The sequence below is a fragment of the Amycolatopsis acididurans genome, assembly GCF_012328925.1.
Classification (GTDB): Bacteria; Actinomycetota; Actinomycetes; order Mycobacteriales; family Pseudonocardiaceae; genus Amycolatopsis_E; species Amycolatopsis_E acididurans.
On sequence record NZ_JAAXLS010000001.1, the window covers coordinates 561,424 to 616,441 of the forward strand.

56 protein-coding genes (2 of these 56 running past the window's edge) are annotated in these 55,018 nt (G+C 71.0%); 33 read left to right on the forward strand and 23 right to left on the reverse strand.

The genetic code is table 11. From position 1 onward, the window contains the following. The 4 genes in view from ppsA to HFP15_RS02795 are tightly spaced (at most 29 nt apart) and all read left to right on the forward strand, a layout consistent with a single transcriptional unit that may run on beyond the window. A protein-coding gene (ppsA, locus tag HFP15_RS02780; RefSeq protein WP_168510977.1) for a phosphoenolpyruvate synthase crosses the window boundary here: on the forward strand, window positions 1–1,581 show its 3' portion. 681 nt of this gene lie to the left of the window's left edge; only the last 1,581 of its 2,262 coding nucleotides appear in the window; the start codon falls outside the window, past its left edge; the stop codon is at window positions 1,579–1,581. A gap of 29 nt (window positions 1,582–1,610) precedes the next feature. Further along, complete coding sequence (locus HFP15_RS02785; RefSeq protein ID WP_246271260.1) at window positions 1,611–2,207, forward strand: CBS domain-containing protein; 597 nt, start codon at window positions 1,611–1,613, stop codon at window positions 2,205–2,207. Beyond that, on the forward strand, window positions 2,204–3,004 hold the full coding sequence (locus tag HFP15_RS02790; protein WP_168510979.1) for a universal stress protein: 801 nt from the start codon (window positions 2,204–2,206) through the stop codon (window positions 3,002–3,004). Before HFP15_RS02785 ends, HFP15_RS02790 begins: the two co-directional genes overlap by 4 nt. Before the next feature lie 17 nt (window positions 3,005–3,021). After that, window positions 3,022–3,300, forward strand: coding sequence for a DUF1918 domain-containing protein (locus HFP15_RS02795; RefSeq protein WP_168510981.1), 279 nt, complete (start codon window positions 3,022–3,024; stop codon window positions 3,298–3,300). 45 nt (window positions 3,301–3,345) lie between these two features. Here the strand turns inward: HFP15_RS02795 and HFP15_RS02800 are convergent, their stop codons facing one another. Continuing rightward, window positions 3,346–4,344 (reverse strand): Acg family FMN-binding oxidoreductase, encoded by a 999-nt coding sequence (locus HFP15_RS02800; protein ID WP_168510983.1) that lies wholly within the window; start codon window positions 4,342–4,344, stop codon window positions 3,346–3,348. A 169-nt stretch (window positions 4,345–4,513) separates the two neighbouring features. Between HFP15_RS02800 and HFP15_RS02805 the strand changes: the two genes are divergently transcribed. From HFP15_RS02805 to HFP15_RS02825, 5 genes are read left to right on the forward strand one after another with little or no spacing between them, the layout of a single operon-like run. Next, entirely contained in the window at window positions 4,514–5,023 is a 510-nt protein-coding gene (locus HFP15_RS02805; protein ID WP_168510985.1) for a flavodoxin family protein, read from the forward strand. Window positions 5,024–5,043: 20 nt separating this feature from the next. Next, window positions 5,044–5,310, forward strand: coding sequence for a DUF1876 domain-containing protein (locus HFP15_RS02810; RefSeq protein WP_168510987.1), 267 nt, complete (start codon window positions 5,044–5,046; stop codon window positions 5,308–5,310). 19 nt (window positions 5,311–5,329) lie between these two features. Continuing rightward, on the forward strand, window positions 5,330–6,349 hold the full coding sequence (adhP, locus tag HFP15_RS02815) for an alcohol dehydrogenase AdhP (RefSeq protein WP_168510989.1): 1,020 nt from the start codon (window positions 5,330–5,332) through the stop codon (window positions 6,347–6,349). Between the two features lie 21 nt (window positions 6,350–6,370). Further along, a complete protein-coding gene (locus HFP15_RS02820) occupies window positions 6,371–6,649 on the forward strand; it encodes a 2TM domain-containing protein (RefSeq protein ID WP_168510991.1) in 279 nt (92 codons plus the stop codon). Beyond that, entirely contained in the window at window positions 6,646–8,394 is a 1,749-nt protein-coding gene (locus HFP15_RS02825; protein ID WP_210716627.1) for a pyruvate kinase, read from the forward strand. Before HFP15_RS02820 ends, HFP15_RS02825 begins: the two co-directional genes overlap by 4 nt. A 15-nt stretch (window positions 8,395–8,409) precedes the next feature. Here the strand turns inward: HFP15_RS02825 and HFP15_RS02830 are convergent, their stop codons facing one another. Then, window positions 8,410–9,012, reverse strand: a complete 603-nt coding sequence (locus HFP15_RS02830; protein ID WP_168510993.1) for a hypothetical protein — start codon at window positions 9,010–9,012, stop codon at window positions 8,410–8,412. Window positions 9,013–9,200: 188 nt separating this feature from the next. Between HFP15_RS02830 and HFP15_RS02835 the strand changes: the two genes are divergently transcribed. Beyond that, window positions 9,201–10,103, forward strand: coding sequence for a universal stress protein (locus tag HFP15_RS02835; RefSeq protein WP_168510995.1), 903 nt, complete (start codon window positions 9,201–9,203; stop codon window positions 10,101–10,103). A 7-nt stretch (window positions 10,104–10,110) separates the two neighbouring features. Then, window positions 10,111–10,707, forward strand: a complete 597-nt coding sequence (locus HFP15_RS02840) for a CBS domain-containing protein (protein WP_168510997.1) — start codon at window positions 10,111–10,113, stop codon at window positions 10,705–10,707. 62 nt (window positions 10,708–10,769) lie between these two features. Here the strand turns inward: HFP15_RS02840 and HFP15_RS02845 are convergent, their stop codons facing one another. Next, complete coding sequence (locus HFP15_RS02845) at window positions 10,770–11,027, reverse strand: hypothetical protein (protein ID WP_168510014.1); 258 nt, start codon at window positions 11,025–11,027, stop codon at window positions 10,770–10,772. Window positions 11,028–11,169: 142 nt separating this feature from the next. On the opposite strand from HFP15_RS02845, the gene HFP15_RS02850 reads away from it, so the two are divergent. Then, window positions 11,170–11,775 (forward strand): hypothetical protein, encoded by a 606-nt coding sequence (locus HFP15_RS02850; RefSeq protein ID WP_168510999.1) that lies wholly within the window; start codon window positions 11,170–11,172, stop codon window positions 11,773–11,775. Beyond that, a complete protein-coding gene (locus HFP15_RS02855) occupies window positions 11,772–13,505 on the forward strand; it encodes a SulP family inorganic anion transporter (RefSeq protein ID WP_168511001.1) in 1,734 nt (577 codons plus the stop codon). The genes HFP15_RS02850 and HFP15_RS02855 overlap by 4 nt, the downstream gene beginning before the upstream one ends. Window positions 13,506–13,523: 18 nt before the next feature. Here the strand turns inward: HFP15_RS02855 and HFP15_RS02860 are convergent, their stop codons facing one another. After that, window positions 13,524–14,480 (reverse strand): NADP-dependent oxidoreductase, encoded by a 957-nt coding sequence (locus HFP15_RS02860; RefSeq protein ID WP_168511003.1) that lies wholly within the window; start codon window positions 14,478–14,480, stop codon window positions 13,524–13,526. Between the two features lie 90 nt (window positions 14,481–14,570). Between HFP15_RS02860 and HFP15_RS02865 the strand changes: the two genes are divergently transcribed. Next, the gene (locus tag HFP15_RS02865; protein ID WP_168511005.1) at window positions 14,571–15,149 is read left to right on the forward strand and encodes a TetR/AcrR family transcriptional regulator; all 579 of its coding nucleotides are present in this window, start codon (window positions 14,571–14,573) and stop codon (window positions 15,147–15,149) included. 19 nt (window positions 15,150–15,168) lie between these two features. Here the strand turns inward: HFP15_RS02865 and HFP15_RS02870 are convergent, their stop codons facing one another. Genes HFP15_RS02870 through HFP15_RS02885 form a run of 4 tightly spaced genes read right to left on the reverse strand, consistent with a single transcriptional unit; the run spans window position 15,169 to window position 18,996 of the window. Then, window positions 15,169–15,633, reverse strand: a complete 465-nt coding sequence (locus HFP15_RS02870; protein WP_168511007.1) for a universal stress protein — start codon at window positions 15,631–15,633, stop codon at window positions 15,169–15,171. A 55-nt stretch (window positions 15,634–15,688) separates the two neighbouring features. Then, a complete protein-coding gene (locus HFP15_RS02875) occupies window positions 15,689–16,963 on the reverse strand; it encodes a sugar ABC transporter permease (protein WP_168511009.1) in 1,275 nt (424 codons plus the stop codon). After that, window positions 16,950–17,765, reverse strand: coding sequence for an ATP-binding cassette domain-containing protein (locus tag HFP15_RS02880; protein ID WP_312871418.1), 816 nt, complete (start codon window positions 17,763–17,765; stop codon window positions 16,950–16,952). Before HFP15_RS02880 ends, HFP15_RS02875 begins: the two co-directional genes overlap by 14 nt. Before the next feature lie 22 nt (window positions 17,766–17,787). Further along, window positions 17,788–18,996 carry a sugar ABC transporter substrate-binding protein gene (locus HFP15_RS02885; protein ID WP_168511011.1) on the reverse strand — a complete coding sequence of 403 codons (1,209 nt, stop codon included), beginning with the start codon at window positions 18,994–18,996 and terminating at the stop codon, window positions 17,788–17,790. Window positions 18,997–19,194: 198 nt separating this feature from the next. Here HFP15_RS02885 and HFP15_RS02890 point away from each other — a divergent pair, with 198 nt between their 5' ends. Then, on the forward strand, window positions 19,195–19,875 hold the full coding sequence (locus tag HFP15_RS02890) for a CBS domain-containing protein (protein ID WP_168511013.1): 681 nt from the start codon (window positions 19,195–19,197) through the stop codon (window positions 19,873–19,875). A 6-nt stretch (window positions 19,876–19,881) separates the two neighbouring features. On the opposite strand, the gene HFP15_RS02895 is transcribed toward HFP15_RS02890, so the two are convergent. The 5 genes from HFP15_RS02895 to acsA are packed head-to-tail and all read right to left on the reverse strand — an operon-like array spanning window position 19,882 to window position 25,195. Next, window positions 19,882–20,124 carry an acyl carrier protein gene (locus tag HFP15_RS02895; RefSeq protein WP_168511015.1) on the reverse strand — a complete coding sequence of 81 codons (243 nt, stop codon included), beginning with the start codon at window positions 20,122–20,124 and terminating at the stop codon, window positions 19,882–19,884. Beyond that, on the reverse strand, window positions 20,121–21,485 hold the full coding sequence (locus HFP15_RS02900; protein ID WP_168511017.1) for a dihydrolipoamide acetyltransferase family protein: 1,365 nt from the start codon (window positions 21,483–21,485) through the stop codon (window positions 20,121–20,123). Before HFP15_RS02900 ends, HFP15_RS02895 begins: the two co-directional genes overlap by 4 nt. A 1-nt stretch (window position 21,486) precedes the next feature. Continuing rightward, the gene (locus tag HFP15_RS02905) at window positions 21,487–22,461 is read right to left on the reverse strand and encodes an alpha-ketoacid dehydrogenase subunit beta (protein ID WP_168511019.1); all 975 of its coding nucleotides are present in this window, start codon (window positions 22,459–22,461) and stop codon (window positions 21,487–21,489) included. Beyond that, complete coding sequence (gene pdhA / locus HFP15_RS02910) at window positions 22,458–23,435, reverse strand: pyruvate dehydrogenase (acetyl-transferring) E1 component subunit alpha (protein WP_210716628.1); 978 nt, start codon at window positions 23,433–23,435, stop codon at window positions 22,458–22,460. Before pdhA ends, HFP15_RS02905 begins: the two co-directional genes overlap by 4 nt. Further along, window positions 23,432–25,195: an acetate--CoA ligase gene (acsA, locus tag HFP15_RS02915; RefSeq protein WP_168511021.1), complete on the reverse strand. Its 1,764-nt coding sequence runs from the start codon at window positions 25,193–25,195 to the stop codon at window positions 23,432–23,434. Before acsA ends, pdhA begins: the two co-directional genes overlap by 4 nt. A gap of 194 nt (window positions 25,196–25,389) precedes the next feature. Here acsA and fbp point away from each other — a divergent pair, with 194 nt between their 5' ends. Continuing rightward, entirely contained in the window at window positions 25,390–26,508 is a 1,119-nt protein-coding gene (gene fbp, locus HFP15_RS02920) for a fructose-1,6-bisphosphate aldolase/phosphatase (RefSeq protein WP_168511023.1), read from the forward strand. Between the two features lie 48 nt (window positions 26,509–26,556). Here the strand turns inward: fbp and HFP15_RS42110 are convergent, their stop codons facing one another. The 3 genes from HFP15_RS42110 to HFP15_RS02935 all read right to left on the reverse strand — a co-directional run bounded on the left by HFP15_RS42110 (window position 26,557) and on the right by HFP15_RS02935 (window position 28,694). Then, window positions 26,557–27,054, reverse strand: a complete 498-nt coding sequence (locus tag HFP15_RS42110) for a hypothetical protein (protein ID WP_210716629.1) — start codon at window positions 27,052–27,054, stop codon at window positions 26,557–26,559. Next, on the reverse strand, window positions 27,051–28,067 hold the full coding sequence (gene gap / locus HFP15_RS02930; protein ID WP_168511025.1) for a type I glyceraldehyde-3-phosphate dehydrogenase: 1,017 nt from the start codon (window positions 28,065–28,067) through the stop codon (window positions 27,051–27,053). Before gap ends, HFP15_RS42110 begins: the two co-directional genes overlap by 4 nt. Before the next feature lie 96 nt (window positions 28,068–28,163). Then, window positions 28,164–28,694 (reverse strand): GNAT family N-acetyltransferase, encoded by a 531-nt coding sequence (locus tag HFP15_RS02935; RefSeq protein WP_168511027.1) that lies wholly within the window; start codon window positions 28,692–28,694, stop codon window positions 28,164–28,166. An 83-nt stretch (window positions 28,695–28,777) separates the two neighbouring features. Here HFP15_RS02935 and HFP15_RS02940 point away from each other — a divergent pair, with 83 nt between their 5' ends. Then, entirely contained in the window at window positions 28,778–28,936 is a 159-nt protein-coding gene (locus HFP15_RS02940; RefSeq protein ID WP_168511029.1) for a hypothetical protein, read from the forward strand. On the opposite strand, the gene phoU is transcribed toward HFP15_RS02940, so the two are convergent. Together phoU and HFP15_RS02950 are read right to left on the reverse strand one after the other, a co-directional pair. Beyond that, window positions 28,926–29,579, reverse strand: a complete 654-nt coding sequence (phoU, locus tag HFP15_RS02945; RefSeq protein ID WP_168511031.1) for a phosphate signaling complex protein PhoU — start codon at window positions 29,577–29,579, stop codon at window positions 28,926–28,928. The genes HFP15_RS02940 and phoU overlap by 11 nt on opposite strands. 26 nt (window positions 29,580–29,605) lie before the next feature. Continuing rightward, window positions 29,606–29,845 (reverse strand): PLDc N-terminal domain-containing protein, encoded by a 240-nt coding sequence (locus tag HFP15_RS02950; RefSeq protein ID WP_168511033.1) that lies wholly within the window; start codon window positions 29,843–29,845, stop codon window positions 29,606–29,608. A gap of 109 nt (window positions 29,846–29,954) precedes the next feature. Between HFP15_RS02950 and HFP15_RS02955 the strand changes: the two genes are divergently transcribed. Genes HFP15_RS02955 through HFP15_RS02975 form a run of 5 tightly spaced genes read left to right on the forward strand, consistent with a single transcriptional unit; the run spans window position 29,955 to window position 35,688 of the window. After that, entirely contained in the window at window positions 29,955–30,371 is a 417-nt protein-coding gene (locus HFP15_RS02955; RefSeq protein WP_168511035.1) for a hypothetical protein, read from the forward strand. Next, the gene (locus tag HFP15_RS02960; RefSeq protein ID WP_168511037.1) at window positions 30,368–32,653 is read left to right on the forward strand and encodes a heavy metal translocating P-type ATPase; all 2,286 of its coding nucleotides are present in this window, start codon (window positions 30,368–30,370) and stop codon (window positions 32,651–32,653) included. The genes HFP15_RS02955 and HFP15_RS02960 overlap by 4 nt, the downstream gene beginning before the upstream one ends. Then, window positions 32,634–33,623, forward strand: a complete 990-nt coding sequence (locus HFP15_RS02965) for an Acg family FMN-binding oxidoreductase (protein ID WP_246271261.1) — start codon at window positions 32,634–32,636, stop codon at window positions 33,621–33,623. Before HFP15_RS02960 ends, HFP15_RS02965 begins: the two co-directional genes overlap by 20 nt. Before the next feature lie 2 nt (window positions 33,624–33,625). Then, window positions 33,626–34,357 (forward strand): slipin family protein, encoded by a 732-nt coding sequence (locus HFP15_RS02970; protein ID WP_168511039.1) that lies wholly within the window; start codon window positions 33,626–33,628, stop codon window positions 34,355–34,357. Then, a complete protein-coding gene (locus HFP15_RS02975) occupies window positions 34,354–35,688 on the forward strand; it encodes a nicotinate phosphoribosyltransferase (RefSeq protein ID WP_168511041.1) in 1,335 nt (444 codons plus the stop codon). Before HFP15_RS02970 ends, HFP15_RS02975 begins: the two co-directional genes overlap by 4 nt. Here HFP15_RS02975 and HFP15_RS02980 read toward each other — a convergent pair. Beyond that, window positions 35,677–37,074, reverse strand: coding sequence for a wax ester/triacylglycerol synthase family O-acyltransferase (locus tag HFP15_RS02980; protein WP_168511043.1), 1,398 nt, complete (start codon window positions 37,072–37,074; stop codon window positions 35,677–35,679). The two genes, HFP15_RS02975 and HFP15_RS02980, sit on opposite strands and share 12 nt — an antisense overlap. Before the next feature lie 20 nt (window positions 37,075–37,094). Beyond that, window positions 37,095–38,231 carry a site-2 protease family protein gene (locus HFP15_RS02985; protein ID WP_168511045.1) on the reverse strand — a complete coding sequence of 379 codons (1,137 nt, stop codon included), beginning with the start codon at window positions 38,229–38,231 and terminating at the stop codon, window positions 37,095–37,097. A gap of 214 nt (window positions 38,232–38,445) precedes the next feature. Here HFP15_RS02985 and HFP15_RS02990 point away from each other — a divergent pair, with 214 nt between their 5' ends. Then, on the forward strand, window positions 38,446–41,403 hold the full coding sequence (locus HFP15_RS02990; RefSeq protein WP_210716630.1) for an HAD-IC family P-type ATPase: 2,958 nt from the start codon (window positions 38,446–38,448) through the stop codon (window positions 41,401–41,403). A gap of 82 nt (window positions 41,404–41,485) precedes the next feature. Further along, entirely contained in the window at window positions 41,486–42,172 is a 687-nt protein-coding gene (locus HFP15_RS03000) for a DUF899 domain-containing protein (protein ID WP_168511047.1), read from the forward strand. On the opposite strand, the gene HFP15_RS03005 is transcribed toward HFP15_RS03000, so the two are convergent. Both HFP15_RS03005 and HFP15_RS03010 read right to left on the reverse strand, forming a co-directional pair. Next, window positions 42,169–42,693, reverse strand: coding sequence for a 2'-5' RNA ligase family protein (locus HFP15_RS03005; protein WP_168511049.1), 525 nt, complete (start codon window positions 42,691–42,693; stop codon window positions 42,169–42,171). The genes HFP15_RS03000 and HFP15_RS03005 overlap by 4 nt on opposite strands. 14 nt (window positions 42,694–42,707) lie before the next feature. Then, complete coding sequence (locus HFP15_RS03010) at window positions 42,708–43,322, reverse strand: TetR/AcrR family transcriptional regulator (RefSeq protein ID WP_168511051.1); 615 nt, start codon at window positions 43,320–43,322, stop codon at window positions 42,708–42,710. A gap of 148 nt (window positions 43,323–43,470) precedes the next feature. Here HFP15_RS03010 and HFP15_RS03015 point away from each other — a divergent pair, with 148 nt between their 5' ends. From HFP15_RS03015 to HFP15_RS03045, 7 genes are read left to right on the forward strand one after another with little or no spacing between them, the layout of a single operon-like run. Continuing rightward, the gene (locus HFP15_RS03015) at window positions 43,471–45,078 is read left to right on the forward strand and encodes an MFS transporter (RefSeq protein ID WP_168511053.1); all 1,608 of its coding nucleotides are present in this window, start codon (window positions 43,471–43,473) and stop codon (window positions 45,076–45,078) included. Between the two features lie 47 nt (window positions 45,079–45,125). After that, on the forward strand, window positions 45,126–46,097 hold the full coding sequence (locus tag HFP15_RS03020; RefSeq protein ID WP_312871420.1) for a phosphotriesterase family protein: 972 nt from the start codon (window positions 45,126–45,128) through the stop codon (window positions 46,095–46,097). An 8-nt stretch (window positions 46,098–46,105) separates the two neighbouring features. After that, the gene (locus HFP15_RS03025) at window positions 46,106–47,056 is read left to right on the forward strand and encodes a phosphotriesterase family protein (protein WP_168511055.1); all 951 of its coding nucleotides are present in this window, start codon (window positions 46,106–46,108) and stop codon (window positions 47,054–47,056) included. Between the two features lie 15 nt (window positions 47,057–47,071). Then, window positions 47,072–48,199, forward strand: a complete 1,128-nt coding sequence (locus tag HFP15_RS03030) for an FAD-dependent oxidoreductase (RefSeq protein WP_168511057.1) — start codon at window positions 47,072–47,074, stop codon at window positions 48,197–48,199. Further along, a complete protein-coding gene (locus tag HFP15_RS03035; protein ID WP_168511059.1) occupies window positions 48,196–49,098 on the forward strand; it encodes an alpha/beta hydrolase in 903 nt (300 codons plus the stop codon). The genes HFP15_RS03030 and HFP15_RS03035 overlap by 4 nt, the downstream gene beginning before the upstream one ends. Then, on the forward strand, window positions 49,095–50,030 hold the full coding sequence (locus HFP15_RS03040) for an MBL fold metallo-hydrolase (RefSeq protein ID WP_168511061.1): 936 nt from the start codon (window positions 49,095–49,097) through the stop codon (window positions 50,028–50,030). The genes HFP15_RS03035 and HFP15_RS03040 overlap by 4 nt, the downstream gene beginning before the upstream one ends. Continuing rightward, window positions 50,023–51,741, forward strand: coding sequence for a CocE/NonD family hydrolase (locus tag HFP15_RS03045; RefSeq protein ID WP_168511063.1), 1,719 nt, complete (start codon window positions 50,023–50,025; stop codon window positions 51,739–51,741). The genes HFP15_RS03040 and HFP15_RS03045 overlap by 8 nt, the downstream gene beginning before the upstream one ends. Here HFP15_RS03045 and HFP15_RS03050 read toward each other — a convergent pair. Next, window positions 51,681–53,021 carry an MFS transporter gene (locus HFP15_RS03050; protein ID WP_312871423.1) on the reverse strand — a complete coding sequence of 447 codons (1,341 nt, stop codon included), beginning with the start codon at window positions 53,019–53,021 and terminating at the stop codon, window positions 51,681–51,683. The two genes, HFP15_RS03045 and HFP15_RS03050, sit on opposite strands and share 61 nt — an antisense overlap. Before the next feature lie 252 nt (window positions 53,022–53,273). Here HFP15_RS03050 and HFP15_RS03055 point away from each other — a divergent pair, with 252 nt between their 5' ends. Both HFP15_RS03055 and HFP15_RS03060 read left to right on the forward strand, forming a co-directional pair. Beyond that, window positions 53,274–54,488 carry an ROK family transcriptional regulator gene (locus tag HFP15_RS03055; protein WP_168511067.1) on the forward strand — a complete coding sequence of 405 codons (1,215 nt, stop codon included), beginning with the start codon at window positions 53,274–53,276 and terminating at the stop codon, window positions 54,486–54,488. 18 nt (window positions 54,489–54,506) lie between these two features. Continuing rightward, window positions 54,507–55,018, forward strand: the 5' portion of a protein-coding gene (locus HFP15_RS03060) for an ABC transporter permease (protein ID WP_168511069.1). Its footprint extends 298 nt past the window's final position; only the first 512 of its 810 coding nucleotides appear in the window; the start codon lies at window positions 54,507–54,509; its stop codon lies off the right edge, out of view.

Here is a 55,018-nt window from a genome sequence, read left to right on the forward strand (position 1 = left end):
CTCGTGGCCAAGCGGGCGCTCAAGATCGAGGACGTGCGCATCGGCGACAAGAAGTACAAGATCGTCGCCGGTCCGGAAGGCGCCGACAGCCAGGTGGAGCTGTCCGAGCCCGCCGCGCACCGGCGGGTCCTCGACGACGCGACGGTGCTGGAACTGGCGCGGCTCGCGGTCCGGGTCGAGGACCACTACGGCCGTCCGCAGGACATGGAGTGGGCGATCGACACGGCGGGCACCGTGTTCCTGGTGCAGACCCGGCCGGTCACCACGCTTCCGCGAGCGTCCGAACCGGACGGTGTGGTGCTGGTGCGCGGCCTGGCCGCGTCTCCCGGTGTGACCAGCGGTGCCGTGCGGGTGCTCACCGCGCCCGAGGAGGGCGGCCGGCTTCGCGACGGCGAGGTTCTCGTGGCGCCCATGACCAATCCGGACTGGGTTCCCGCGATCCGCCGCGCCGCCGCGCTCGTCACCGACGGCGGCGGCATGACCTGCCACGCCGCGATCGTCGCGCGCGAACTGGGCGTGCCGTGCGTGGTGGGCACCGAGAAGGCCACCGATGTGCTCGCCGACGGACAGCTCGTGACCGTCGACGGCGGCACCGGCGAGATCAAGGCGGGCGTGCAGCGGGCACCGGCCAAGGCCGAGAAGATCGCGCCGCCCGACACCGTCGTCGCGGCCGAACCGCTGGGCACCCGGCTGTATGTGAACCTGGCGATGCCCGAACAGGCGGAGCGCGCGGCCGCGCTGCCGGTCGACGGGGTCGGGCTGCTGCGCGCGGAGTTCATGCTCACCGAGGCCCTCGGCGGCCGCCATCCCCGCGACCTGCTGGCCCACGGCGAGGAAAAGACCTTCGTGGACAGCATGACCGAGTACCTGCTCGCGATCACCCGCCCCTTCGCGCCCCGTCCCGTCGTCTACCGGACGACCGACCTGCGCACCAACGAGTTCCGGGGGCTCGCCGGCGGCGTCGCCTACGAGCCGGAGGAGCACAACCCGATGATCGGCTACCGGGGGTGCTATCGCTACATCCGCCAGCCCGACCTGTTCGCGCTCGAACTGGAGGTGCTCGCGCGCGTGCGCGAGCAGACCCCGAACCTGCATCTGATGATCCCGTTCGTGCGCACGAAGTGGGAGCTGGAGGAGTGCCTGCGGCTGGTGGACGCCAGCCCGCTCGGGCGGCAGCGCGGACTGCACCGGTGGGTCATGGCGGAGGTGCCCTCGGTCGTGTACTGGCTGCCCGAGTACGTCGGGCTCGGCATCGACGGCGTGTCCATCGGCAGCAACGACCTGACCCAGCTGATGCTCGGCGTCGACCGCGATTCGACCGAATGCGCGGAGCTGTTCGACGAGGCCGACCCGGCCGTGCTGGACGCGATCGGCGCCATCGTCGGCAAGGCGAGGTCGCTGGGCATCACCTCGTCGCTGTGCGGGCAGGCGCCGTCCAACCGGCCCGAGTTCGCCGAACACCTGGTGCGGCTGGGCATCACGTCGGTCTCGGTCAACCCCGACGCCGTGGGCAAGGCCCGCAACGTGATCGCCTCCGCGGAGCGGCGGCTGCTGCTCGACCGCGCGCACCGGGCGTCCTGACATCCGTTGCGCAACCTAAAAAGGAGGACATGGTGAGGGCACGCGACATCATGAGCTCGCCCGTGGTCACCGTCCAGCCCGGCGAGGACGTCAAGACCGCCGAGGACCGGCTGGTACGGCACGGGTTCACCGCATTGCCGGTGGTGGACGACGAGAACCGGCTGACCGGCATCGTGACCGAGGCCGATTTCCTCGGCGACCGGTTCCCGGCCGAGCCGAAATCTCCGGCGGGCACGGTGGCCGGCATCGCGACGAGCCCGGTGCGGGCCGTGGACGTCAACGACGATGTGGCGTTCCTGGCGCGGCTGATGCTCGACGAGCATCTGCGCTGCCTTCCGGTGACCGACCGGGGCAAGCTCGCCGGTGTGGTCACGCGACGGGATTTCCTGCGTGTGCTGGCAAGACCCGACCAGGCGCTGGCCAACGACATCCGGGGCAGGCTTGCCGTGTTCGGCGACGCGGACCGGTGGCTCGTGGACGTGCACGACGGCGAGGCCACGATCATCGACCGCTTCGACAGCGAGAAGGACCGCGAGGTCGCGGTCGTGCTCGCCGAAGGGGTGCCGGGTGTGATCCGGGCCCACTGCTATGTCGGTGAACTCGAACACCAAGAGGAGCGGGCGTGACCGCGCCCGTGGTGGCCGGGGTCGACGGCACCCCGCAGTCGCTGCGGGCCGTCGCGTGGGCGGCCGCCGCGGCCGCCCGCCGGCACGCGCCGCTTCGGGTGGTCAACGCTTTCGGCATTCCCGACGCGTTCACCGGTGAGACGATCCCGCCCCAGGACTGGCTCGGCGCGCGGCGCCGGGAGTCCGAAGCCGTCGTGCGCGAGGCGGTCGAGGTCGCCGGGAAGCAGCCGGAGCTGGTCACCGAACGGGAGTCCACCGCGGAGGCGCCGATACCACTGCTGCTGCGGCTGTCGGAGGACGCGCGGCTGATGGTGGTCGGTTCCGCGGGTCGTGGGGTGCTGGGGGACCTGCTGATCGGGTCGGCGGCCCTCGCGCTCACCGCGCGCGCCCGCTGCCCGGTCGCCGTCATCCGTGGCGGCGAGCGGGGCGGGGAGGCGCCGGTCGTGGCGGGCGTGGACGGTGGGCCGGGCTCGGACCTGGTGCTGGAACTGGCTTTCGAGGAGGCGTCGGTGCACACCGCGCCCCTGATGGCGGTGCACGTGCCCGCCGGGCCCGAGTCCACCCGGGTGTTCACCGGACTGCTCGCCGGATGGCAGGAGAAGTACCCCGAGGTCGTGGTGCGCCGGGCGATCGAGCAGGACAAGGCGCGGGAACGGCTGCTGGAGTGGAGCACCCGCGCCCGGACGATCGTCGTGGGCAGCCGGGGGCGTGGCGGCTTTACCGGCTTGCTGCTCGGTTCGACGAGCCAGGCGCTGGTCGAGCACGCGAGCTGCCCGGTGCTGATCGCCAGGCATTGACAAGGAGCGTGACGAGAATGCGGGCACGGGTGGGCGACTGGATCGTCGTCAAGAGCCGGACGGTCGGCGCCGCCGAGCAGCGGGGCCGGGTCATGGAGGTCGCCTCACCCGAGGGAGCACCGCCATATGTCGTGCGCTGGGTGCACGACGATCACGTCTCGATCTTCTTTCCCGGCGCGGACGCGCAGGTGCTCACCCCGGAGGAGGTCGCCGCTGCCGACGAACGGCAGCGCACCCGCTTCCAGGCCGTGCAACGGGAAATCTCCCTCACCGCGCACGGCAAGCACGCCTCTTGACGTGCTGGAGCCCCTCATGGCGGACCATGAGGGGCTCCGCTACGTTCACGACCCCAGTGACGGGGCCAGGGGTGCGAGGACGTCGGTCAGGGCGCGCCTCGGCGTCGCGAGCAGCGGATCGGCGTTGACCGGTGCCCAGCCGATGCGCAGCACCATCTGCGGGTAGCTGCCGCCGGTCACCCGGGTGCGCAGCGTTTCCCGCGTCCCGGTGATCTCCAGCGGTTCGGTCAGCGGGCAGCTGGCCAGGCCCAGCGCCGTCGCGGTCAGCAGCACCGCGCTGGTCGCCTCGCCCGCTCGCAACTGCGACATCCGGTCGTCGGAGGTGGTGCCCAGGATCAGCAGCATCGTCTCGTCCTCCTCGCCCTCGGCGCCGGCAGGCTGCGCCAGCTCGGGATCGGCGAACGGCCGGTCCGGCAGCGCACCCGGAGTCGCGTCGGGAGCGGGCACACTCGTGCTCGGCACACCATCCGGTGCGGCGTGACGGCCGCTCCACGCGGACAGCTCGGCCTGGTAGGCGGGATCGTGCTCGTGCTGCCGGGCGGCCTCCACCATGGCGCGCCACAGGTGGTAGCGCGCGGATCCCTCGGTCGCGCTGAGGAAGATGCCCTCGGCGGCGGCCCGTTCGGCCATCAGCCGGACATGTCCCTCCGGCACGGGCCACGAGCTGTGGCGCCGTCGGTCGCTGCGTCGCCGCGGAATGGCCGCGGCCAGCTCGATCTCTTCGCCGGTGGGCTCGTGCCGGTGCAGTTCGATGGCCGCGAGGTGGTCGGGATCGGCCGGGTTGGGCAGCCGGTGCACCTCCGCGCGCCAGCCGAGCGCGGCGAAGCCGACACGCAGGTGATGCAGTGCCGTTCCGCAGCTGAGCAGCAGTTCGCGCCCTTGCGGGTCCGTCTCCGGCAGCAGCCGCCCGCGGTCGGCGTACAGCTGCACCGTGCGGTCACCGACACGCCAGCGCCACGGCTGCGAGTTGTGCAGCGACGGCGCGCGCACCGCGAGCGCGATCGCCGCCTCCACGGTCGGGGTGTCCGGAAGTCCACGTTCCATCGGGAAAACCTGCCTTGCTCTGCCGAATGCGGTTACCACCCGAATCTCGCACCGGGCCCGGTGCACCGAGCAGAGCCGAAGTGCCCGAGCGCCGGGGACCTTGGTGCCTGGTCGGCCGCGGCCGCGGCGAGCACCGTCGGTGGCAGTACGAGGAGGTAAGGAGGGACAGATGCGTGCGCTCATCGTGTACGAGTCCATGTTCGGCAATACCGAGGTGATCGCGAGGGCGATCGCGGACGGGCTGGCGGCCGAGACGGAGGTGGTCAACGTCGACGACGCACCCGACGCCCTCGCGGGTTTCGACCTGCTCGTCGTCGGCGGCCCCACACACGTCCACGGCATGTCACGCGCGTCGACCCGCAAGTCCGCGCAGGACCAGGCAAGCGACGGTGTGCGGTCCCGCAAGGGCATCAGGGACTGGCTCGACTCGCTCAAGCCCGCACCGGCAGGCCTGGCCGCCGCGACGTTCGACACGCGCATCGGCAAACCCCGCTGGCTGACCGGATCGGCGGCCGTCGGCGCGGCGAAAGCGTTGAAGCGCAGGCACATCCGTGTCATCGCCAAACCGGAGAGCTTCTACGTCAACACCGCCACCCCGCCCGAACTGGGCGGCGACGAGCGGGCCCGTGCGCAGGAATGGGGTCGCTCGATCGCGACCGAGACAGCGGAGAAGTCCTGAAATCAGCGAAGGAAAGAATCATGCGTGAAAAGCACTGGCGTGTCGATGTCTTCATCGACGAGCACGACAACCGCACCCGCGCGCAGGCGCGGCTGCACAACCCGGACGAGACCGGATTCGTCGGCACCGGGCAGGCGCGGCTGAACCCCACCGACGCCGACGTGCCCGAGATCGGCGACGAACTCGCCGTATCCCGTGCGCTGTCCGACCTCGCACACCGGCTGCTCGACGCGACGGCGGAGGACATCGAGGCCGTCACCCGCAAAGAAGCTCACCTGAAGCGGTGAGGAAGCGAGGGAGACGATCGTGAAAGCAGCGGTGGTGCCCGAACTCGGCGCCAAACTGGAGATCCGCGAGCTGCCGGTGCCCGAGCCCGGTCCTGGCCAGGTCCTGGTGCGCATGGAGGCCAGCGGCATCTGCCACACCGACATCCACGCCGCACACGGGGACTGGCCGGTCAAACCGCGGCCGCCGTTCGTCCCGGGTCACGAGGGCGTCGGTATCGTCGAAAAGCTGGGCCCCGGCAGCGGACTGCACGCCGTGGGGGAGCGGGTCGCGATCGCGTGGCTGGCCTCGGCCTGCGGCCACTGCGCGTACTGCGTGTCCGGCTGGGAGACGTTGTGCGAAGCGCAGCGCAACAGCGGCTACTCCGTCGACGGTGCCTACGCCGAGTACGCCGTCGCCGACGACCGCTACGTCGTCACCGTTCCGGACGGGGTGCCCGCGGTCGAGGCGGCACCGTTGACCTGCGCCGGCGTCACCACGTTCAAGGCGATCAAGGTGTCGCGGCTGGCGCCGGGCGAAACGGCCGCGGTGTTCGGCATCGGCGGCCTCGGCCACCTCGCCCTGCAGTACGCCCGTCTCGCGGGGGCCAAGGTGATCGCGGTGGACGTCGAGGACGAAAAGCTCGATCTGGCACTGGAACTCGGTGCCGACGAGGTCGTCAACGCGCGACGGTACGACCCGGCCGAGGTCGTGCACCGGCACGGCGGCGCCGACGTGTCGGTCGCGCTCGCCGCGTCCGCGCAGTCGTTCGACCAGGCCTACGGCGCGCTGCGGCGCGGCGGCAGGCTGGTGTGCGTCGCGCTGCCCGCGGACGGGCACATCGAGCTGCCGATCTTCGACACGGTGCTCGGCGGCAAGTCGGTCATCGGGTCGATCGTGGGCACCCGCCAGGATCTCGCGGACGTGTTCGCACTGCACGCACGGGGGCGCACGAGGGTCATCCTCGAAACGCGCGTGCTCGACGAAGTGAACGAGTGCTTCGACGAGGTGCTCGCCGGCCGGGTTCCTGCCCGCCTGGTGTTCGGGTTCGGCAGGCCCTGAGACGAAAGGAGATGGTCGATCATGACCGACAAACCTCCCGAGACCGACCTCGACCCACGTGCGCAGGCGGTCGAACGGTTGAAGAAGAAGCGTGAATACTTCCAGCACCTCGCCATTTACGTGCTGACCAACGGGTTCCTGGTGCTGATCTGGTGGCTGGTCGGGGGCGGCGGGTTCTTCTGGCCGATCTTCCCGATCGGCGCCTGGGGCATCGGGCTGCTGATGCACACCTGGGACGTCTTCGCCCCTTCGCACCTGTCCGAGGAACGGATTCGCCGGGAGATGCGGCGACAATCGTGACGACGCGCGACCGGACCCTGCTCGAGGGCGTCCGGCAGGAAGTCCGCGGCCTGCGTGAGGTACTCGACAGCGCGGAAGACCTGTGGTCGGCACGGATCGGCGAGGTGGACGAACAGCACGCCGACAACGCGGTCAACCTCGTGCACCGGTGGGCGTTGCGGCAGTACGACCTGGGCGGCCTGTGGGCCCGCCTCGCCACCCTCGGCCTGTCCTCGCTCGGCCGCCGCGAGGCGCCCGTGCGGGCCGGCCTCGAGGCGATCGAACGGGCGGCAGGAGCGCTCGCGGGGAACCCGGCGGCTCGTGACGCGTTCGCGTACGCCGGGTTCGTGCCCGGACCGGACCCGGTGCGGTACAACGCGAGCGCGCTGCTCGGTCCCGAGCCGTACGGGCGTGCGGTGCGGATCATGGTCACCCTGCCGTCCGAAGCGGCGACCGATCCCGCTGTGGTGCGGGCACTGGCCGCACGGGGGATGGATCTCGCGCGGATCGACTGTGCCCACGACGATCCCGGGGCGTGGGCGCGGATGGCCGAGAACGTCCGCCGCGCGAACCCCGCCTGCCGCATCGTCATGGATCTCGCGGGGCCGGACCCGCGTACCGGCCCGCTGGCGGGCGGGCCGCGCGTGGTGAAGGTGCGCCCGCACCGCGACGCGGCCGGTCACGTCATCGCGCCCGCGGAATGCACCCTGACCGCGGACGAAAGCCCTGTGCCACCGGCGATTCCGGTGCCGGGGGACTGGCTGGCCCGCCGCCGCGCCGGTGAGGTCATCGAGTTACGCGACGGCCGGGACGCACGCCGTGAGCTCGTGATCACCGCGGCCGGCGCGGGAAAAGCCCTGGTGTCGCTGGAAAAGACCGCCTACCTCACGACGGGCACGATTCTGCGCGTGCCGGGGGAGGTCCCGGTGCCCGTCGGCTCGCTGCCCGCCGTGGAGCAGTTCCTGCGGCTGCGCCGCGACGATCTGCTGCTGCTGACCCGCGACCGCGTGCCGGCGCCGGTGCCACCGCGGGGCACGGCACGCATCGGCTGCACTGTGCCGGAGGTGCTGGCGCATGTGCGGGCCGGCGACACGGTACGGCTGGACGCGGGCCGGATCAGCGGCGTGGTGGAGGACGCCGGCGTCGGCCGGATCGCGGTGCGGATCACCGCGACGGGATCCGGTGGCGGCACACTGCGCGCCGGCAACGACATCCACCTGCCCGACACACCGATCCCGGTGCGGGCACCGACCGCCACCGACCTCGAGCACCTCGCGTTCGCGCAGGAGCACGCCGATCTGGTCGCACTGTCCTTCGTGCACGGCCCGGAGGACGTGGACGAGCTGCACGCCGCGCTGGAGCGGCTGATGGACCGGCGGCTCGGCGTGCTCGTCCAGATCGGGACGGCACAGGCGTGCGAGCGGCTGGCGGGGATCCTGCTGGCCGCGATGCGGCGGCCGGTCACCGGTGTGCTGGTCGACAGCGGCGGCCTCGCGGTCGAATGCGGGGACGAGCGGCTGGCCGAGGCGCAGGAGGAGATCCTGTGGCTGGCCGGAGCGGCGCAGCTGCCGATGATCTGGGCACGGCAGGCGCTCGGCCCCGCACCCCCGCGGGCCGAGTGCGTGCTGCTGGACGAAGGTCCGCACGTCGTCGAGGCGCTGGACACGCTCGACGGCATCCTCCGCCGGATGGCCGATCGCCGCGGCAGGAAGAACGCACTCTTGCGCAGACTGCGATCCTGGCAGGCCGGCCAACCGGGTCCGTGACCAGGACGCGTGTCCTCATTCGCCGGGATGTTCGGCTCGGGACGCGGCGGCACGCAGTGTCGCGTTCTGCACGGCGGCGACGAACGGTGACACGACGGTCCAGTAGGCGCGGAACTTCACGCGGCTGGCGGTGTCGGTCGTGCTCACGCGGATGTCGTAGGTCAGCAGCGACCGCGTGTCACCGTAGGGCGTGACGGACAGCGAGAACACGATTTTGCCGTACCCCGGCTCGGAAAACGACGCGAACTCCTCCGGTGCGATCCGCCGCCATTCCACGACCGGTTTCCAGAACCGGCCACCGACGCCGGCGGCGATCTCCACGCCGGGGTGCTCACCGAGAATGACCCAGTCGGATCCGGCCGACATATCGTCGAAGGTGAGCCGGGGTGGCACGCGCGGCGTCTTGTCATGCCGGTTGTGCCAGCGTTCCGCGAGTCCGCGCACCCGGAAGGCGGCACCGACGATCCCACCGCCCACTTCCGTGAAGTCGAGTGCCCGCACCGCGCGATAGGCCCGCTCGGGGGCCGCTTCCACGATCAGGTGCCGGGTCTGCATGACGTCGTAGCGCGGCGCGTAGGTGTCGGCGAGCAACGTGCGAGCCGTTTCCGTGGTGCTCATCCCGCAACTCCTTTCCACGAGTGATCAGACCGTCCCGCGGGTGCCGCCGCCGGTGGAAGGGCAGAAAGTCCCGTGAGGACGTGCGGGGGAGAAAGTCCTCTGCTTTCGGGACGAACGCCCGCCGTGGCCGGTGCCGCCGCGGCTTAACTTCGAAACATGTCAACCCGGTCGCGGAAGTGAGGTCTCCGATGCCCGCCAACAACCAGGGTCCGATCGTCGTCGGAATCGACGGCTCGGACAACGCTCTGCACGCCGCGCGGTGGGCGGCGGCCGAGGCCGCGCAGCGGCACCGCGAACTGCGTCTGGTGCACGCCATGGACGACGTGAGCCTGAGCTATCCGAGGCCCCTGCCGCTGTCCGACGACATGTCGGGCATCCTGCGGATGCGTGGGCAGCGTCTGCTGCGTACGGCGCGCGACGCGGTCCGCGACGTCGATCCGACGCTGACCACGCATCTCGAACTCAGCCACCGCGGCGCCGCGCCGACCCTGATCGAGGAGTCGGAGACGGCCGGCCTGCTCGTGCTGGGCACGTGGGGGCTGCGCCCGACGGGCCGGATGCTCGCGGGCTCGATCTCGATCGCGCTGGCCGCGCACGCGAAATGCCCGGTCGCGCTGATCCGCGGGCACGTCGCCGAGGACGAGCCGCCGACCGAGGGGCCGGTCGTACTCGGCGTGGACGCCGGGCCGTCCAGCGAGGAGGCGATCGCGTTCGCGTTCGAGGAAGCGTCCTGGCGTGGCGTCCCGCTCGTCGCGGTGCACGCCTGGGACGACCGTTTCCTCGCCGCGGTGTTCGAGGAGACGCGGCACGAACTGCACTGGCCCGCGGTGGAGGACCACGAGCGGGAGCTGCTGGCTCAGCGGCTGGCCGGCTGGCAGGAGAAGTACCCCGACGTGCGCGTCGATCGCGTCGTGCGGCGAGGCCGCGCGGCCGAGCAACTGCTCGACCTTGCCGACCACGCGCAGCTGATCGTCGTCGGCAGCCGCGGCCGGGGCGGATTCAGCGGGCTGCTGCTCGGCTCGACGAGCCAGGCGATCATGTCCTATGCGTTGTGCCCGGTGCTGGTCGCACGGCACCACGGCGGAGAGTGAGGAAGACATGCGGGCGCAAGACGTCATGAGCAGGCCGGTGGTCACCGTGACCCCGCAGACGCGTGCCAAGCGCGCCGCCGAACTGCTGGCCGCCAACGGGTTCACCGCCCTTCCCGTGGTGGACGACGACGACCGGCTGATCGGCATCGTGACCGAGGCCGATCTGATCGGCGACCGGTTTCCGCACGATCCGCGCTATCAGGGTCCGGACACCGCGAGGGCGGGCGAGCTGGTCGGCGACGTGATGAGCACGCCGGCCACGAGCATGAGTCCCGGTGCGGACCTGGTGCTGGTGTGCCGGGCGTTGCTGGACGCCAAGATCCGCGCTATGCCGATTGTGGACGGTTCCAGGGTGGTCGGCATCATCACCCGTGGCGACATCGTGCGGACCTTCGCGCGGGAGGACTCCGAGATCGCCGCGGACGTGCAGCATCACCTGTCCATTTACGGCGGCCCCGACCGCTGGCAGGTCGAGGTGCACGACGGGGTGGTGCGGATCGTGGATCAGTACGACAGCGAGACCGACCGGCATGTGGCGAAGGTGCTGGCGGAAAGCGTTCCCGGAGTGGTCAGCGCGACCGCCACCGCCTACCGGGAGGAGTGAGCGCGGTACCAGAACGAAGCGCCGGTCCACTGTGGACCGGCGCTCTCCGTGTTCGCGAAACGTCAGGCGGTGTCGCGGTCGAAGCCCGCGGCCGCGAGCATCTCGGCGAGTTCCGTGATGGGGATGCCCTGGCCCTTGTGCCGCTGAACCGGCACGACCGGCTTCGGGCGCTGCTCCGGCGGCAGGGATTCGGCTGGGTCCAGGCCGAGCATGTCCAGCAGCTCGCGCAGATCATCGGCGTCGTGCGCGGCACCCGCGATCGCACGGATCGCTTTGGCCCGCCGTTCGGGTTCCGTCATGTCCGGTTGATCGATGCTCATAGGGATATCGTGGCAGCCACCGGCCTGCGGCAACGGCGGGAAAAAGTCCTCGCCCGCAGGGTACAAGCGCCCTGCGACAGTGCCCTGCCCGCGGTGACCAAAGGCTCTGGTCCGCACCGTCCGGGACACGCAGGGTGGGGACGTGGAAGCCCCTTCGTCCCCGGAAAAGCTGGACATCGCGCTGCGGGCGGTCGAACGGCTGCCGCTGCCCGCCGGTGACTGGCGCTTCGACATTCATCCGTGGCGGGTGCGGGTTCTGGCAGGGCAGGACGCGCGCGAGACACGTGTCGCCGCGGGCGCGGCGATCTTCGTTCTGGCCCTGATGCTGCGGGCCCAGGGCTGCGCGGTCCGCACCGAATTGCTGCCCGAGCCCGGCGCACCGGACCTGCTGGCCGTCATCCGCTTCGCGGGGCGCCGCTTGCCGATGCCCGGCGACGCCCGGCTCGCGGCCGCCGTCGCCACACCGGGCCTGTCGCGCCCGTTGACCGGCGGCGCTCGCCGGGCGCTCCGGCACGCCGCCGCCGTCGAGGGCGTGCGCCTGCGGTTCACCGACGCCACCCGCGCCGTCCTGTTCACGCGCCGTGACGACCGGTTCGCCCAGCTCACCGCCGGGCTCGCCGCCGGGCGGGTGCTGCTCACCGCAGCCGCGCTGGGCGCGCGGCTGCGCTGGGACGGTGGGCCGCCGTCCGGCACGCGTGCCCAGGCCGTTCTCGCCGTCGAACCGGCGAGGGTGGAAGTCCCGTCGTGAGCTGGACACGGTTGCTGCCGGGGCTCGCGCAGTACCGCGGGTACCGGCGGGAGTGGCTGCGGGGCGACCTACTGGCCGGCGTCACGGTCGCGGCTTACCTGATCCCGCAGGTCATGGCCTACGCGAAGATCGCGGGCCTGCCTCCGGCGACCGGCCTCTACACCACGATCGGGCCGCTGGCGGTGTACGCGGTGCTGGGCTCCTCGCGCCAGGTGTCGGTCGGCCCGGAATCGACCACGGCGCTGCTGACCGCGACGGCGCTCGCCCCGCTGGCGGCGGGGGACCCCGGTCGCTACGCCGTGCTCGCCACGGCACTGGCTCTCGTCGTGGGCGTGCTGTGCCTGGCGGGCGGGTTCGTGCGGCTGGGGGTGCTCGCGGACCTGCTGTCCAAGCCCGTGCTCGTCGGGTACCTGGCGGGGATCGCCGTGATCATGATCGTGAGCCAGCTCGGCACGCTCACCGGCGTGCCGGTGCGCGGCGACGGGTTGATCGCCGAGGTGTCGTGGTGGGTGACGCATCTCGGTCTCGTGCACTGGCCGACGCTCGTGCTCGGCGTGAGCGTGCTCGTCTTCCTGCTGGTGCTCAGCCGTCTGGCGCGCGGGCTGCCGGTGCCGCTGCTGGGCATGCTGCTCGCCGCGGGTGTCGTGGCCGCGTTCGGGCTGGAAAAGAACGGCATCGAGGTGGTGGGCGACATCCCGGCCCGGCTGCCCGCACCCGCCTGGCCGGGGGTCACCGTGCACGAGGTGTCCTCGCTGCTGCTGCCCGCGGTGGGCATTTCGATCGTGGCGTTCTCCGACATCGTGCTCACCGCCAGGGCCTTCGCGGCGCGCCAGGGCGAGCGGGTCGACGCCGACCAGGAGCTGCGGGCACTGGGCGCGACGAACCTCGTCGCCGGGCTGCTGCGGGGTTTCCCGGTCAGCTGCAGCGGCAGCCGTACCGTGATCGGCGCCGCGCTGGGCAGCCGCACCCAGCTGTACTCACTGGCGACGCTGGTGACCGTCGTGGTCGCGGTGTTCGCCGCGGGGCCGGTACTGGCGGCGTTCCCGCTGGCGGCGCTGGCCGCGGTGGTGGTGTACGCGGCACTGCGGCTGATCGACATCGGCGAGTTCCGCCGGATCGCGGCGTTTCGCACGAGCGAACTCGTGCTCGCGCTGGCCACCACCGCGAGCGTGCTGCTGCTCGGTGTGCTCTACGGCGTACTGGCCGCGATCGGACTGTCCATTCTGGACTTGATGCGGCGGGTGGCGCGGCCGCACGCCGCCGTGCTCGGCTACGCCCGCGGTGTTCCCGGAATGCACGACGTGGGTGACTACGACCATGTGGCGGTCGTACCGGGCCTGGTCGTGTTCCGCTACGACGCGCCGCTGTGCTTCGCCAACGCCGACGACTTCCACCGCAGGGCGCTCGCGGCCCTTTCCGGTGACACGGAATGGTTCCTGCTCAACGCGGAGGCGAACATCGAGGTCGACGTGACCGGGCTCGACGCGCTCGAGAAACTGCGCACGGAACTGGCCGGGCGGGACATCGTGTTCGCGATGGCGCGGGTCAAACGGGAACTGGCCGACCTGCTCGCCGCCGACGGCCTGCTGGCCAAGATCGGTGAGAAGCACATCTATCCGACGCTGCCCGCGGCCGTGGTGGCCTATCTGCGGTACTACCGCGAACAGCACGGGCGGCTGCCGGCGGGAACCACCCTGCCGGAACTGCCGCCCAATCCGATGGCCTCCTAGCGCGTTCACGGACCTGGTCTAGAGGTCGATGACGACCTTGCCGTGTACGTGCCGGCCGGCCTGGAGCTCGGCCGCGCGGCGGATCTGCGCGATCGGGAAGCTCGCCGCGACAGGCACCCGGAGCCGGCCCGCCGCGACCAGTCGGGCGAGCTCGTCCAGGGCGCCGGCAGCGGCGTTCGCGCCATTGGCCGCTGCCACGCCGTTGACCTGTGCGGCGATGGTGCAGATGCGGCCGTCCTGGACGCCGAGTTCCCTTGCGACGCGCACCGTCTCGGTCCCGTGCAGATCGATGGCGGCGGTGACGCCGCCGGGAGCGAGTGCTCGGACCCGGTCGGCCAGGCCGTCGCCGTAGGCGACCGGCTCGGCTCCGAGATCGCGCAGGAACGTAGCCGATGTCGCCGATCCGGTCCCGATCACGCGCGCTCCGGCGATCCGCGCCAGCTGGACGGCGAACACCCCGACCCCGCCCGCAGCGCCGCCGATCAGCACCGTGTCGTCCGGGCCGGGGCAGGCCACGGCGAGGGCGGCGGATGCCGTGCGGCCCGCGATCGTGAGGGTGGCGGCGGTGCGGTCGTCGACGCCGTCAGGCGTGTGGTGAGCCTCGTTCGCCGCGGTCTCCCCGGCCGGGTCGACCACCACGAAGTCGGCCACCGCGCGGGACAGGGCTCCCCCGAACACCCGGTCGCCCGGCGCGAAGCCGGTCACCCCGTCGCCGACCTGGTCGACCACTCCCGCGTAGTCGGTCCCGAACCCGGCCGGAAGGCTCAAACCGAACCGGGCGGCGGTGTCCGCGTCGGCGGTCATGATCCAGTCCATCGGGTTCAGGCCGGCCGCGGTGACCCGCACCCGGACCTGCCCCGGACCGGCCTGCGGCGCGGGAATCTCCCGGACGTCGAGGACTTCGGGGCCGCCGAACGAATCGAGCCGGACCGCCCGGCCCCTGCCCGCCGACGGTTGCTCGTTCTGTTGCCGCATGGACGCCTGTCTCCTTGGATGGAGAGAACACAGCGAAACGGACTATGCTCCGTTTACGGAGACCTTAACACAACCGGAGCGTGTTCCGTTTTGACTGAGCCGGAGACGCGTGCGCCACGGGCGGACGCAGCCCGCAACCGCGACCAGGTGCTCGCGGTGGCGACCCGCGTGTTCGTCTCGGCCGACGGCGAGCCGTCGATGCGGGCGATCGCCCGTGCGGCCGGGGTCGGCATCGCCACCCTCTACCGGCACTTCCCGACCCGCGAGTCGCTGGTCGACGCGGTTTACCGGGACCAGGTCGTGCGGCTGACGACCGGAGCCCGCGAGCTGCTCGGCCGGCTGGCCCCGGCCGCGGCGATGCGGCGCTGGATGGACTTGTTCGGCGACTGGATCGCGACCAAGAACGGCATGCTCGACACGCTGCTCGCGATGATCGAGTCGGGTGAGATCGCCCATGCGCAGACCCGGACCGAGCTGCTGGCGGCCATCACCACGATTCTCGACGCGGGTCGCGCGGCCGGCGACTTCCGCTCCGACGTCACCGCCGAAGACATCGCCGCCTCGCTCATCGGCATCTTCACCGTGGCCCCCCGGCCGGGGCGCAGAGCCAAGGCCGACCGCCTGCTGAACCTCCTGATGGACGGCCTCCGGCCCGCGCCGCCCAGCTGAGCCACCCCCCAGTTCGGCACTAGCGAAGGCGCTGCGCCGAGTCCGCGGTGATGACCACGACGGGGCACGGCGCGTGCCGTACGCACTGCGTGGTGACGCTGCCGAGCAGCAGCTCGCTGATCATGCGGGCGCCGTGCGAGCCGAGCACCAGCAGATCCGCGTAGGTGGACTCCTTGATCAGCTCGGTCGCCGGGTCGCCGTCGGTCACGATCTCGGTCACGTGGGGCGTCTTCTCCAGGTGCTCCAGCACCTTGCCCACCGTGCTGTGCAGCAGTCCGGCGTAGTCCTCGTCCCGCGAGACCGGGCGGCGGCCGTGTGGCTGGATCGCGTACGAGGTGCCCGGCAGCAGCTCGTCCCTGGCCCGCACGAGCACGGCACGCACCTCGTCGCCCTCCTGCGTGGCCTCGGCGACGGCCCAGCGCAGAGCGGCTTCACTCTGTGGCGATCCGTCCACGCCCACGATGATCTTGCGCTGGTTGGACATGTGTCTTCCTTTCGACTGGTTTCCTGGGGACGCCCCGGCTGGAGCGCCCCACGAGTCAGGACGTGCGCCGCCCCCGGCGGGCGACGGCGTCGATCGTCACGGCCGCCAGCAGCACGAGCGCGGTCACCGCGAACTTGGCCGGCGCGCTGTAGCCCTGCAGCCCCATCCCGTTGTCGATGGCGGCGATGACGAGGCCACCGAGTACCGCGTGCAGCGCCTTCCCGCGTCCGCCGAACAGGCTCGTCCCGCCGATGACCGCCGCGGCGACGGCGTAGAGCACCATCGTGCCGCCGTCGAATGCCGTGGACACCGACCGAAGCCGTGAGGCGTAGACGATCCCGGCGATGCCCGCGGTGAACGAGGCGAGTGTGAACGCGGCGGTCCGGATCGTCGCCAGGCCCACCCCGGCGCGCCGGGCAGCCTCACGGTTCCCGCCGATCGCGTAAATGTAGCGGCCGAACTGGGTGCGGTTGAGCACGAGCGTCGAGGCCGCCAGTACCGCCAGCACCACGAGCAGGACCCACGGCACCCCGCGGATGGGAACGAGGTTGCCGCGGTCGGTGTTGCACACCCACACCACCGCGACGGCCGCCGCGATCGCGATCGCGATCTTGACCAGGCTCAGGCTGGGCGGTGGCGCGACGAGACCGCTCTTGCGGCGGCGGGCGTCGCGGAACCACGTCCAGGAACCGAAAGCGACCGCGATCGCGAGCATCACGACCCAGCCCAGCAGCGGGGACAGATTGCCGCTGGCGATGCTGTTGATGATCTGGACGTTGATCGGCAGCGCGCCGCCGGTGCCGAGCAGGAACAGCATGAACGCCAGCCACGCCAGCTGACCGGCGAGCGTGACGACGAACGAGGGCAGGCCGAGCCGGGTGATGATCGTGCCCTGCAGCGCGCCGATCGCGGCGCACGAGGCGAGTGCCACCAGTATCGCGCCCCACCACGGCCAGCCGGTGGCCTGCTTGACGAGTTCGGCCATGATCACGCCGCCGACACCGGCGACGTAGCCGATGGACAGGTCGATCTCGCCGAGCAGCAGCACGTACACCTCGCCCATCGCCAGCAGCATGAAGAACGAGCCCTGCACGAGCAGGTTCACCATGTTGCCGGGACTGAGGAAGTTCGAGTTCAGCGACTGGAACAGGATCGAGATCAGCAGCAGCCCGCCGACCACGGGCAGCACGCCGCTCTCCCCGCCGCGGAAGCGGGCGTAGGCGCCCTTGAGGTAGCCGCCGAGCGAACCCGCCGCGATGTCGGGGGTCAGCGCCAGTTCGGCCTGGCGCGCGGCATCCTTGCCACGGCCGGGTTTCTCAGTCATCGCCATCGTGGGCTCCCGAGTTCAGCCGGTTGGTCCTGCCCGTGGTCATGAGGTCGACGACGGCCGCGCGGGTGAGCTGCCCGATCGGGTACACGCCGGCCAGCCTGCCCAGGTGCAGCACCGCGACGCGGTCGGCGACCCGGAACACGTCGTTCATGTTGTGCGAGATGACGATCACGGCGAGGCCCCGGTCCGCGAGCTTGCGCACCAGCTCCAGCACGACCTCGGTCTGCGCGACACCGAGCGCCGCCGTCGGCTCGTCCATGATCACGAGCTTGGAGTTCCACAGCACGGATTTCGCGATCGCCACCGACTGCCGCTGCCCGCCGGACAGCGACGCGACGGGCTGGCGGATCGAGCGCACGCTGGTCACCGCGAGACTGCGCAGTGTCTCGCCCGCGGCGATCTCCATGTTCTCCTCGTCGAGCAGCCCGCGCCGCAGCCGTTCCCGGCCCAGGAACATGTTCTGCACGATGTCGAGGTTGTCGCACAGCGCGAGGTCCTGGTACACGGTTTCGATGCCCAGTGCGGCGGCGTCGCGGGGCCCGCGCAGGTGCACGGGCCTGCCTTCCCAGAACAGCTGGCCGCCGTCCGGGGCATGGATTCCCGCGATGCATTTGATCAGGACGGACTTACCCGCCCCGTTGTCGCCGGCGAGCGCGGTGACCTGTCCCGCCGGGATGTCGAGGTCGACGTCGGCCAGTGCCTGGACCGGTCCGAAGTTCTTGCTGATGCCCCGCAGCCGGAGCAGGGGGAAATCCTGCTCCGGCGCGGTCTCCTGCGTCTGTGACACGACTGACGAAGTCACGTCTGATCTCCCGGACTGCGTTCTAGTGGATGCCGGCCTGCTGGCAGGCACTTGCGAGGTCGGAGACGCACAGGTCGGACACCTTGACCGCGGCGTCCTTGACCACCGTGGCGGCCATGTTCTGGGTGGTGACCCAGGTCGGCGTCAGCAGGCTCGAGGGCACGTCGCCGTTGGCGGTGTCGTCGTGGGTCTTGCCGTTGACCAGTCCCGCCGGAACCGGCTGGCCCGCCCGCAGGTACAGCGCCAGCGCCGCGGCGGCCTGCGCCTCCAGGTAGATCGGCTTGTACACGGTGCCGCACTGGTAGCCCTTGAGCACGTTCTGCAGGCCCGACAGCGACGCGTCCTGCCCGGTGGTCGGAATGGTGCGCGGCGGGATCTGACGGCTCTGCAGGTAGGAGATCACGGCGTTGGCGTTGTCGTCGTTCGGCGTGACCACGGTGTTGATCTCCGGGTGCGCGGTGTACTGCTGCGCGAACGTCGTCTGTGCGACCGACGGGGTCCAGGTGCCGGCCGGCTCGCCGACCTTGGTGAAGCTGCCGTCCGCGAAGTGTGACTGCAGCACGCCGTTGTAGCCCTGTGCGAACAGCTTGGCGTTGTTGTCGGTGGGGTCGCCGTCCATGACGAGCACGTTCGGCTTGGCGATCTTCCACGAGCTGACGCAGTCGACCGCGCCCTGGCCGATGAGCTGGCCGACCTTGACGTTGTCGAAGCTGACGTAGGTGCGGTCCGACGACCCGCCCTGCACCAGCCGGTCGTAGTCGATGACCTTGACGCCGTGTGCCTTGGCGTTGGCCTCGATCGCCGCGCCGGAGCCGGAGTCGAGCGCGTCGACGAGCAGCACCGACGCGCCGCCGGTGATCGCGGCCTCGGCCTGCGTCTGCATCGTCGCGGCGCTGCCCTGCGCGTTGTCGATCTTGAACTGGTCGGCGGACAGGCCGGCCGTCTGGAACGCCTTGGTGAGGTACGGCGCGTCGAAGGTCACGTAGCGCGCGGAGGTCGTGGTGTCCGGCAGCAGTACCGCGACCGAGCCCTTGCCCTGCCCGGCAAGCCCCTTCAGTTGTGCCATCGCGGAAAAGTCGCTGGTGATGTCGGTGACGGACAACTGCGGCACGGCCGCACCGCCCGACGTCGGTTGTGTGCCGGTGTTGCTCGACCCGCCACAGGCGGTGACCGCCGAAACGGCGATGAGGGCCGCGCACGTCATCGCGGCGCCCTTGACGGAAGATCTCATGGCTCTCCTCCCAGTGGTGATCTAGGTGTTTCCGCAGATTCCCCCCGCTGGCGCGCCAGGTTGAGGGGACAAAGGCCCCACGACCGGGGCGCAATGTCACCGGCGTGGCCGTCGCGGCGGAACCGGTGACCTTCGGCCCTCGCCGCACGGCGGCGGCAGGCGTGACGGTGCAGGCGAGTGAGTGACGAGGAGGAGCACATGAGGCGCCTGCGAATCCGTGACGTGATGACTCCCGACGTTCGCTCCGTGCGGCGGACGACCCCGGTGAAGGACGTCGCGGTCATCCTGGCGGGGCGGCACGTCAGTGCCGTGCCGGTCGTGGACGACGAGCGCACGGTCGTCGGGGTGGTGTCGGAGGCGGACCTGCTGCCGAAGCAGGTCCCGCCCGGCCGGTGGGCGCTGCGGCGGAGCAGGGCGCGGTACGGCGCGCGGACGGCGGAGCAGATCATGTCCGCGCCGGCGCGCACCATCGGCGCCGACGAGTCCATTGTGGAGGCCGCGCGGGTGATGACCCACGAGCACATGAAGCGTCTCCCCGTCGTCGACCGCTACGGCAAGCTGATGGGCATCGTCAGCCGCTCGGATCTCGTCGCCCTGTTCGTGCGCGATGACGAGTCGTTGCGCGAGGAGATCGTGCGCACCGTGTTCGTGGAAGTGCTCATGCTGTCCGGGAAGCAGGCCGAGGCCGCGGTGGACATCACCGACGGCGTGGCCACGCTGACGGGTGAACTGGAGCGCAAGAGCCTGGTGCCGATCGCGGTCGCGCTGACGCGCCGCGTGCCCGGTGTGGTCGATGTGGTCGACCACCTGACGTTCGCCTCCGACGACACGCACCTCAAGCCCACCGAGCCGACCAACCGCGGCATCCTGCACCGGTGACCCGGTTCAGGCGCCGGTGAGGAACTCGATGCAGGACCCGAGCGTGACCAGCCGGGGATAGTCGTCCTCGTCGATGCGGTGCCCGGTCTCGGTGGACAGCCGCTCCACGAAGGTCAGGAAGTCCATCGAGTCCAGCTCCAGCGCGTCGCGCAGGTTCTCGTCCGGGCCGAGCGCGTCCAGCTCGGTTTCCGTGGCGAATCCACGCAGCGCCTGGTAGACGTCGGCGCGGGCGGTGGTCTGGGAAGTCATAGCTCCTCCGGGTTTCGCAGCAGGGTGGCCAGTGTGGTGAGCAGGCGGGCGCCGGTGGCGCCGTCGCTGGCGCGGTGGTCGCCCGCGAGCGTCGCGGTGACCAGCGGCCGGATTCCGAGCAGGCCGTCCACGGCCCAGGGCCGCTCGGCGATCGCCCCGAAACCGACCAGTGCGACCTGGGGCGGGTAGATCACGCCCTGGACGGACTCCACACCCAGATCGCCGAGGTTGGTGACGGTGATCGTCGCGCTCGTCAGCTCGGACGAGCGAAGCCTGCCGGACCGGGCGCGGGAGACCAGATCGCGCAGGCGGCGCATCAGCTCGCCGAGCGGCAGCGTGTCGGCCGCGCCGAGTGCGGGCGCGATAAGACCGCCGCCGCGCAACGAGATCGCGACGCCGAGGTTGACCTCGTCCGCGGCGTGGAAGGCGTCGTCGGTCCAGAACCCGTTGAGCTGCGGCACCGTGCGGACCGCGAGCGCGGTCGCCCTGAGCAGCAGGGCGGCGGGAAGGACCCGGTCACCGACGGGCACGCGGCGGTTGTGTTCGCGCAGCCATGCCGTCGCCGGGCCGAGATCGATCGTGGCCGACAGGTAGTAGTGCGGGATTTCGCGTTTCGACCGCGCCATGAGCGCGGCGATGGCCTGGCGCATCGCGGAGTCGTCACGCCGGGCCGGCTCGCGGCCGCCCTGTGCGGCGGCGGCCCGGATTTCGCGGGCCCGCACGAGGGGAGCGTCCACGGTGGCGAGGTCGACGCCCAGCTCCTTGGCGAGGCGGCGGGCGTAGGGAGTCACCTTGCGGCGCGGCGGGGCCAGCGCGTGCTCGACGTCGGTGCGCGTGATGGCGCCGTCGCGGCCGGTGCCGTGCACGGTCGCGAGATCGACACCCGCGTGCGCGGCGAACGTGCGCACCGGCGGCGACGCGAGCGGCGGTTTCGGGCGTGCGGGCGCCTTGGCCGGTTCGGCGTGCGGCGGGGGAGCGGGCGCGGGCCTCGGCTGCTCCGCCACGGGAACTGCTTCGGGCGGCGCTGCGGGCGGGGTGGCCTTCGAGGGCGTCGCCTCGGCGGGGGCAGCCTTCGGTTCCGGCGCGGGGGTGACCGGCGCCGCCGCGGGCTTCGCCGTCGCCGCGGCTTCGTCGGTGATGGTCGCCAGCGGGGTGCCGACCGGAACCTTCTCACCCTCGGGCACGAGCAGTTCGCCGATGCGGCCGCTGGCGAAGCATTCCACGTCGACCGCGGCCTTCGCCGTGTCCACGACCGCGACGACGTCACCCTTGTGCACCGTGTCGCCCGGCTTGACCAGCCATTCGAGCACCGTGCCCTCGGTCATGTCGGCACCCAGCGACGGCATCCGGAACTCGGCCATCTCAGCTCACCGCCCGGACCGCCGCGGCGACCACATCGGCCCGCTGCGGCAGTGCCGCGTCCTCGAGTTGTTTGGCATACGGGATCGGCACCTCGGCCGTGCACACGCGCTCGATGGGCGCGTCCAGCTCGTAGAAAGCGTTTTCCGCGGCCCTGGCGGCGATTTCCGCGGACAGGCTGCCACTGCGCCAGCCCTCGTCCACGATCACCAGCCGGTGCGTGCGCGCGACCGACGCCAGGATCGCGTGCTCGTCGAGCGGGCGCAGTGTGCGCAGGTCGATCACCTCGGCGTCGATCTCGCGCTCCGCCAGTTCGTCGGCCGCCTCCAGCGCGGTGTGCAGGGTTCCGCCGTAGGTGACGACGGTGACGTCCTTGCCCGCGCGGCGTACGGCCGCGCGGTCGATCGGGACCGCGCCCGCGTCATCGTCGAGGTCGCCCGCCATGGAGTAGAGCGAGCCGTGTTCGAAGATCAGCACCGGATCCGGATCGGCGAGCGCGGTCCACAGCATGCCGCGCGCGTCTTCGAGCGTCGCGGGTGCGAGGATCTTCAGCCCGGGGATGTGCGCGTACCAGCCTTCGAGGCTGTGCGAATGCTGCGCGGCCAGCTGCCGCCCCGCGCCCGTCGTCATCCGGATCACGAGCGGCACGTTGAGCTGCCCGCCCGACATGTGCAGCAGCGTCGCCGCGTTGTTCATGATCTGATCCAGCGCCAGCAGGCTGAAGTTGACCGTCATGATCTCGACGATGGGCCGCATCCCGGCCAGTGCGCTGCCGATACCGGCGCCCACGAACGCCGACTCCGACAGCGGGGTGTCGCGGATGCGCTCGGGGCCGAACTCCTCCAGCAGGCCCAGGCTCACCCCGAAACACCCGCCGTAGGCGCCGACGTCCTCGCCCATCAGGAACACACGGTCGTCGCGGGTCATCGCGTCGCGGATGCCCTCGCGCAGCGCCTCGCGGTAGGTGGTCTTGGTCATGACTGCTCCGAGTAGACGAACCTGGTCAGTTCCTCCGGCGGCTCCAGCGGGCCCTGCTCGGCGGCGGCGACGGCGGCGTCGATCTCGGCGTCCACTTCGGACTCCACTGCCGCGATGTCCTTGGCGGTGACGCGGTCCTCGGCGCGCAGTGTCGCGGCGAGCGCGGGCAGTGGATCGCGCTCCTTCCAGCGTCGCACCTCGGCCTTGTCGCGGTAGCGTTCCGCGTCGTACATCGAATGCGCGCGGAACCGGTAGGTGCGCAGCTCCAGAAAGTGCGGCCCGGCACCGGCGCGGATCGCCTCCACCGCGTGGTCCACCGCGTCGGCGACCTCGAGCGCGTTCATCCCGTCGACCGGCCAGGACGGCACCCCGTAGGACGCGGCGTGCACCGCCAGATCGGTCTCCGACTGGGCCCGTTTGAGCGCGGTGCCCATCGCGTAGAGGTTGTTCTCGCACGCGAACAACAGCGGCAGCCGCCACAGCGCGGCGAGGTTGAGCGATTCGTGGAACTCGCCCTCGGACACCGCCCCGTCGCCGAACAGGCACACCGTCACCAGCGGCCTGCCGCGCATCGCGTCGGCCAGCGCGAATCCGGTCGCGACCGGCAGCCCGCCGCCCACGATCGCGTTGCCACCGTAGAAGCGGCGGCCGGCGTCGAACAAGTGCATCGACCCACCACGCCCGTGACTGCAGCCCGTGGTCCTGCCGTACATCTCGGCCATCACCGCCGCCATCGGGATCCCGCGGGCCAGCGCGTGCCCGTGCTCGCGGTAGGTCGACACCACGTTGTCCTCCGGGCCGATGCCCTGCATCACCCCGGCCGCGACGGCTTCCTCGCCGATGTAGAGATGCATGAACCCGCGGATCGCGGTGGCGCTGTACAGCTCGACACAACGCTCCTCGAACCGGCGGATGCGCGTCATCTGCCGCAGCAGCTCCATCCGCTTCTTCGCGCGGGCGCTCCGCTCGCTCATGACGCACCCTCCAAAGTAGACACATCACCTTCCGGCAGGCCGAGCTCCCGCGCCTTGAGCAGGCGCCGCAGCACCTTGCCACTGCGCGTGTGCGGCAGGCTCTGCCGGAACTCGATCTCCTTGGGTGCGACCGCGCCGAGCGCCTTGCGCCCGAAGGCCAGCAGCTCCAGTTCCAGCGCCTCGCCCGGCGGATAGCCCTCGTGCAGCGTCACGAACGCCTTGACGAGTTCGCCCGCGACCGGATCGGGTTTGCCGATCACGCCGGCCTCCGCGACCGCCGGATGCGCCATCAGTGCGCTTTCCACCTCGAACGGGCCGACCAGGTGCCCGGCGGACTTGATGACGTCGTCGGCGCGGCCGACGAACCAGTAGTAACCGTCGGCGTCGCGGCGCGCGATGTCGCCGGTGAGGTACCACTCGCCCGCGAAGGACTTCGCGTAGCGCGCCGGATCGCGCCAGTAGCCGCGGAACATGGAGGGCCAGCCACGCCGCAGTGCCAGCTCGCCCTCCGCGCCGGGGTCGGTCAGCGGCGTGACCTCGCCGTGCCGCACGAGCGCGCGGCCGTCTTCGCCGCGGAGCACCACGCACGCGTCGATCCCGGGCAGCGGCAGGCCCATCGACCCCGGCCGGACCTCCTCGCCCGCGAAGTTGCTGATCATGATCGCGCCGGTTTCGGTCTGCCACCAGTTGTCGTGCACGGGAAGGCCCAGCGCGTCCTGGCCCCACACCACCGCCTCGGGGTTGAGGGGCTCGCCGACGCTGGCGACGAACCGCAGCGCGGAAAGGTCGTACTGGCGGGCGAGATCCGCGCCCTGCCGCATCAGCATCCGCAGCGCGGTCGGCGCGGTGTACCAGACCGACACGCGCTGTGCGGCCAGCACCGAGTACCAGCGCCGCGCGTCGAAGTCGCCCTCGTCGCTGACGAGCGTGAGCCCGTGTGTGAGCGGGGCGATCACGCCGTAGGACATCCCGGTGACCCAGCCGGGGTCGGCGGTGCACCAGAACACGTCGCCCGGGTGCAGGTCCAGCGCGTACTTCGCGGTCACGTAATGGGCGAGCACGGCCTCGTGCACGTGCACCGCGCCCTTCGGCGTGCCGGTCGTGCCGCTGGTGAAGTGCAACAGTGCCGGATCCTCCGGCGCGGTCGGCTCGATGTCGAACGACGGCGCTTCCGCGGCGAGCGCGGGCGCCAGTGCGAGCGTGCCGGGCCCGTCCTCGTCCCCGGTGACCAGCACGTGCCGCAATGCCGGCACGGAATCGCGGATCGCGGCGACCTTGCGGCGGTACAGCTGCGGGGCCGTCACCAGCACCGAGGCCTCGCCGATGCGCAGCCGCTGCCGCACCGGTTCGGGGCCGAACGCCGAGAACAACGGGGAGACGACGCACCCGGCCTTGAGCGCGCCCAGCACGGCGACATACAGCTCCGGCACCCGGCCCAGCAGCGTGAAGACCCGTTCGCCGGGAGCCACCCCGAGCCGGCGGAGCAGCCCCGCGAACCGGTTGGCGCGCTCGGCCAGCTCGGCATAGGTGTAGTCGTGGGCGACGTCGTGGCGATCCACCCAGCGCAACGCGACCCGGTCGCCGTGCTCGGAGACATGCCGGTCGACCGCCTCGTAGGCGATGTTCAGCCCGCCACCGGGCAGGCCGGACAACGCCGCGCGCTCGGCGGTCCAGCTGAAGCCGGCACGGGTTCGCGCGTAGTCCACGAGATTCGTGGCCTCGCGGACCGCACGCGGTTTCGGGATCGGCGTCCACGCCATGGCAGCACCTCCACGTTCGCTGCGGCGACGATCCCGCGCCCGCCGGTACGCGGGGCAGGGCTGACCGTCCTTCCCGGCGGGGCACAAGGTCCCTCACCACCCGTCGCACGCACCGGGGCCTTTCTGCTCTGGGACAGCGCGACGGCGGCGGCCAGGCTCAACGGAAAATCCTGCTCCAGAAGGGCTGCCGGACCATGACAACGTTGAGCATCATCAAGGCCGACACCGGCGGTTTCGTCGGGCATTCAGCGGTGCATCCCGAGATGCTGGCCGTGGCCGAGGAGGCGTTGCGCGAGGCGGTGAGCGACGGGCTGATCCTCGACGGTCACGCCGACTCGTGCGGCGACGACATCTCGCTGATCATGACGCACGAGCACGGTGCGGACAGCGAGCGGATCCACGGCTTCGCGTGGCAGTTGTTCCAGCGCACCACCGGAATCGCGCAGCGGCTCGGCCTTTACGGCGCCGGCCAGGACCTGCTCTCCGACGCCTTCAGCGGCAACCTGCGCGGCATGGGGCCGGGGTACGCGGAGCTGGAGTTCACCGAGCGGCCGAGCGAACCGGTGATCTGCTTCCTCGCCGACAAGACCGAACCGGGCGCGTGGAACCTGCCGCTGTACAAGATGTTCGCCGACCCGTTCTCCAGCGCGGGGCTGGTGATCGACGCGAAGATGCACGCCGGCTTCTCCTTCGAGGTCTACGATCTCTACGAGGAGAAGCGCATCGTCTTCGACACCCCCGCGCAGAGTTACGACCTGCTCATGTACATCGGCGCACCCGCCCGCTACGTCGTGCACAGCGTGTCCTCGATCAGCACGGGCGTGCTCGCCGCCGCGACCTCCACACAGCGGTTGTCGCTCATCGCGGGCAAGTACGTCGGCAAGGACGACCCGGTGATGATCGTGCGGGCGCAGTCGGGCCTGCCCGCGGTGGGTGAGGTGCTGGAGCCCTTCGCGTTTCCCTACACCGTCGCCGGATGCATGCGCGGTTCACACCACGCGCCGATCATGCCGGTGTCGCGCGCGCAGGCCCACCCGGCACGCTTCGACGGCCCGCCACGGGTGGTCGCGCTGGGATTCCAGATCAAGAACGGCAAGCTGATCGGTCCCCGGGACCTGTTCGACGACCCGTCCTTCGACCGCGCCCGGGCGCAGGCGAACGAGGTCATGGACTACCTGCGCCGCCAGGGCCCGTTCGAACCGCACCGGCTCGCGCTGGAGGACCTGGAGTACACCACGATGCACGCGCTGGAACAGCGCCTGGCCGACCGCTGGGAAGCGATGCCCGGCGTCGCCGCCCCCGCCGCGCACTGACCGGCACGCCACGAGCCCGCCGCGCGAATTCGCGCGGCGGGCTCGTCGTTACTTGATCCAGACGCCGCTGTCGACCACCCAGATGCCGCCCGCGCCCTCGTGGGCGGGCTGGCGGAGCTGGAGCGAGACGACGCGGCCGTCGGCGGGATTGGTCACCTCGGCGGTGTGCGGATCGGCGAGCGCGACGTCGGGGTTGTTCCACCCGAACCGGGTCAGCACGAACGTCGCGGCGACCGAGGCCGCGTCGATCCGCCACGGCTGGTGACCCTGATCGACCGAGTCCTGCAGGGCATCGGCATCGTGTGCCGACATTCCCTCACCGGCGAAGGTCGTGCCGGCCGCCGGGCCCTGCTGTGCCGTCGTGGGCGTCGTCTTGACCGTCGTGGTGGTTCTCGGCGGCGTCGTCGCCTGCGTGGTGGTGGCGCTCCCCGGTGCCGGCGAGGTCGTCGTGGTCGTGGCGGGCGGGGCCTGGGTGTTACCGCCGCAGGCGCCGATCAGCGCGGCCAGCGCGATCGCCGTGACGGCGATTCTGATCGCGCCGCTCATCGCAGGTAATTCGCGACGAGCTCGACGAGGTCGAGGGTGCGGTTGGCGTAGCCCCATTCGTTGTCGTACCAGCCGAAAACCTTCGCCAGATGGCCCTCGGTCCTGGTCAGGCCCGCGTCGAACACGCACGATGCCGGATCGCCCACGATGTCGCGGGACACGACCGGCGCCTCGGTGTAGCGCAGGATCGGCTTGAACGGGCCGGCAGCCGCGTTCGCGAACGCGCGGTTGACCTGCCCCACGGTCACCGGCTCGTCCAGCTCGACCGCGAGGTCGGTGAGCGAGCCGTCCTCCACGGGTACGCGCACCGCCACCCCGTCGAGTTTGCCCGCCAGATCCGGGATGACCTCACCGATCGCGCGGGCCGCGCCGGTGCTGGTGGGGATCAGGTTCACCGCCGCCGACCGGGCCCGCCGCAGGTCCTTGTGCGGGCTGTCGAGCAGCTGCTGGTCGTTGGTGTAGCTGTGAATCGTGGTCATCAGCCCGCGCCGCACCCCGAAGGCGCGGTGCAGCACCATCACCATCGGCGCCACGCAGTTCGTGGTGCAGGACGCGTTCGAGATGACGTGGTGGCGCTCCGGATCGTAGATGTCGTCGTTGATCCCGATGACGATGGTGGCGTCGACGTCCTTGCCGGGCGCGGACACGATCACCTTGCGCGCGCCCGCGGCCAGGTGCGCGGCGGCCGCCTCGCGCGTGCGGAACCGTCCGGTGGACTCGACCACGACGTCCACGCCGAGTTCGCCCCACGGCAGGCGCGCGGGCTCCGGTTCGCGGGTGACGCGGATGCGGTGCCGCCCGACCCGGATGATGCCGTCGTCCTCGTCGAGGACGACCGGGACTTCCAGCGGGCCGAACGTCGAGTCGAACTCCAGCAGGTGCGCCAGAGTCGCGGCCGAGGTGACGTCGTTGACCCCGACCACCTCGACATCGCTGTCGGGCTGGTCGAGGACGCAGCGCACGATGTCGCGCCCGATCCTGCCGAAACCGTTGATACCTAACCGTGTCGCCATGGATGTCTCCTCCGTTGGGTGCTGGCCCGAGCGTGCTGCGGCCGCCGCGGGCGCGGGAAGGATCGTTCGGCCGCGGCGAGCGGGACTTTGGGCCTGTCAGTCGGTGATGTCGGCGAGCGCGACCGTGGCCTCGGCGAGGCCCTTCGCGATGACGCGCGTGCCGTGCGCCTCGTCGAGCAGCTCTTCGACGTCGCGGTTGTCGGCGAGGTAGACGGCGGTGAACCGGCGGAATCCACGGGCGAGCGCGGCTTCGGCGAGCATCCGCAGCAACGCGGTCGCCAGCCCTGCCCGCCGCCAGTCCGGCGCGACCACCACGGCGACCTCGGCCACCCCGGGACGTCCGGTGTCCTCGTACCGGGCCACCGCCACGCCGAGTCCATTGTGGTCGGTCGCGACGAGCGCGAACCGGTGCACGTAGTCGAGTTCGGTCAGATAACGCAGCAATGCGGGCGTGACCTTCGGTGGGGCACCGCAGAACCTGCGGTACAACGTGTCCGGGTCGGCATGGCGCAGCGCGTCGCCGAGTTCCCCGGCGTCCTCGGGGGTCAGCGGTGCGACGAAGACCTCGCGCCCGTCGCGCAGCCGCAGGGTGCGCCGGAACTCCTCCGGCGGCACGGCGGGTGGCATCCGGTCTTCCCTCCCAAAGTCACCGCGATCGGGGCCTTGCTGCCCCAGCCCCGGTCCGCACGGGCGGTCTTGGCTTGGCGGACATGACACTGATTTGGCTCATCGTGTGGCTGATCATGGGAACCCCGGCCGTGCAGTCGTGGGGACCGTGGAACGACTGGGGCATCGCGTTGTTCGTGTGCCTGGCGATCGACCTGCTGGGCGCGCTCACCGCACGCGGCCGCAGGGCCGTCAGACGGTGAGGTCCTCCTGCACCGGGCCCACCAGGTAGGCGACCCTGGCCGCGAGAGCGACCGCGTGGTCGCCGAAGCGTTCGTAGAAGCGGCCGATGAGCGCCAGATCCATGGCGGTCGCCGGCTCGACCGGGGGAGTGCACTCGATCACCCGCTGCGCGAGCGTCGTCTCGAGCCGGTCCATCTCGTTGTCCTGCCGGTCCAGTTCGGCCGCCGCGGCCGGATCCCGGCTCGCCATGGCCGCCCGCGCCATCGCGGCCATGCGCTGTGCCGTCTCGCCCATCTCGGCGACGAGGGCGCGCAGCGGCTCCGGCACGACGGCCCGCGGGTGCCGCCGCTGGACGATCTCCGCGATGTGCCGCGCCAGCGCGCCCATCCGGTCCAGATCGCCGCTCATCCGCAACCCCGCCACGATCGTGCGCAGCTCGGAGGCCACCGGTTGCTGCCGCGCGATCAGCGTGACCGCGTCCGCGTCGAGCAGGCGGTGCAGCCTGGAGATCGTCTCCTCCTCGGCGGACAGCTTCCGCGCCGCGTCGATGTCGTTGTCCAGCACGGCCTGTGTCGCCTGCCGGATGGCGCCTTCGGCCAGCCCGGCCAGGTCGCCGAGGCGGTCGTGGAATCGCGCCAGTTCCTCGTGATACGCAGTGCGCATGTCGCCATCTCCTCGTGGTCGGTCGTTCAGGCCGGTTCGTCGACGGGGTGGATCGGCTTGCGGCCGAAGCGCAGGTACGCCAGCGGGCCGATGAAGTTGATCGCGATCACGAGTGCCCACGTCTCCTTCGTGCCGCGCACGGCGTCCGCCGGCCGGCGGGACAGGTCCCACCACGCACCGCCGGCGAGGCCGATCTGGACGAGCCCCGCGCCGACGATGGCGCAGCGCTCCGGGATGCTCAGTTCGGACCATTTCCGGTGTTTCATGACCGACAAGCCTGCCACCGGCGGCGCGCGCCGCGCAGGGCCGAACGTCGCACCGGGCGGGGACGTGTTGCCCTGTCGCGGGCCGCTCGCCGGGCACGAAGGTGGAGCCATGAACAGGATCGACTGGCGAGGCATGCGCGGTACCGCACGGCGCCGTCCGGTGCTGGCCTCGTTCAGCGGGCTCATCGCGATTTTCGCCTACGCCGGGGCGGCCGGGCTGATCACCGGCTCGATCGACTTCGGCGACGTGATCAACGGCCGCCTTCCCTTCGGCAGTCCGGTCTTCGGCGGCGTCGCGCTCGCCGTGATCGTGGGGGTCCCGATGACCGCCGTGACCTACTTCGGCAGCAAGCGGGACACCCGCACCAGCCCGGCGGCGGTGGTCGCGGGGACGCTGCTCGTCGGCTGGATCGTGGTCGAGATCGGGTTCGTGCGCAGCTACAGCTGGCTGCAACCGGTCTGCGCCTTCGCCGGGCTCGCGGTGGCACTCGAGGGCTTGCGTGATCTCCGCGTCCGTGCGTCATGAAATGGCCGCGGGAAACACTGCTGCTGGCGGCGATCGCGCTGCTGCTCGCCGCGGGCGGCGCCGTCTGGCCGTCCACCCCGATGCTCGCCGACATCCTGTGGGGCCTCGCGGACGGCACCGCGCTGGTGCCCGCGATCGTCTGGGTCGCCAAGGATCTGCGTGCGCACCGCTGGGGCGCCGATCTGCTCGCCGTGCTGGCGCTGGCGAGCACGCTCGCCGTCGGTGAGTTCCTCGCGGGCGCCATCATCGCCCTCATGGTCGCCACCGGGCGACTGCTCGAAGCGGCCGCGCAGCGCCGCGCGGGACGTGATCTGTCGGCGCTGCTCGAACGCGCGCCCACCACCGCCCACCTGCGTCGCGACGGACAGCTGGACACCGTCGAGGTGGGCCTGGTCGCCGCCGGCGACCAGGTTGTCGTGCTGCCCGGCGAGATCGTGCCCGTGGACGGGCTGCTGATCGGCGAGGGCCTGTTCGACGAGTCGGCGCTGACCGGCGAGGGCGTGCCGGTGGAACGGCACGCGGGGGAGCGGGTGCGCAGCGGCGTGGTCAACGCCGGCGTCGCCGTGGACATCCACGCGACCGCGGCGGCCGATGCCAGCACGTACGCGGGCGTGGTCGCCCTTGCCGAGCAGGCCGCCGCGGGCACCGCGCCCGTCGCGCGGCTCGCCGACCGCATCGCCACCTGGTTCCTGCCTGCCGCGCTGCTCATCGCGGGGCTGGCGTGGGCGCTGACCGGGGAGCCGGAGCGTGCGGTGGCCGTGCTGGTCACCGCCACGCCGTGCCCGCTGCTGCTGGCGGTCCCCGTCGCGATCACCGCCGGGATGTCGCGGGCGTCGCGCGCGGGTGTCGTCGTCAAGGACGGCGCCGCACTGGAGCTGCTCGGCCTCGCCCACACGCTCACGATGGACAAGACCGGCACCGTGACCGAAGGCAGGCCCGAGGTGTTCGACGTGCGGTGCGCGCCGGGCGTGACGGCCGAGGAGGCGCTCGCGGTCGCGGCCGCCGTCGAACAGTATTCGCCACACGTGCTCGCCAGTGCCGTGCTGCGCGCGGCACATCGCGCCGGAATCACCGTCACGGGTGCGGAATCGGTGTCGGAGGAACCGGGCCGCGGCGCCACCGGGCGCCTCGACGGCCACCTGGTGCGGGTGGGCCGCCGCGTCGACGGGGCCACGATGCCGGACTGGGCCCGCGGCGCCGCGCGCCGGGGACGGCTGGACCTCGCCTCGATCATCTGGGTCGAACGCGACGGCCTGCCGATCGCCGCGCTGCTGGTGCGCGACCGGATCCGCTCCGACGCCGCACGCACCATGCGCAGGCTGCGCGCGTCCGGACTGAACACCGTGGTGCTGCTGACCGGTGACCGCGTCGACAACGCCGCCGAGGTCGCCGGCCTGATCGGCGTCGACGAGGTGCGTGCCGAGGCGAGCCCGGCGGACAAGATCGAACGCGTGCGCGCCGAGCACGAGCGAGCCGTGACGGTGATGGTGGGCGACGGGGTGAACGACGCGCCCGCGCTCGCCGCCGCGGACGTAGGCATCGCACTGGGCTCCCGCGGGTCCACCGCGGCCGTGCGGGCGGCGGACGCCGTCATCGTGGACGACCGGATCGACCGGCTCGCCGATGCCGTGGAGATCGCCCGCCGGACGCGGCGCCTTGCCGTGCAGAGCGCGGGAATCGGCACGGCATTGTCGTTGCTGGCGATGGCGGCCGCGGCCTTCGGCTGGCTGGTCCCGGTCGCCGGCGCGGTCGTGCAGGAGGCGATCGACGTCGCCGTGATCCTCAACGCGCTGCGAGCGCTGCGCCGGCACCGGCGGCTATCCGGGCCGGACGCCCTGCTGCGGCGTTTTTCCCACGAGCACGAGGAACTCATGCCCGCGCGCGCCGCCGTCCGGCAGGCCGCCGACGCGCTCGGTGAAGGTCCTGGCCCGGCCGCCGACGCCGCGGTCCGGCGCGCGTACCGGTTGCTGACCGAACGGGTGCTGCCGCATGAACTGGCCGAGGAGACCGAGCTCTACCCGGTGCTGGGGGAGGTGCTGGGCAGTCCGGAAGGGACGGTCACGATGAGCCGGGCGCACGCGGAGATCCAGCGGCTCGTGCGCCGTCTCGGCAGGCATCTGGCCGAATCCCCGCATGCGATCCAGCCCGATCAGCTCGACGATCTGCGCGCGACGCTGTACGGCCTCGACGCGATCCTGACGCTGCACTTCGCGCAGGAGGAAGAAGCGTATTTCACGCTCTCTTCCGCGGGAGGAGAAGGACATGGACATGGGCATGGGTAACGGACTGCCGCCGCTGATCGAGCGGGCGGTCGAGGCCGCGACACGGGCGCCGTCCGCGTACAACACACAGCCGTGGCGCTTCCTCATCGACGGCGACCGTATCGACGTGGTGCTGGACCGCGCCCGGGTGCTCGGGGTGGCCGATCCGGACGCCCGCGAGGCCCGGCTGTCCTGCGGCGCGGCCGTGTTCAACCTGTGCGTTTCGTTGCGGGCCAACGGAAGGCGCGCGCCGGTGCGGCTGCTGCCGGACCGCCTCCAGCCCGACCTGCTGGCCGCGATCACGATCGAGGGTGAGCACGAGCCCTCCGCCGCCGATCACGCACTCGGCAAGGCCGTGCCGAGGCGGCACACCAACCGCAGGCCCTTCTTCGAGCGTGCGGTGCCCGCGCACGCGCGCCGGGAACTGGACAAGGCCGCCGCCGCGAGCGGTGCCCGGCTGGCGCTGATCGAGGCCTCCGCGCGCTATGACGCGATCGCCGTGCTCACCCGGCGCGCCGAGCACATCCAGGCGACCGACGAACGGTTCCAGGCCGAGACCGAATACTGGACCGGGCGGCCTGCCGGGCACACCGACGGGGTGCCCGCGCACGCCGCCGGTCCGCCGCCGGACCCCGACGGCGCGCTGCGGTTGCGCCCGTTCCGGGGTGGCGAAACGCTGCCCGCGCGTCCCTACGAGCAGCAGCCCCTGCTGGCCGCGCTGCTCACCACGGCGCCGGGTCCGCGCGCCGAGATCCAGGCTGGGATGGCGCTGCAGCACGTGCTGCTGACCGCCACGACGCTCGGGCTGGCCGCGTCGTTTCTGTCCCAGCCGCTGGAGGTGCCGGCGACCTGCCGGGCGGTCGCGGATCTCTTCCGCGCCGAGGGGACCGTGCACGCCCTGCTGCGCATCGGATACGGCCATCCGGCCGCGCCGATCCCGCGGCGTCCGGTGGCCGAAGTCGTGACCGTGCGAGACAACACCAGGAGGTAGCCATGAGCTTTTTGGGAATCGCGATCGTGCGTCAGTACCAGCGGGGCGTGGTGTTCCGGTTCGGCCGGATCCGCCCGGTACGGGAACCGGGTATCCGGTTCATGATCCCGCTCGTCGACCGGATGCGGAAGGTCAGCCTGCGGACGGTGACTATGCCGATCCCGTCGCAGCAGGTCATCACCAAGGACAACGTGTCCATCGGCGTGGCCGCGGTGGCCTACTTCCGCCGCGTCGACCCGGTGCGCTCGATCGTCGCGATCGAGAACGTGGAGGACGCGATCAGCCAGATCGCGCAGACGACCGTGCGCAACGTCGTCGGCCGCTCGCATCTGGACGACGTGCTCTCCGAGACGGAGAAACTCAACGAGTCGATCAAGGACATCCTGGACACCACCACGGAACGGTGGGGTGTGCTCGTCGAACTGGTGGAGCTGAAGGACATCGAGCTGCCGCAGTCGATGCAGCGCGCGATGGCACGCGAGGCCGAGGCCGAGCGCGAGAAGCGCGGCAAGATCATCGCCGCCGAGGGCGAGGCGTTGTCGGCGGGCAAGCTCGCCGAAGCCGCCGACGTCATCCAGCGCCACCCGGTGGCGCTGCAGCTGCGGAACCTGCAGGTGCTCAACGAGATCGCGATCGAGAAGAACTCGACGATCGTGTTCCCGGCACAGCTGATGGACAGCTTCCGCACCCTGCGCTCCTTTGTGGACGGCGAGGCCGTTTCCCAGGGCCGATGACGGCACTGCACACCGATCTGTACGAGATCCGGATGGCGGCGAGCTACCTGCGCCGCGGCATGACCGAGCCCGCGACCTTCAGCCTGTTCGTCCGGGACCTGCCCGGGGACCGGGGTTTCCTGGTGGCCGCGGGACTCGCCGACTGCCTGTCGTTTCTGGAAAGCCTGTACTTCGACGAGAGCGAACTGGCCTATCTCCGCGACACGGTGCACCTGAGGGAGTCCGATGTGGACGCGCTCGGGCGCATCCGGTTCCGCGGCGAGGTGTGGGCGCCGCCGGAGGGCACGATCGTGTTCCCCGGCGAGCCGCTGCTGGAGGTCACCGCGCCACTGCCGCAGGCGCAGCTCGTGGAGACCGCGATGCTCAACCACTTGACCTTCCAGTCCACGGTGGCGACCAAGGCCGCCCGCTGCCGGCTCGCGGCGGCGGGCGCGGAGCTGGTGGACTTCGCCGCGCGCCGCACCCACGGTCCCGGCGCGGCGTTCGCGGTGGCACGGGCGTGCGCGCTGGCCGGGTTCGGCGGCACCAGCCACGTCGCCTCGGCGCGCCGGTTCGGGTTGCGCCCGGTCGGCACGATGGCGCACTCCTACATCCAGGCCTTTCCCGGTGAGATCGAGGCTTTTCGGGCGTTCGCCGAGGACTTCCCGGACAACACGGTGTTCCTGGTGGACACCTACGACACGATCACCGGTGTGCGCGCCGCGATCGACGTGGCGCGCGCGGCCGGGATACCGGACGAGCGGGCCGGGATCCGGCTCGACTCCGGCGATCTGCTCGCGCTGGCCCGGCAGGCGCGGCGCCTGCTCGACGACGCCGGGATGACGCGGTCGGTGATCATGGCCAGCGGCGGGCTCGACGAGTACGAGCTGAGCAGGCTCACCGCCGCGGGTGCCCCGATCGATTCCTACGGTGTCGGCACGAAGGTCGGGGTGTCGGCCGACGCGCCGGCGCTGGACAGCGCGTACAAGCTCGTCGAATACGCGGGCAGGCCGGTGATGAAGCTGTCCTCGGGCAAGGCCACGCTTCCCGGTGCGAAACAGGTTTTCCGCACCGCGCCTGGCGAGCCGGACGTGCTCGCGTCGCGCGACGAGCCGGTGCCGCGCGGGCACCGGCCGCTGCTGGTGCCGGTCATGCGGAACGGGCGCAGGCTGCGCGGCAGCGACTCGCTCGCCGACGCGCGCCGCCGCTTCGAGCGCGATCTGCGGTGGCTGCCCGAATCCGCCCGGCGGCTGCGCGGCCCGCGCCCGGTCGAGGTGCGCCGCTCGGCGCACCTCGAGGACCTCACCGCGCGGGTGCGGGCGGCGGCCAGGGCGCTGAACTCACCCCGGTGAACTCGCGGCGCCGGCCTTGGCGTGCGCTGCTTCGGCCAGTGCCGCGATATCGCGCTCGACGGCCTCGGCGAGCAGGTGCGTCTTCGGCGCGCTGTCCAGATCCGCGGTGATGCCGAAGGACATCCGGTCCCGGTAGGTCAGCACGGCGATCCCCGTGCGCAGGCGCAGCGCGATCGGCACGTACGGATAGAGTTCGGCGATCTCGCGGCCCAGCACCGACAGGCTGCCGCGGGGTCCCGGCACGTTCGTGGTGACGGTGACGATGTTGCGCTGCGGCAGTTTCGCCGCGGCGCGCACCGCCCATGCGACCGGCGCGAACGGCCCCCACTGGGCCGAGGTGGTGACGGCGAGACCGGCCTGGGCTTCCTTGTGTGCCTTGAGCACCGCGAGCCTGCGGTGCACCGCCACCAGCCGCAGCACCGGATCCGGGAGGTCGACCGGCAGCAACGGCAGCATCAGCGACACCTGGTTGTCCATCGCGGCCGGTTCGCCGCTGCGGACCGAGACGGGCACGAGGGTGCGCAGGCTGTTCGGCGCCGGTTCCTCGCCCCGGTCGAGCAGCACCGTGCGGAACGCGCCGCTGACGGCGGCGAGCACCACGTCGTTGACCGTGACGCCGAACGCCTTGGCGATCCCGACGATCTCGGGCAGCGACGCGTGCGCGAGTTCGTAGTGCCGCAGATGCCCGATCGGACCGGACAGCGACGAGGGACTGACCGGAATCAGCGCCGAAGCCAGCGCGCCCAGCCCCTGCGCCGCCTCGGTCACCCGCCCGGCCAGTTTCCGTGGCGCGGCCAGTCCGCGCCCGAGCAGCCGCAGCTCGCTCAGGGGAGTGGTGACCAGCGAGCGCAGCGACTCCGCCAGCGACCGCACGGCACCGGGTTCGGCCTCGGGTTCGGCGGGCCGCGGTGGTAGTTCGTGCTCGCGGAAGAACACCTCGTGCAGGATGTTGCCGGAGACACCGTCGGTCATGCAGTGGTGCAGTTTGGACACGATGGCCCAGCGGCCGTGCTCGAGTCCCTCGATCACCCAGCATTCCCACAGCGGGCGGGCGCGATCGAGCCGTTCGGACATGATCAGCCCGATCACGTCGCACAGCGCGCCCTCGTCGCCGGGCGCGGGCAGCGCGATCCGGCGGAAGTGGTGCGTGGGGTCGAAACCGGCGTCCTCGACCCATCTCGGCGGGCCGAGATCGAGCGGCACGTGCCGGACCCTCTGCCGGTAGCGGGGAACCATGGGTAGCAGCGCGGTGAACGCGGCGACGATCTCGTCCTGTTCGGGCGCGGGGCCCTCGGCGACGGCGATCGACGCGATGGCCAGCGCGGCCTCCGGGTCCTCGTCCTCGATTTCCAGGAACGCCGCGTCGAGCGGGGTGAGTCGTTCCATGGATCCTCCTCGGTGCGCGATCACGCCGGGACGTGCTGGCCGCCCAGCGCGCTCAGTTCCAGCGCGCGGGCGAGGTCGTCCGTGCTGACGGTGCCGGTGAGCCTGCCGTCCTCGACGACCAGCAGCAGGCCGGTGCCGCGCCGCACGGGAGTCTTGGTCAGCACGTCGGCGACCTTGTCCTCGGGTGCGGCGAAGCGGGCCGGCGTGCGGCACGCGTCGGACACGCGGGTGACCAGCCGTTGTTGCGGGGTCAGCCGGGCCAGTTCGGCGAGGCTGACGACGCCGACCGCCTGGCCGTCGAAGGAGACCACCGGGAACACGCGCCGCCGTGCCGTGGCGGCGTCGTGCGTCACGAACGCTTCGACGGTCCACCAGCCGGGTGCGGTGACGGGATGGGGGTCCATGATCGCGCGCAGCCGCAGATCGCCGAGCTGCTGCCGTGCCAGCCCGCCGGTGACCTCGGCCTGCGCGGCGGCCATCAGGAACCAGCCGATGAACGCCAGCCACAGCCCGGTGAGCTGTGCCATGAAGAACGTCTCCGCCAGGCCGACGATGACGAGGGCGACGCCGAGGCCCTGCCCGGTCAGCGCCGCGACCCGGACCGCGCGCATGCGGTCGCCGGTGCCCTTCCAGACCGCCGCGCGCAGCACGCGCCCGCCGTCGAGCGGTGCGCCGGGCAGCAGGTTGAACATCCCGAGGATCAGGTTGGTGATGCCCAGCCAGGCCAGGCCGGTTCCGGCGAGCACGGGCAGCACGTCGCCGGTGAGATAGGCCAGGCCGATGCTCGCGCCGCCGATGAGCAGGCTGGTCACCGGACCGGATCCGGCGATGACCAGATCGGCCCTCGGGCTCGGCGGCTCGCCCTCCAGTTCGGCCATACCGCCGAGCATCCACAGCGTGATGCGCTTGACCTTCATGCCGTAGTGGCGTGCGAAGACCGCATGGGTCAGCTCGTGCGCGAGCAGCGACGCCAGGAACAGCACGGCGGTGACGACCGCGGTGACCCAGTACCACAGCGCGGGCTGGCCGGGCGCGGAAGCGGGCAGCACGGACTCGCCGAGCAGCCAGGAAATCAGCGCCAGCACGATCGCGACCGACCAGTGCGCCCCGACGGCGACACCGGCGTAGCGCCCCAGTGGAAACGCGGAACGGAACATGCTCCGATGGTGCGCGCCCGCCGCCACCAGGGCGTAGGGCCTAAGTTCCCCTCGTGCGGAGCCGAAAGCCCGCGCCGGGCCCGGCACCGTCGCTCAAGCGTCCGATGTGGACAGATGTGGGGTCGTTGGTCACCTGTTCCGGTGCCCATCGGCTGTCGTGACCGGCCCCGGCGAGCCCAACCCTGGAAGTGACCAAAGACCTTGGGGTGAAGTGATGACCGACATCATCGCGGCGGAGGGCGACGTCGCATTCGACCCGACCGAGCAGATCGACCGTCTGCTGCGGGACGTGCGAAGCTCCCGCAGCGGCCTGACCGAGCGGGAAGCGCAGCGCCGGCTCATCCACGCGGGCCGCAACGAACTGCGGCGCCGCGGCGGCAGACGATGGCCGCGGGAGCTGGCACGCCAGGTCACGCATCCGCTCGCGCTGTTGCTGTGGGCCGCGGCCGGGCTCGCGTGGGCGGTGGGGATCCACCCGGTGGGAATCGCCATCGTGGTGGTCATCGTGATCAACGCGGCCTTCGCGTTCGTGCAGGAGCGGCACGCCGAACGAGCCGTCGAAGCGCTGGCGGCGTTCCTGCCGATGCGGGCGAAGGTCGTACGGGACGGCCAGGAACGCGAGATCGAGGCCGCGGACCTGGTTCCCGGCGACGTGCTGGCGATCTCCGAAGGCGACCGGATCTCCGCCGACGCGCGGCTGCTCGACGGCGGCATCGAGGTGGACATGTCCGCGCTGACCGGCGAATCGCTGCCGGTGTTCCGTTCCGCGGAGCTCACCGACGGTCACCTGCCGTTGCAGCAGGCGCGGGATCTGGTGTTCAGCGGCACTACGTGCACGGAGGGCGAGGCCCGCGCGGTCGTGTTCGCCACCGGTATGCGCACCGAACTCGGCCGGATCGCGGCCCTGTCCGAGCGGGTGGAACAGGACGAGAGCCCGCTGGAGAAGCAGGTCCGCCGGGTCGCGTGGCTCATCGCGCTGATCTCGGTGCTGCTGGGGGTGGCCTTCATCCCGGTGGCGACGTTCGGAGCGGGGCTGTCGTTTCTCAACGCGGTGGTCTTCGCGGTCGGGCTGCTGGTGGGCAACGTGCCCGAGGGGCTGCTGCCGGTCATCACGCTGGCGCTGGCGATCGGGGTGCGGGGGCTGGCCCGGCGGGGTGCCGTGGTCAAACGGCTCAGCGCGGTGGAGACGCTGGGCTCGACGGACGTGATCTGCACGGACAAGACCGGCACGCTCACCGAGAACCGGATGCGGGTCACGGCGATCGCCACCACGAGCGGCACCCACGATCCGGCCGGCCCGTCCTCCTCCGACGTGGCGCTGGCGCGCCTGGCCTGGGCGGCGGCGTGGTGCAACAACGCGCGGGCCGGCGGAATCGGCGATCCGACCGAGATCGCGCTGCTCGACGCCGCCGTCGCACTCGGGCACCCGGTGGACGCGCACGAGCGGGAGGCGGGGCGGCTGCGCCAGTTCCACTTCGACCCCGCCCGCAAACGGATGTCCACAGTGGACCAGCGCGACGGCGCGACGTGGATCTCCACCAAGGGCGCGCCGGAAATGGTGCTGCCACTGTGTTCGGGCGAACTCGAACCCGGCGGCCGGACGCATGCGCTGACCCTGTCGCGGCGCGCCGAACTGAGTGAGCTGGTCGACGGGTGGGCACGCAAGGGACTACGCCTGCTCGCGGTCGCCGAGCGCCGGCTGGACGCGGGCGAAGCGGTGCCCGCCGATCGCGACCGGGCGGAGCGGGATCTGGTGCTGCTGGGCGTCGTGGCGATGGTGGACCCGCCCCGGCCGGAAGTGGCCGACGCCGTGACCCGCTGCCACGAGGCCGGAATCCGGATCATCGTCATCACCGGCGATCACGGGCTGACCGCCGCCGCGATCGCCGAACAGGTCGGCATCACCCGTGGCGATCCGACGGTAATCAACGGCGAGGAACTCGAGAAGATGAGCGAGGACGAGCTCGACGCGCTGCTCGCGGGCCGCGGCGAGCTCATCTTCGCCCGGTCCTCGCCGGAGGCCAAGCTGCGCATCGCGGACGCCCTGCGCGATGCCGGGCACGTCGTGGCGATGACCGGCGACGGCGTGAACGACGCCCCGGCCCTGCGGCGCGCCGACATCGGGGTGGCGATGGGCCGTTCGGGCACCGACGTCGCCCGCGAGGCCTCGACGATGGTGCTCACCGACGACAACTTCGCCACGATCACTGCGGCCGTGCAGGCCGGGCGCCGGGTCTACGACAACATCCGCAAATTCATCTTCTACATCTTCGCCCATGCCACGCCGGAAATCGTCCCGTTCCTGGTGTTCGCGTTGTCCGGTGGCAAGGTGCCACTGCCGCTGACCGTGTTGCTGCTGCTCGCGTTCGACGTCGGTACCGAAACCCTGCCCGCGCTCGCGCTGGGCCGTGAACCCGCCGAACCGGGCCTGATGCGGCGTTCGCCTCGCGGCCGCGACGAATCGGTGATCCGGGGCTCGATGCTGCTGCGCGCGTGGTTGTTCCTCGGCATCATCAGCGCCGCACTGGCGATGGCCGGGTTCTTCTACGTCCTGCTGAAGGCGGGCTGGCACCCCGGCGACCCCACCGGTACCGGCGCGCCGCTGCACCACGCGTATCTGCAGGCCACCACGATGACGTTCCTCGGGATGGTGACAGGCCAGATCGGCACCGCGTTCGCCGCGCGCACCGAGCGCGCCTCGCTGCGCTCGATCGGCGTGTTGTCGAATCCGCTGCTGCTGTGGGGCATCCTGTTCGAACTGGCGCTGGCGGCGCTGATCATCTACGTGCCGCCGTTCCAGGCCGCGCTCGGCACCGCGGCACTGACCCCGGACATGCTCGCCTTCGCCGCGCCGTTCCCGGTCATCGTGTGGGGCGCCGACGAGATCCGGCGCTGGCTGCTGCGGTCGACGCCGATGTTTGGCACCACCGGGCGGGTGGGTAGTAGGTCCCGCACAACCGAGGAGGTGCTCGCCATGGCAGGCGATGACAAGATGCAGAACAAGGCCGAAGAACTCAAGGGCCGCGCCAAAGAGGCGGCCGGCGACGCCACCGGCAACGAGCAGTGGCAGGCCGAGGGCAAGGGTGACCAGGCCAAGGGCAACATCAAGCAGGCGGGCGAGAAGATCAAGGACGCCGCGAAGGGCGTCTTCGGCGACGATAAGGATCGCTGACCGCTGTCGCGGCCGGCGATGAGTTCGGCGGACGGGCGGGGTCTATAAGGGTGAATCGCAAGCCGACGTCAGTGAGGCACCCATGACCAACGCACTACCGCCCGTCGTCGACGCCGACACCTGGCAGCGCGAACTCGACGCGCTGCGGGCCAGGGAGAAGGCCGCGACCAGGGAACTCGACGCGATCGCCGCACAACGCCGCCGCCTGCCGATGGTCCGGATGCCCGACTACACGCTGGAGGGCGCGGACGGGCCGGTCCGGCTGGCGGAGGTGTTCGACGGCAAATCGCAGCTGATCGTCTACAACCACATGTGGTTTCCCGGCCAGGAATGGCAGTGTCCCGGCTGCACGGGATTCACCTCCCAGTTCACGAGGCTGGAGTTCCTGGACAACTACGACGCCCGCTTCGTCATCGTCACCCAAGGCCCGATCGGGGAGGCACTCGCCTACAAGCGGCGGGTCGGGAACCGGATGCCGTGGTACTCCACCGCCGGCAGCTCGTTCGGCGCGGACGTCGGCGCACCGCCCGACGGCGGGTTCGCGGTGAACGTGTTCCTGCGCGACGGCGACACGGTCTACCGCACCTGGCACACCACCGGCCGCGGCACCGAGCAGCTCGGTCACGCCTTCGCGCTGCTCGACGTGCTGCCCTACGGCCGCCAGGAGGAATGGCAGGACTCCCCGCGGGGGTGGCCGCAGTCGCCGACCTACACCCGGTGGGCGTCCTCGCAGGAGATCGCGGCGCTGTACGGCCCCGGAGAGGGCTAACTCCGCCCGGCCGAGAACGGAAAACGCCGCACAAGCCGCCATCGCGTGGTGAACGTGGCCAGCCACGCTTCGGTGAGGTGGGTGGTCAGCGGGAGCGCGTCCTCGACCGAACGCGCCAGCTCGGTGGCGTCGTCCGGCCCGGCGTCCATGGCGACGGTCAGGTGCGGCTCGACGGTGTCGCCGAACCGGCCGCCGTAGGGCGACACCCCTGGCCACTCATGCCGTAACGCGGCGATCAGGTCGGTGAGCGGACCGGCCGGTTCCGGTCGCAGGAACACGAACCCGTCGCGGTGGTGGCAGCGCTCGAACCGGACCTCCACCGCCGCGCGCGGCGCGAGCAGATCCGCGATCTTCGCGAGCGCGGGCTCGCCGAGTTCGCCGGCGGGCAGGAACGGGTACAACAGCGAGATGTGCGCGGGCAGACCACGCCGCGCCGCCGACGATCGCTGCGCGGCGCGCGCCAGCAGCGGGTCGGCGGCGGGCACCGGAATCGCCAGCACACTGCGTCCGTCGGCGGTCATGGCCGGCCCGGGGTTCAGCGCCGGCCGATCGAGCCGACCCAGCTCTCGGTGAGCACGTCCAGCATCTCTTCGCGATCCACGCCCCAGTGTCCCGGCGTCCAGTGGCGCGCCACGTGGTCGAGTTCGGTGATCGCGATGACGCTGCGGAAATGCCGGGTACTCGCCGGGAAACGGCCGGCGCGGTCCAGGCCGTCCTTGACGTCGCCGATGGCTTCGTTCAGCCACGTGTCGAGGAGTTCGCGGATCTCCGGATCGACGGCCGCGGCCTCGAACGCGGCGGTGGTGTAGGGGCGGATCGCGTCCCAGCGCTGCGAGATCGCCGCGAGCCACGCGCGGATCCGCTTCCGCGAGCCGTCCTCGACCACCGCGACCAACTCGTCCGCGGTCGAGCCGTGCGCCGCGGAGGGGACCCGGTCGAGTTCGGCGTTGAGCCGTTCGGAGATCAGCGCCTTCATCAGGTCGACCTTCGAGGGAAAGTACGCGTAGAACGTCACGCGCGTGGTGCCGGCCGCGGTGGCGATGTCGTCGACCTTCGTCGTCGCATAGCCCTTCGACACGAACAAGTCCAGCCCGGCATCCAGCAGGAGCTTGCGTGTCATCTCCTTCTGCGCCTCACGAAGCGTCGCCATGACCACAGCGTAGAGCACGGCGACCGTAATGCGTGCTCGCTGCTCGTCCTCGATACGGATCGATAACATACTTGACTTAATGTAAAGTCAAATGACATCTTGCTCGTCGAACGGGCCGTCCGGCCTCTCGACAAGGAAGAAGTCCGCAATGACGCAGACCGCTCCGCGCAAGCAGGCCTACCCCGCCACGGTGGTCGCCGGCTGCTTCGCCGTACTTCTCGCGCAGGTGGCGTACTCGCTGCCGGGTGCGCTCAACGGCACGTTCCAGCAGGAGTTCCAGGCCAACGGTGCCCAGCTGACCTGGATCACGGCCGCGTTCGCGATCCCGATGGTCGTCTTCGAACTCACCACCGGTGTGATCGGCGATCTGTTCGGCCGCAAGCGGCTGCTGCAGGCGGGCGCCCTGCTCACGGTCGCGGGTTCGCTCGTGTGTTACTCCGCCGGCACGGTCGCCGTCCTCTGGATCGGGCAGATCGTCGGCGGCCTCGGCGCGGCGATCCTCTACCCGACGTCGCTGGCCATGCTGGCCGCGGCGAGCCCGACCCAGGAGGCCCGGTCCAGGGCCATCGCCGTATGGGCCGGATTCCTCTCGATCGGCGCCGCGATCTCGCCGTTGATGGGCGGTTGGCTCGCGCAGGACGCGAGCTGGCGCACGTCCTATCTCGTGGTGATCGCGGCCGCGCTCGTCTCGATCGTGATCACCCGGTTCGCCGCCGACTCCTCGGCCCCGCAGGGCCGCGAACTCGACGTCCCCGGCCAGGTCACGCTGGCGCTGGGCCTGATCGCGGTCCTGTTCGCCGCGACCCAGGGTTCCGAGTCCGGCTTCGCCCGCCCGGAGATCATCGGGGCCTTCTCCGGCGGCGCGCTGCTGCTGGCCGCGTTCGTCGCCATCGAGCTACGGACCGACGTCCCGCTGCTGCACCTGAAGATCTTCGCCAACCGCTCCTACGCGATCATCGCCGTCGCGACGGTCGTCGGCATGTTCGCCTTCCTCGCCACCTGCTACTCGATGAGCATCTGGCTCGGCGCCATCCAGCACCAGAGCGCGCTCAAGATCGGCATCCTGTTCCTGTTCATCCAGGGGCCCGCGTTCCTGCTGGTGCCGCTCGTGTCGCAGCTGATCCGGCGGTTCTCACCGCGCTGGATGCTGACCACCGGGTTCGCGTTCATCGCCGTCAGCGGCATCTGGTGCTCGACCTTCGACGTCCGTGACATGAGCTGGACCCGGTTCATCCCGCCACTGCTCGTGCTCGGCATCGGCTTCGCGCTGACCGTCGGCTCGCTCACGGCGGTCGCGATCAACTCCGTTCCGCTGCGGCTCGCGGGCATGGCCAGTGCCACCACGAACCTGTTGCGGGACTTCGGTTTCGCGCTCGGGCCGGTGCTCATCGCCGCCTTCGCGGTCAGCCGGGCCAACGGCGAGCTGACGGCGAACATCGGCGGGGCGCTTGCCGGATCGGGCCTGAAACAGCCCTACACCGCCGTCGCGGGCGGTATCGCGCAGGAAGGTGGCGCGATGGCGGTCAACTCGATGCCGGTCGTGCCCGGCGCGGGCCCCGGCCTCCCGCCCGTCGCGATGCCGCAGAACCTGCACACGCTGGCGTTCGAGTCGCTCGGGCACGCCTACGGCCTGGCGTTCCTGCTCGCCGGGCTGTGTGCGGCGGGCGCGGGACTGCTGACGCTGGCGGGACTCTTCCGGTCGAAGAGCGCCGACGCCGAAGAGCAGGTTTACGTCGCTGAAACTGCCTTGACATGACGTAAAGCAAATTGACAGTATCTAAGTTGACGGCGAAAGGAGTGACTGTGACAGGCGCGCAGACCGTGAACACCGTCCTCGGCCCCGTTCCCGCGCACGAGCTGGGAATCGTCGCGGTGCACGAGGCTTTGCTGTCGGTGCTTCCGGGCGCCGAGCACGCGTTCGACATCACCATCGACCGCGCCGAGATCTTCGGGACGCTGGCGGCGAAGCTGCGGGACTTCCGCGAGCTCGGCGGCGGCACGATCGTCGACGCGACCGGCATGTGCCACGGCCGGGACGTGCGGTTGTACGAGGCTCTCTCGCGCTCGACGGGAGTGCACATCGTGGCCTCCACCGGCATGGGCCCGGAGGGGATGCTCGGCGGCTATTTCCTGACGCCGCAGACGAACCCGCCGACTCCGTGGCCCGCCGAGAAGTTCGCCGACCTGTTCGGCAGGGAGATCACCGAGGGCATGGTGGTGCCGCGGGTGGAGCGCCGTGGCGCCGCGGGCATCGTGGTCACGGCCGCGACGGCCGCGGGCATGACGGCCACCGACGAGAGCCTCCTGCGCGGCGCGGCCCGTACCGCACTGACCACGGGCGTGCCGGTCTCGTTCCGCTACGGCGCGGACGCGGTGCGGGAGCTGGACATCGTACTGGACGAGCAGCTGCCCGCCGATCGCGTCGTCGTCGGCGGGCTGGACCGCAAGGACGCCGTCGCCTCAGGCGCCCCGTTCGCCGTGGCCCGGCGCGGGGCCTACGTCGCGTTCGACCACGTGGGTGCCGACGGCGGCAGCGGCGACACCGAGCGCGCCGCACTGGTCGCCGATCTCGTCGGGGCAGGCCACGGCCGCCGGATCCTGGTGTCCTGCAACGCGATCGGCGTCGCGAAGGGGCACCCCGGCAACGACCTGCCCTACGGCCACGTCCTGTCGGCGTTCGTCCCGCTGCTCGCCGCGCGGGGCCTCGGCGACGAGGAGATCGAACAGATCCTCGTCGGCAACCCGCGGGATCTGCTGACCGCGCACGGAAAGTGAGAAGTCCAATGTCCAAAGTGAACACCGTGCTCGGCCCCGTCCCGCCCGAAGAGCTGGGGATCGTGGCCGTGCACGAGCACATCGGCTACGGCATGCCCGGATCCGAACTGGACACCAGATGGTGGAAGACGCCCGAAGAGCGCTACGCCGAGACGGTGCCGAAGCTGCGCCGGTTCCACGAGCACGGCGGCGGGACCTTCGTGGACGTGACCGGGATCTGCAACGGCCGCGACGTCGACTACTACAAGTCCCTGTCCGCGAAGACCGGAGTCCACATCGTCGCCTGCACCGGTTTCGTCGGCGGGGACACCGCGCTGCCGTTCTTCGCCGACGCGAGCGTGGAGTACCTGACCCGGCAGTTCGTGCACGAGATCACCGTCGGCATCGGCGGCACCGGCAGCCGCGCCGGCGTCATCAAGGTCGGTGTCAGCCGCGGCGGCCGGATGACCGAGCTGGACAAGCGCATCTACCGGGCCGCCGCGCGCGCCGCACTCGCCACCGGCGTGCCGATCCTGACCCACCTGGCCATCGACGCCGAGAACGCGATCGCCATCTTCGGCGAGGAAGGGCTGCCGCTGGACCGTGTCCTTTTCGGACACGCCGACGACGGCGTGAACGCGGAGAAGACGCGGGACACCTGGATCGCGGAGCAGGGCGGCCGCGTCGGCTTCGACACCTTCGGCTACGAGACCGAACTCGAGGACCCGCCGTTCTGGGCCCGCCCGCGCAAGCAACGCCTCGACCACTTCCTGCGGTTCATCGACGGTCACCTGGACAAGGCACTGGCCTCCGCCGACGCCAACTGCAGCCCGCTGGGCTGGCCGGGCGTGCAGGGCCACAGCGTGAACTACATCGTCGAAGACCTCTTCCCGGACCTGCGCGAGGCCGGGGTGGACGAGGCCACCATCACGACGCTGTTCGTCGACAACCCCGCCGACTTCCTGACGATCCGGAACTGAGACGAAAGAGAACCGATGAAGACTTCAGAGCTGAAGGACCTCGACATCGCCATCGTCGGCGCGGGGTACGGCGGTGCCGCCGCGGCCAAGGCACTCACCCTGCTCGGCGCCAACGTGCAGGTCTACGAGCAGGCGACGAAGATCCGCGAGGTCGGCGCCGGCATCGGCCTGCGGCCGCCGACCCTGGAACTGTTCCGGCAGTGGGGGATCTTCGGCGCGATGGCCGCCGTCAGCTCACCGAGCGACTACTTCGAGATCCTCACCGCCACCGGCGAGCCGATCTTGCGCGAGCAGTGGCCGGGTATCGACGACTACCCCCGGCAGAACAAGACCCGCCTGATCCACCGCGGCGACTTCATCGAGACCTTTCTGCGGGTGCTGCCGCCCGGACGAGTGCACCTGGGGCACCGGATGGAGACGATCACCGACTCCGGTGACCGCGCCACCGTGCACTTCGCCAACGGCGTGGCCGTGGACGCCGACCTGGTGATCGGTGCCGACGGCATCCGTTCCCTGGTGCGCCGGCGGCTCTTCACCGACCAGGAGCCGGTCTACTCGGGAGAACACGCCTACCGGATCGTGATATCCGCCGACGACGCGGGCGGCCTGGTCGTCGACGACAACCTCCGGATGTACCTCGACGACCGGGGCACGAAGGTCTACTGCCTGCCGCTGCGCCACCGCAACCAGCTCTCCTACGACATCACGGTCCTCTCCGACGACGACTCCTGGTCGCCGGAGATCACCCAGGACGAGCTGGTGGCGCTCATGGACGGCTTCGACGAGCGGCTGGTGGAGATCACCCGGAAGCTCGACATGAACGAGCTGACTCGCCGTGCGGTGTTCGACATCGACCCGGTCGGCACGTGGCATACCGGCTGCGTCACACTGCTCGGCGACGCGGCGCACGCGATGCTGCACCATCAGGGGCAGGGCGCGAACCAGGCCATTCAGGACGCCGGCGGTCTCGCGGATGCCCTGCGGGAGGCCGATTCCGTCGCCGGCGCGCTCGCCCTGTTCCAGGACGAGCGCAAACCCGTCACCGACGAACTGCAGCGCATCTCGCGCCAGTCGTGGGATGCGGACAAGGTCGACGACGTGTTTCCGGGGCAGAAGCCCGCCCCGGCGGGGGTGAAGCGGTGACGCTGCACCCCAAGATCGCCGAAGCGCTCGGCGCCACGCCCGCGCCGCCGCCCGGCCCGCTCGATCCCGCGGTCCTGCGCGCAGCCGAGGAAGCCGAGGTCCCGCCTCTGGCGCAACGGCTGCCGGTCCACGCGGTGCAGGACACGACGGCGGGCGACGTGCCCGTACGGATCTACACGCCTCGAGCCGCGGACGGCTTGCTCGTCTATTTCCACGGTGGCGCGTTCTTCCTCGGCAGCCTGGAAACGCACGACCATGTGGCGCGCTCACTGGCGAACGAGACCGGGCTGAAGGTGCTCGCCGTCGGCTACCGGCGGGCACCCGAAGCGGCGTTCCCGGCAGGTCTGCAGGACTGTTACGCGGTGGTGCGCTGGGCCGCGGACAAGCTGACCGGAGAAGGCGCGACGCTGGCCGTCGCCGGGGACAGCTCGGGCGGCACGTTCGCCGCCGCGGTCACCGCGATGGCGCACGACGACGACTTCGACCGCATCACTCACCAGGTCCTGTACTACCCCTCGCTCGACCTGGACTTCGATGCCTCCCGCTACGCCTCGCTGCGCGAGAACGCCGAAGGATACGGCCTGGAAACGGCGGTTTTGAAGCCCTTCAACCGCTTCTACCTCGACAGCGGAGCCGACCCCGCGGACCCGCTCGTTTCGCCGATCAAGCGGGAAGATCTCACCGGCCTGCCTCCCGCACTGATCATCACCGCGGAACACGATCCGCTCCGCGACGAGGGCGAGCTGTACGGTGAGCGGCTCACCGCGGCCGGCGTCGACGCGACGGTGCGCCGGTACGCGGGCGCGGGTCACGGCTTCGTGCAGCATTTCTCGTGGATCCCGGAGTATCACCGGGTTTTCGCGGAGACCCGCGACTTCTTGCGGAAGGAGCCGTCATGACGGTGGGCATTCATCCGCTGTTCTCGCCGTGGGGCCGCTTCGGGCTCTACAGCTTCTTCATCGACGCCCCCGAGCCGGCCATTGTGGACACCGGTATCGCGTCCTCACCCGCCGACGGCATGGCTCCGGCGCTGTCGGCGATCGGGCGCCGGATCGCCGACGTCCGCTGGATCCTGCTGACGCACGGGCACATCGACCACGTCGGCGGGGCGTATGCCCTGTGGGAGCTGACCGGGAAGCGCGCGCAGGTCGTGATTTCCGAGGCCGACGCGCCGCTGCTGCGCTCACGGCGGTCGCATGTGGACAACTACCTCGCCGTGCGGCAGCGTTACCTGCGCGATCCCGAGGGCGAGGCCAAGCAGACCGCGGCGGCGGAGGCGGTGATTTCCGGCGAGATGGAGCCGACCGTGCTCGTCGAGGGCGGCGAGACGCTCTGCCTCGGTGGTGACGTCACGGTGTCGGTGCACGCCATTCCCGGCCACACGGCGGGCTCCGTCGCTTACGTCGTGGACGGGCAGAACTCCGTGTTCACCGGCGACGCCGTGCAGGTGCACGGGGCCGCCAACGGATTCCCCGGTTACGAGGACCCCGCCGCCTACCGGGCGAGCCTGCGGTACCTGCGTGACCGGATCGGCCCGCGGCACCTGTATCTCGGGCATCCCTACCGCCGTACCGACGGCGTGGCCTACGGCGTCGAACTCGACAGCGAGCAGGCGCGTGAGGCACTTCGGGAAAGCCTGGACATCGAGGCGCGGGTCCGTGCGGCGGCCCGGCGCTGCCTCGGCGACGGTCTGCGCGAGCCGGATTCGGCGTACTCCCCGTTCGCGCCGGTGGCCGCGGAGCTGGGTTACACCGGCGACCCCACCCTCGAACCGTCGCCCTTCTTCACCACGCTGCACGGCTATCGCGAGGAGTTTTCCACCCATGGCTGAGTTTCACACCATCGACGCGGGCGGCCAGGCGATCGCCGTCCGCAAGGATCTCCAGGTGCCGATGCGCGACGGGGTCACGCTCGTCGCCGACGCCTACAGCGGTGTCGCGGACAAGCCGCGGCCCGCGCTGGTGGCGCTGAGCCCGTACGGCAAGGAACTGCAGGCGCTGGCCCTCACCACGCCGCCGCAGCGGCGCCCCAGCCCGATGTGGGACGGCTGCATCGAGGCGGGCGACATCGCGCGCGTGGTCGAGGAGGACTACGTGCACGTCATCGGCGACCTGCGCGGCTCCGGTGGTTCGGGCGGCGAGATGATCGGCAACTACAACGCCGGCGGGGTGCCGCTCGGCCAGGACGCCTACGACTTCATCGAATGGGTCGCCGCGCAGCCGTGGTGTGACGGCAATGTCGGCATGATCGGCATCTCCTACTTCGGTTCGATGCAGGTGCTCGCCGCGGCGGAGCGGCCGCCGCACCTCAAGGCGATCTTCGTCAGCGGCGGTCACTACGACTTCTACGAGACCACCTACCACGGCGGCGTCATGTGGTTCATGCCCCGCGCCGCGCGGGAAGGCCGCGGCGGCGATTCCGGCATCGCGCACACGAACGTCAAGTCGCGGATGCAGGAGGTGTACTCGCCGGAGCAGCTGGGCAAGCTGGTCGACGAGCGGCTCGCCGACCCGGACGTGGCCGCGTGGCCGAACCTGGTGCACGTGCTGAAGTACCCGCGCAACCGCGAGTTGTGGTTCGACATCGTGCTGAACCACCTCGACGGCGACTGGTACGAGGAACGCAACCCCGTCACGCTCGCCCCGAACATCGACATCCCGGTGTGGTTGCAGATCGACCAGGGCCGCGGCTGGACGATGGACGGCACGATCGAACTGTTCAACTCGGTGAAGGGGCCCAAGAAACTCGACATCGGGCCGTACCCGCCGATGCAGTCGCGGCCCTTCGTCGAGGAGCACGACAAGATGTTCCGGTGGTACGACCACTGGCTCAAGGGCATCGACAACGGCATCATGGACGAGCCCGCGGTCACCGTGTTCGTCGAAGGCAGCCGTGAGCGCGTGACCGGCAGCCAGTGGCCGCCCAAGGACGTGGAGTACCGGCCGCTGTACCTGCGGCCACGGCACAGACTGTCGTTCGAGCCGGAGGCGATGAGCGCCGAGCACGCCGCGCCGGACGGTTTCTACCAGGCCCCGCTCACGGTCACCGACAAGGTCGAGATCCTCAGCTGGAGCACGGAGGCGTTCACCGAGCCCACGGAGCTGATCGGCACCGGCGCGGCACACCTGTTCGCGGAGATCGACCAGGACGACACGAACTTCATCCTGCGCCTGTGGGACGCCGCGCCGGACGGGGCACGCCGGCTGCTCACCACCGGATATCTGAAGGCCTCGCACCGCGAACTGGACGAGCGGAGCACCGAGGGCAACCCGTACCACCCGCACACCCGCGACGTGCCCGTGGAGCCGGGGAAGATCGAGGAGTACGTGCTGCGCATCTACCCGTTCGCGGCGACGCTGCTGCCCGGGCACCGCCTGACCGCCGAGCTGTCCAACGACGAACCACTGGCCGACGCACACAACGCCCTGCTGCCGCCGGACGCTTTCCACCTGCCGGTGGGCCGCCCCGTCACACACAAGATCTACCGCGACGCGGCCCGCCCCTCCCGGCTCGTGCTGCCCTTCGTCACCCGCCGCCCTTGACGTCCAGGCACACGCCGCTGCCGCAAACCCACCGCGGCGACGAGGCTGACCAGCGACAGCGCCGAAACGTACAGCGCGACCGGTGTCGAGGAGTGATAGGAGGCGAACAAGGCGGTCGCGACGATGGGCGTGACGGCGCCGCCGAGCATGCCGCCGACCTGGTAGGCCACCGAGATCCCGCTGTAGCGCACGCTGACGTCGAAGATCTCGGTGAACAACCCGCCCTGCGCGCCCGCCATGATGCCCTGCACGAGCGCCGCCACGACGAACGCGAGCAGGGCGAGCCAGGTGTCGCGGCTGTTCACGAGTTCGAACATCGGCAGCGGCCAGAGCACCGCGGTGACCGCGCCCGCGATGTAGACGGGTTTCGCGCCGAGCCGGTCCGCGATCACCGCGGCGAGGGCGATCGCGGCGATCCAGACCGCCGTCGAGGACAGGATCAGCGCCAGCAGCGTGGAGCGCTTGAAGCCGGCGACGGTGGTGCCGTAGGTGAGCATGTAGAGGATCACGGTGTAGCCGACGGCGGGCGGGGCGATCGAGGCGAGGCTGCCGAGGACGAGGTTCCGCGGGTGACGGCGGACGAGGTCCGCGAACGGGATCCGGGTGATCTCACCCGCCCGCTTGGCCTTCTGGTACTCGGGCGCGTCCCGCAGCCGGGTGCGCACCACGAAACCGACGACCACGAGCACGAGGCTGATCAGGAACGGGATGCGCCAGCCGTAGTCCAGAAAACTCGCGTTGGACATGCCGGAGACCGCGAGAAACGCCAGATTGGAGGTCAGTACCCCGATCGGCACGCCGAACTGGGCGAAGCTGCCGTAGAACGCGCGGCGGCCGGGAGAGGCGTTCTCGGTCGCGATCAGCACCGCGCCGCCCCATTCGCCGCCTACCCCGAAACCCTGCAGCACACGCAGGACGACCAGCAGCAACGGCGCGGCGATGCCGATCGCGGCGAACGCGGGCAGGACGCCGATGAGGAAGGTGGAGCCGCCGGTCAGCAACAGCGTGAGCACGAGCATGGCCTTGCGCCCCACGCGGTCGCCGAAGTGCCCGATGACCGCGGCGCCCAGCGGCCGGGCGATGAAGCCGACCGCGAACGTCGCGAACGCCGCGAGAGTGCCCGCCGTGGACGAGAACTTCGGGTAGAACACCGTGCCGAACGCGAGCGCGGCGGCGGTACCGAAGATGTAGTAGTCGTACCATTCGATCGACGTACCGACGAAGCTGGCGGCGAAAATGCTCCGCCGCGAGGGCGCACCGGCGCTGTTCGCTGAGGTCACGGCGTACTCCTTCGGGCGCGGGACCACTGGTGTCGAACGAAACATAAACCGCCGCGCCGCCCGGTGCGTCTGTCGCATGCGCCAGTGCGCCTACGTCAAATGCCGCACGCCCCTGTGCCCGTGAGCTGCGGGGTCCGAAATGGACACCCGCCGATAGCACCCGGAGGGCTGGTCAGGCCGCGACGACCACACTGTGGGCGAATTCTGTCGGAACCTTGACGGAAAAAATCGGCGGTGCAAAGAATGGTCGCCATGTCGATGCCCACCGAAGTGCATTCGCGCATGCGAGAGGCGCACGAGGCGCGCGTGCTGCGTGCCCTGCGGGAGCGGGGAGCGCTCAGCCGGGGCGAGATCGCCCAGCTCGTGGGCATCGCGCGCACCACCCTCTCGGAGGTCACCCGTGACCTGCTCCGGCGCGGTGCGATCGTGGTCGTCGACACCGACGCGGCGCGGCGGTCGGGCAGCGGCAGGCCTGCCGAGCGCCTGGCCCTCGATCCCCGGTCCGGGCAGTTCATCGGCGTCGACTTCGGGCACCGCCGGGTGCATGTGGTCATCGCGGACGCCTCGCACGAGATCGTCGCCTCGGGGCGGCGGCCCTATCCCGACGACGAGGGCTGGCCGGCACGCGTGCGCGCCGCGTTCGAGCTCATCGACACGCTCGGCGCCGACCGCGGTGTGCATTTCAACGCGTTGCAGGGCGTGGGAATCGGCGTCACCGGGCCCTACCCGCGATCGTCGGCGCCGCACGCGCCGGAAGGGGCGTTCGGACCGGGCTTCGCGGCCGCGCGCGACGGTGTGGACACCGCCTTCGCGCAACGCTTCGGCGTCCCGGTGATCGTGGACAACAACACCCGCTTCGCCGCGCTCGCGGAGACGAGCACCGGCACCCACACCGTCGAGGACCTGCTCTACATCCGCCTCTCCGACGGCGTGGGCGGTGCGCTGGTCGTCGGCAGGCGCCTGGTGACCGGCGCGATCGGACTGGCAGGCGAACTCGGCCACGTCACGGTCGTGCCCGACGGGCGCCGCTGCCGCTGCGGCAAGGCAGGCTGCCTCGAGACGGTCGCCTCCGTGCCCGCGGTGCTGTCCACCTGCCGCGCCCGCGGCGCCGGAGCCGGTTCCCTGGAGGAGTTGCGGGACGCGGTCGAGCGCTTCGATCCGGTGGTCGAGCAGGTGCTGCGCGACGCGGCGACCGCGGTCGGCCGGGTCCTGGGCACCGTCGCCATGGCGTGCAACCCGGCCGAGGTCGTGATCGCCGGTGAACTGGCCCGGCTCACGCCCCTCATCGTCGACCAGGTGACCGCGACCGTGGCCACCGAACTGTTCCCGTGGGCGGCGGCGAAGCCGGTCATCCGGTGCGCGCAGCTGTCCGACGACGACGGCGCGATCGGCGCGCTCGCCGCACTGTTCCACAGCTCCCCGCTGCTCGGCGGATATCCGGCGCGGCCGAGTTCCCTGCCCGCGTGAAGTAAAGGAGACACCGACATGGCCGTCATCAGCGAGCGCACCGAGGTGGGGAGGAAGACACCCGCCGCGGACCGGCGCCCTCGCCGGTTCGTGGTGCCGCTGGCGCTCAACACCGCGTCGATCGTGCTGGGCGTGGCGTTGTGGTGGGTGTTGTCGCTGCTGGGGGTCAAGATCCCGGCTCCACCCGAGGTGGTGAGCAAGGCAGGCGAGCTGCTCTCCGACGGGACTCTGCAGGAGGACGCCGTCGCCAGCCTGGTCCGGGTGCTCATCGGATTCGGCCTCGGCACGGCACTGGCGATCCCGGTCGGGTTCCTCATGGGCTGGTACGGCATCATCCGCAGCCTCACCGAGCCGTGGGTGCAGTTCTTCCGCACCATCCCGCCGCTGGCGATCATCCCGCTGGCCATCGTGCTGATGGGCATCGGCGAGGTGCCGAAGATCTTCGTGATCTTCCTGGCCGCGTTCCTCGCGTGTGTCATCTCGACGCTGCAAGGCGTGGTCACCGTGGACAAGACGCTGATCAACGCGGC

Bases quoted from the DNA above. Each gene is read 5' to 3' on its own strand.
- HFP15_RS02785 (WP_246271260.1), top strand. From the start codon at position 1,611: ATGGTGAGGGCACGCGACATCATGAGCTCGCCCGTGGTCACCGTCCAG.
- HFP15_RS02795 (WP_168510981.1), top strand. From the start codon at position 3,022: ATGCGGGCACGGGTGGGCGACTGGATCGTCGTCAAGAGCCGGACGGTC.
- HFP15_RS02800 (WP_168510983.1), bottom strand. From the start codon at position 4,344: ATGGAACGTGGACTTCCGGACACCCCGACCGTGGAGGCGGCGATCGCG.
- HFP15_RS02805 (WP_168510985.1), top strand. From the start codon at position 4,514: ATGCGTGCGCTCATCGTGTACGAGTCCATGTTCGGCAATACCGAGGTG.
- HFP15_RS02810 (WP_168510987.1), top strand. From the start codon at position 5,044: ATGCGTGAAAAGCACTGGCGTGTCGATGTCTTCATCGACGAGCACGAC.
- HFP15_RS02820 (WP_168510991.1), top strand. From the start codon at position 6,371: ATGACCGACAAACCTCCCGAGACCGACCTCGACCCACGTGCGCAGGCG.
- HFP15_RS02830 (WP_168510993.1), bottom strand. From the start codon at position 9,012: ATGAGCACCACGGAAACGGCTCGCACGTTGCTCGCCGACACCTACGCG.
- HFP15_RS02835 (WP_168510995.1), top strand. From the start codon at position 9,201: ATGCCCGCCAACAACCAGGGTCCGATCGTCGTCGGAATCGACGGCTCG.
- HFP15_RS02840 (WP_168510997.1), top strand. From the start codon at position 10,111: ATGCGGGCGCAAGACGTCATGAGCAGGCCGGTGGTCACCGTGACCCCG.
- HFP15_RS02845 (WP_168510014.1), bottom strand. From the start codon at position 11,027: ATGAGCATCGATCAACCGGACATGACGGAACCCGAACGGCGGGCCAAA.
- HFP15_RS02860 (WP_168511003.1), bottom strand. From the start codon at position 14,480: ATGCGGCAACAGAACGAGCAACCGTCGGCGGGCAGGGGCCGGGCGGTC.
- HFP15_RS02870 (WP_168511007.1), bottom strand. From the start codon at position 15,633: ATGTCCAACCAGCGCAAGATCATCGTGGGCGTGGACGGATCGCCACAG.
- HFP15_RS02875 (WP_168511009.1), bottom strand. From the start codon at position 16,963: ATGGCGATGACTGAGAAACCCGGCCGTGGCAAGGATGCCGCGCGCCAG.
- HFP15_RS02885 (WP_168511011.1), bottom strand. From the start codon at position 18,996: ATGAGATCTTCCGTCAAGGGCGCCGCGATGACGTGCGCGGCCCTCATC.
- HFP15_RS02890 (WP_168511013.1), top strand. From the start codon at position 19,195: ATGAGGCGCCTGCGAATCCGTGACGTGATGACTCCCGACGTTCGCTCC.
- HFP15_RS02895 (WP_168511015.1), bottom strand. From the start codon at position 20,124: ATGACTTCCCAGACCACCGCCCGCGCCGACGTCTACCAGGCGCTGCGT.
- HFP15_RS02900 (WP_168511017.1), bottom strand. From the start codon at position 21,485: ATGGCCGAGTTCCGGATGCCGTCGCTGGGTGCCGACATGACCGAGGGC.
- HFP15_RS02905 (WP_168511019.1), bottom strand. From the start codon at position 22,461: ATGACCAAGACCACCTACCGCGAGGCGCTGCGCGAGGGCATCCGCGAC.
- pdhA (WP_210716628.1), bottom strand. From the start codon at position 23,435: ATGAGCGAGCGGAGCGCCCGCGCGAAGAAGCGGATGGAGCTGCTGCGG.
- acsA (WP_168511021.1), bottom strand. From the start codon at position 25,195: ATGGCGTGGACGCCGATCCCGAAACCGCGTGCGGTCCGCGAGGCCACG.
- fbp (WP_168511023.1), top strand. From the start codon at position 25,390: ATGACAACGTTGAGCATCATCAAGGCCGACACCGGCGGTTTCGTCGGG.
- HFP15_RS42110 (WP_210716629.1), bottom strand. From the start codon at position 27,054: ATGAGCGGCGCGATCAGAATCGCCGTCACGGCGATCGCGCTGGCCGCG.
- gap (WP_168511025.1), bottom strand. From the start codon at position 28,067: ATGGCGACACGGTTAGGTATCAACGGTTTCGGCAGGATCGGGCGCGAC.
- HFP15_RS02935 (WP_168511027.1), bottom strand. From the start codon at position 28,694: ATGCCACCCGCCGTGCCGCCGGAGGAGTTCCGGCGCACCCTGCGGCTG.
- HFP15_RS02940 (WP_168511029.1), top strand. From the start codon at position 28,778: ATGACACTGATTTGGCTCATCGTGTGGCTGATCATGGGAACCCCGGCC.
- phoU (WP_168511031.1), bottom strand. From the start codon at position 29,579: ATGCGCACTGCGTATCACGAGGAACTGGCGCGATTCCACGACCGCCTC.
- HFP15_RS02950 (WP_168511033.1), bottom strand. From the start codon at position 29,845: ATGAAACACCGGAAATGGTCCGAACTGAGCATCCCGGAGCGCTGCGCC.
- HFP15_RS02955 (WP_168511035.1), top strand. From the start codon at position 29,955: ATGAACAGGATCGACTGGCGAGGCATGCGCGGTACCGCACGGCGCCGT.
- HFP15_RS02960 (WP_168511037.1), top strand. From the start codon at position 30,368: ATGAAATGGCCGCGGGAAACACTGCTGCTGGCGGCGATCGCGCTGCTG.
- HFP15_RS02965 (WP_246271261.1), top strand. From the start codon at position 32,634: ATGGACATGGGCATGGGTAACGGACTGCCGCCGCTGATCGAGCGGGCG.
- HFP15_RS02970 (WP_168511039.1), top strand. From the start codon at position 33,626: ATGAGCTTTTTGGGAATCGCGATCGTGCGTCAGTACCAGCGGGGCGTG.
- HFP15_RS02975 (WP_168511041.1), top strand. From the start codon at position 34,354: ATGACGGCACTGCACACCGATCTGTACGAGATCCGGATGGCGGCGAGC.
- HFP15_RS02980 (WP_168511043.1), bottom strand. From the start codon at position 37,074: ATGGAACGACTCACCCCGCTCGACGCGGCGTTCCTGGAAATCGAGGAC.
- HFP15_RS02985 (WP_168511045.1), bottom strand. From the start codon at position 38,231: ATGTTCCGTTCCGCGTTTCCACTGGGGCGCTACGCCGGTGTCGCCGTC.
- HFP15_RS02990 (WP_210716630.1), top strand. From the start codon at position 38,446: ATGACCGACATCATCGCGGCGGAGGGCGACGTCGCATTCGACCCGACC.
- HFP15_RS03000 (WP_168511047.1), top strand. From the start codon at position 41,486: ATGACCAACGCACTACCGCCCGTCGTCGACGCCGACACCTGGCAGCGC.
- HFP15_RS03005 (WP_168511049.1), bottom strand. From the start codon at position 42,693: ATGACCGCCGACGGACGCAGTGTGCTGGCGATTCCGGTGCCCGCCGCC.
- HFP15_RS03010 (WP_168511051.1), bottom strand. From the start codon at position 43,322: ATGGCGACGCTTCGTGAGGCGCAGAAGGAGATGACACGCAAGCTCCTG.
- HFP15_RS03015 (WP_168511053.1), top strand. From the start codon at position 43,471: ATGACGCAGACCGCTCCGCGCAAGCAGGCCTACCCCGCCACGGTGGTC.
- HFP15_RS03025 (WP_168511055.1), top strand. From the start codon at position 46,106: ATGTCCAAAGTGAACACCGTGCTCGGCCCCGTCCCGCCCGAAGAGCTG.
- HFP15_RS03030 (WP_168511057.1), top strand. From the start codon at position 47,072: ATGAAGACTTCAGAGCTGAAGGACCTCGACATCGCCATCGTCGGCGCG.
- HFP15_RS03040 (WP_168511061.1), top strand. From the start codon at position 49,095: ATGACGGTGGGCATTCATCCGCTGTTCTCGCCGTGGGGCCGCTTCGGG.
- HFP15_RS03045 (WP_168511063.1), top strand. From the start codon at position 50,023: ATGGCTGAGTTTCACACCATCGACGCGGGCGGCCAGGCGATCGCCGTC.
- HFP15_RS03055 (WP_168511067.1), top strand. From the start codon at position 53,274: ATGTCGATGCCCACCGAAGTGCATTCGCGCATGCGAGAGGCGCACGAG.